This window comes from Curtobacterium sp. YC1 (assembly GCF_016267665.1).
Lineage (GTDB): Bacteria > Actinomycetota > Actinomycetes > Actinomycetales > Microbacteriaceae > Curtobacterium.
Genome location: NZ_CP066341.1, coordinates 1,485,491 through 1,543,161 on the forward strand (window position 1 = coordinate 1,485,491; position 57,671 = coordinate 1,543,161).

Genomic DNA, 57,671 nt, shown 5'->3' on the forward strand with positions numbered 1-57,671 from the left:
CAGGAGTGGCTGGACCTGGTCGCGGCTCGCCTGGACGACCGCCGGCACATGGAGGTCGTCGCCTGGCTGAAGACCGAGCACGGTCTCGGACACGGCCACGCGAACGCCCTCGTCGCGTACGTCCGGCAGGCACTCGGGTCCTGAGGGGATCCGCTGTCGGTGGTCCTGCCTAGCGTGAGGACGTGGTCGAACCCGTCGATGCGTGGTGGCGCCGCCGGCAGTGGTCGCGCGGCCAGCAGGTGCCGTACGCCGTCGGGCAGTTCCGCGCCGACTGGGCCTCCTACCCGGTGCTCATCCGCCAGTACCACCCGGACCGGAACCACGGCGTCGTCCTGACCCAGGTGCCCCCGGCGGCCGAGGTGCTCCTGACCTGGGAGTGCGACGTCGGGCACCTCTTCGTCGCGACCCCGGCCGAGCAGCGCTCCCGTCCCGGCCGCGAACGCCGGCGATCCGTCTGGTGCCCGGAGTGCGCCGTGCAGGCGAGCCCGCAGCGCTGGCCGGTGCTGCCGTCGGACTGGCCGGCCGCCGTGCCGGTGCCCCAGCGGGTGGTCCGCACCACGGGACGGCAGACGCTCCCCGCCGCCCCGGCGCGCGGTGTGCCGGCCGGAGCGGTCGCGTCGAGCCGGGCCGGCGGGCGGCGACCGGCCGCGGGTGCCCCGAGACGGACGGCTCCCGCCGCACCACGCACGATCTGCCCGAAGACCCCGCGCCTGCCGTCGGGGGAGTCCTTCACGAGCGTGTGCGCCCCCGCGCCGGCCTCGGCGGTCGAGGCCGAGCTCCGGGCCGCGCTGTCCGAACGGTTCGCCTTCACCGAGGGCCACTCGGCGATCCGGCTGGACCGCCCGTTCTTCGACCACGTCGAGGTGTGGCCGGACATCCTCCTGCCCGAGCTCCGCGTCGCCATCGAGTACGACTCGACCGGACGCCACGGCCTCGAGCACGTCGGCGCGCGTCAGGACACGGACCGCCGGAAGGACCGCGCCGTCCGGGCCGTCGGGTGGGAGGTCGTGCGCATCCGCACCGGCCGGCTGCCGGCGATCGGGCCGTACGACCTCGAGGTCTCCGGGATCTCGGGCCGCACCCTCGCGCGCCTCGCGGACACCCTGCGCGAGATCCGCGGTGCCCTGTTCGTGGACGCGTACGCGCGATGACGGGACCGATGTACCCCGGATCACCCTTCGGGGTACAGGACCGCTGTGAGGCCCCGCGCACGACCGGTAGGCATGCATGGTGATCACCGCCTTCTGCCTGCACGCGCTCGGCGCGAGTTCCGAGGAGTTCGCCCTGCTGCGCTCCGAGCTCGCCGGGGACCTCGACCTCATCGGCATCGACCTGCCCGGCTTCGGCCGCAGCCCGGCGTCGTCGGGCACCACGGTCGAGGAGATGGCCGTCCTGGTCGAGCGCGCCGTCGGGGCGAGCGGCGTGACGGAGTGGGTGCTCGTCGGCCACTCGATGGGCGGCAAGGTCGCGACCGTCGTCGCCGACCGGACGATGTCGGGCGCGAACGGGCTGTTCGGCCTCCGCGCCGTGGTGCTGCTCGCGGCGTCGCCGCTGTCCCCGGAGCCGATGGACGACGAGCGCCGCCGGACGATGCTGGCCTGGGCGGCGGACGGCCCGATCGCACCCGTGCACGCGGAGGAGTTCGTCGCCGCGAACACCGCGTCCACCCTGTCGCCGGAGCGCCACGTGACGGCGGTGCAGGACGTCGAGCGGACCGACCCGCGTGCGTGGACCGACTGGCTCACCCGCGGCAGCCGCGAGGACTGGTCGGCCGCCGCGCCGAACCCGGTGCCGGCCCTGGTGCTCGCCGGTGCCGAGGACGGCGACCTGGACGCCGACGCGCAGCGGGCCCTGACGCTCCCGCACTGGCCGGACAGCGAGCTGCACGTCGTGGACGGTGCCGCACACCTGCTGCCGTGGGAGCAGCCCGCGGCGGTCGCAGCACTCGTCCGCGACTTCGTGCACCGCCGCCTGGTCGGCAGCCCCGTCGTGCCCGTCGACCACGCCCGGGTGATCGCCTCGCCGCGCGTGAGCGCCCGCACCCGGGGGCTGCTCGCCGAGCGGGCGCTGCCGGACGACCCCGCCGCCGCACCGCGCGCGCTGACCGACGTGCAGCTGCAGACCCTCCGTGCGATCGCCCGCGTGGTCGTGCCGCAGCCCGGTGACGCGCAGGTCGACCTCGCCCTGCGCGTCGACGCCCAGCTCGCCGCGGGCCTCGGGGACGGCTGGCGACCGGACGGCATGCCCGCCGACGTCGACGCCTACCGCGCGGCCCTCGACGTCCTCGCGGCGCCGGCACGCGACGGCGCCCTCGACCGAGCGCTCGAGGCGGTGGCCGTCGGCCGCTACCGGGCCGACGGTGCGCTCGACGCCGAGCAGCTCCGTGCCTGGTTCGAGGACGCCAGCGTCGACCTCGTGAAGCAGTGGCTCGCCCACCCCGCGACCATGGCGGCCATCGACTTCGACGGCTACGCGAACGGCGGCGACGGCGTCCGCAAGCAGGGCTTCCAGCTGTTCGCCGCGGACACCCGCGAGGCCTGGGAGCCGGACGCCCCGACCACCACCCACCCCACCGCACCGACGACCGGAGCAGCACGATGAGACTCGACGGACAGCGCACCCACGGCACGGACGACGTCGTCGACGTGGTCGTGGTCGGCACGGGAGCCGGCGGAGCACCCCTGCTGGCCTCCCTGGCGCGCCGCGGCCTGACGGTCGTCGCGCTCGAGGCCGGCCGCAACACCGAGCCGGGCGACCACGTCCCCGACGAGGTCGCGGCCCCCGGCGACATCAACTGGATGGACGACCGCCTGAGCGGCGGCGGCGCCCCCACCGCCTTCGGCCCGAACAACAGCGGCACCGGCGTCGGCGGGTCGACGCTGCACTGGGGCGCGTTCACCCCGCGTCCGAGCGAGCACGACCTGCGGCTGCGGACCGAGACCGGTGCGGGGCAGGACTGGCCGATCAGCCACGCCGAGCTGACCGGCTGGATCGAGCAGGTCGAGCACGACGTCGGCGTCGCCGGCCCCGAGCACTACCCGTGGGACCCGTCCCGCCGCTACCGGATGCGCCCGCCGGCCCGGAACGCGTCGTCGGACATGATGATGCGCGGCACCGCCGCCGTGGGCATCACGGCCACCGACGCCCCCGTCGGTCTGACCACCGAGGACCGCCACCAGGAGCACCACGGCCTGCGGCAGGCGTGCGTTTCGTGCGGTTCCTGCCACCAGGGCTGCCGCAACGGCGCGAAGGTGTCGATGGACACGACGTACCTGCCCGCCGCGGTGGCGTTCGGCGCGGAGATCCGTCCGGAGTCGTTCGTGCACGGCATCGAGCTCGACGCGGCGGGTCGGGTCGAGGCGGTCGTGTACACGAGCGGCGGCCGCGAACACCGGCAGCGCTGCCGTGCCCTGGTGCTGGCCGCCGGCGGCGTCGAGACCCCCCGGCTGCTCCTGCACACCGGCGTCGCGAACGGCAGCGGGCAGGTCGGCCGGAACTTCACGGCCCACGGCGCGACCCAGGTGTGGGCGCGGTTCGACGAGTCGATGCGCTCGTACCGCGGCTACCCGTCGTCGATCATCACCGAGGACTTCGTCCGCCCGGCCGACGCCGACTTCGCGGGTGGCTACCTGATCCAGAGCCTCGGCGTGCAGCCCCTGACGTTCGCGACCACGCTGGTGCGCGGCGGCGGCCTGCGCGGGGCCGAGCTCGTCCGTGCGCTGCAGGACTACCCGTTCTCGGCGGGGGTCGGCATCAACGCCGAGTGCCTGCCGTACGAGCAGAACCGGCTGGAGCTGTCCGACGAACTCGACGAGCACGGCGTGCCCCGGGCGCGGGTCACGTTCACCCCGGGCTCCAACGAGGAGGCCATCCGTGCCCACGCCGTCCGGACCATGACGACGATCGTCGAGGCCGCCGGGGGCAGGGACGTCCGCGTGCTCGAGCGCACCGCCCACACCATCGGCACGGCACGCATGGGCACCGACCGCGAGACCTCCGTCGTCGACGCCGACGGTCGCTCGTGGGACGTCCCGAACCTGTGGATCGCCGACAACTCGGTCTTCCCGAGCGCCGTGATCGCGAACCCGGCCCTGACGATCATGGCGCTCTCGCTCCGGACCGCCGACCGCGTGCTGCAGGCCGCCTGACCGACGGGTCAGCCGCGCAGCGCGAGCGCCTCGCTCGTCCACCGGGCGTGCAGGTCCCACGGGTCCTGCACCCCGGCGGCGACCGTGTCCACGTGGGCGAGCAGTTCCGGGGTGACCCGGAACCACTCGGTGCCCGGGTACCGCGATCCGGCGAAGGTCGCGTGGCGTCGGCGTTCGAGCGTGCGGTCGCCGCGTTCGAACGCGAGCAGGTCCTGGTGGGGGATGGCCGCCAACCGCTGCCGGGGGTTCGTCGTGGTGCCGATCTTGATCCGGTCGCCGAAGTCGTCGCGCATCCGCAGGTAGTACACGACGTCCACGCGCGGGGGAGCGAGGTCGCCGTCGGGCACCTCGCCCCACCGCCACTCGCAGCGCGCGCACACCGTGCCGGACGGGTAGCGGACCCCGGTGCGTGAGCCGCAGAGCGGGCACGGGCCGGGCAGGACGTCCTCGACACCGGCGTGCTCGGCGGCGAGGTCGGCGACGAGCACGACGTGCGCGCCGCACAGCGGGACGCCCGTGAGTCCGGGCGCGGGCACGCCGGCGCAGCCCGGGACGCAGCACGACGAGGTGACCATGTCCGGAACGCTAGCCGCGGCCACCGACGTGCCGCGGGCCTCCGGGCCGACGCCGACGGCGTGCTCAGTCGGCGAAGATGACGCCGACGGGCTCGCGCTTCTCCTCCTGGAACCGGTCCTCGCCGCGACCGACCGCCCAGTACGCCGACAGCGACATCTCGGACTTCTCGAGTCCCCAGTCGTCCTGCAGCAGCCGGCGGATCCCCTTCATCGCGGTCCGCTCGCCGTGCGCGAAGACCTGCACCGGCCGGGAGGCGCGGGGCAGCGCCCGCGCCGTCTCCAGCAGGAGCGTGCCCGGCTGGGCGCCGGTGGCGTCGCGGTGCAGCCACCGCAGGTCGACCCCGGCCGGGTGCGGGACGTCCTGCTCGTCGGCCGGACCGGCGACCTCGACCAGGGCGACGCCCGTCGCGGTGGCGGGCATCGTCTCGAGCGCGGCGCCGATGGCGGGCAGGGCGCTGTCGTCGCCCAGCAGGACGTGCGTCACGGCCGGGTCGACCGACGGCGCGTAGCCGCCGCCCGGCCCGGACAGTGCGAGCCGGTCGCCGGGCTGCGCGGACGCTGCCCAGGGTCCCGCGAGCCCGTCGTCGCCGTGCACGACGAAGTCGATCGCGATGGTCCGCGTGGTGTGGTCGACGGTGCGGACCGTGTAGGTGCGGCGGGCGGGCCGGTCCTGCTTCGGCAGGGTCTCGCGCAGCGCCTCGAGGTCGTACGGCGGTTCGAGGCCCAGCGACGGCTTCGCGAGCAGGAGCTTCACGTACTTGTCGGTGGCGGCGAGCCGGTCCGGGTCGGCCTCGGCGACGAAGTCCTCGAAGGCCGGACCGCCCAGGTGGACCCGCACCATGTGGGGCGAGAGCCGCTCGGTGCGGTCGACGACGAAGACGTGCTGGGGGCGTTTCGGCTTGGCGCTCATCGCGGACTGCTTCCTCTCGGTGGTCGGCGGCTCCTGGGTGAACCCTGGTGGACGCGCCGCAACTGAGGTTAGCCTCACCTCATGGACACGACCGTCACCCCGTTCTCCGAGGTGCTGCGACGACGCACGCAGCGCTCGCACGGCGACCCGGCCGGCAGCGGCTTCCTGCGGGACCTGCTCGGTGGGCGTGACGTCGACGTCGCCGACCACGCGGACCTGCTCGGCCAGTACGCCTTCGTGTACGACGCCCTCGAGCGTGCGGCCGAGCGGATGGCGGACCACCCGGTGGCGGCCCCGTTCGTGACCTCGCAGCTCACCCGCATGCCCGCCATCCGTGCGGACCTGGAGTACCTGATCGGCCCGGACTGGTCGGAGCTCGTGTGCCCGCTGCCCGCGACGACCGCCTACGTCCGGCGGCTCAACGAGGTCGCCGCGACCTGGCCGGGCGGCTTCGTCGCGCACCACTACACGCGGTACCTCGGCGACGTGTCCGGCGGACAGCTGATCGGCCGGCTCCTGGGGGAGCGGTTCGGGTTCGAGACGAACGGCGTGCTGTTCTACATCTTCGACCAGGTCGCCGACCCGAGCGGTTTCGAGGAGACCTACCGTGCGCAGCTCGACGCGGCGCCGTGGTCGGCCGAGGAACAGGAGCGCGTGATCGCCGAGGTCGAGCTCGCCGCCGCACTCGACCGGGGGCTGCTCGCCGGTCTCGACGCCCGCCGCGGTCCGAACGCCGGGCCGACGGCCGTGCCGGTCCTGGCCTGAGCCCCGTCGCCCGACATCCGTCGGGGCCGGGTGGTCCGTCCGGACGGTCGACGTCATGCGACCCCGGGGGCCGATACGCTGCTGGGACCCGGGAGGAGCCTCCCGGACGACCACGGAAGGACTCCATGACGGCCATCGACGGAGCGACGCGCCACGAGCGCGCGCGGGACGACGTCAGCGGCGCGGTCGACAGCGACCTGCGCGCCGACGTGCGGTACCTCGGCAACCTGCTCGGCCGGGTGCTGCGCGAGAACGGCGGCGACGAGCTGCTCCACGACGTGGAGTCACTGCGCGCCGCGGTGATCGACGCCTACGAGGGCGACCACGCCGAGGGCGCCGCACGCGCCCAGGCGATCGTGTCGGCGATGTCGGCCGAGCGGGCTGAGGCCGTCGCGCAGGCGTTCACGACGTACTTCCACCTGACGAACCTGGCCGAGGAGCACCACCGCGTGCGCGTGCTGCGCCAGCGCGGCGACGACGGCGGCACGGCGGGCGACTCGTTCCCCGCCACCTACGCCGAGCTCGTGTCCGAGGTCGGCGAGGCCCGGGCTGCCGAGCGCCTCCGCAGCCTGCGCTTCCACCCCGTGCTCACGGCGCACCCGACCGAGGCCCGTCGGCGCGCGGTGACCACCGGGGTCCGGCGCATCACCGACCTCATCGACGAGCGCGACCGCACCCGCAACGCGACGGCCCGTGCCGAGAACGAGCGCCGGCTGCTCGAGGAGATCACGACCCTCCTGCGCACGTCGCCGCTCCGCACCACCCGCCCGACCCCGCTCGACGAGGTCCGCACCGCGATGAGCGTGTTCGACCAGACGCTGTTCGAGATCGTCCCGCAGGTCTACCGCCTGCTCGACGACCGGCTGCAGGGCGACGACGCCGGTCGCGCCCCCGTGGTCGCCCCCGCGTTCGTGCGGTTCGGCACCTGGATCGGCGGCGACCGCGACGGCAACCCGCACGTCACCGCCGAGGTCACCCGCCAGGCGGCCGAGATCGCCGCCGAGCACGTCCTGCTCGGGCTGGCCCGGGCGACGACCCGCATCGGCAGCGCCCTCACGCTGAGCGCGACGGACACCCCCGCCGACGCCGGGCTCACCGCGCTCGTCGCCGCACAGGAGTCGCTCGACCCCGCCATCGCGGAACGCATCGGCGTCCGTGCGCCGAACGAGACCCACCGCCGCGCGCTGCTGTTCGTCGCCGCCCGGATCGACGCCACCCGCACCGGCACCGCGCCGCTCGCGTACGACGGCCCCGAGGCGCTGCTCGTCGACCTCCGCACCGTGCAGTCGTCGCTCGTCGCCGCCGGTGCGGTCCGTCCGGCGAACGGCGAGCTGCAGAACCTCATCTGGCAGGTCGAGACCTTCGGGTTCCACCTGGCCGAACTCGAGGTCCGCCAGCACTCGCAGGTGCACCGCACGGCCCTGGCCGAGATCCGCGCCGGTGGCGACCTGAGCGAGACCACGGAAGAGGTCCTCGCCGTCTTCCGCACGATCGCCGCACTGCAGGCGCGCTACGGCGTCCGCGCCGCGCACCGCTACATCGTCTCGTTCACGCAGTCGCCCGCCGATCTGGCGAACGTGCACGAGCTCGCGGCCGCCGCGCTCGGCTCGCCTGAGGCAGCGCCCGTCCTCGACGTCATCCCGCTGTTCGAGACCTTCGCCGACCTGCACGCCAGCGTCGACATCCTCGACGAGGCCGTGCGCACCGAGGCGTTCCAGCGCCGCCTGGCCGTCACGGGTCGTCGTCTCGAGGTCATGCTCGGGTACTCGGACTCGTCGAAGGACGTCGGCCCGGTGTCCGCGAACCTCGCGCTCTACGAGGCGCAGGCCCGCATCGCCGACTGGGCGCGCGACAACGACGTCGAGCTCACGCTGTTCCACGGTCGGGGCGGATCGCTCGGACGCGGCGGGGGACCGGCGAACGAGGCCGTCCTCGCGCAGCCGCCGGGGTCGATCGACGGGCGCCTCAAGCTCACCGAGCAGGGCGAGGTCATCTTCGCCCAGTACGGCGACCAGGACATCGCGGCCCGGCACCTCGAGCAGATGGCCTCGGCGACGCTGTTCGCCTCGTCGCCGTCGAACGAGGCCCGCACGGCCGACGCCGCGAGCCGGTTCACCGACCTGGCGCAGCAGCTCGACGACGTGTCCCGGGCCGCGTTCTACGACCTCGTGAAGGCCGACGGCTTCGCACCGTGGTTCGCCCGCGTGACCCCGATGGAGGAGATCGGCCTGCTGCCGCTCGGCTCCCGTCCGGCGCGCCGCGGCCTGTCGGTGGAGTCGTTGGAGGACCTCCGCGCCATCCCGTGGGTGTTCTCGTGGACGCAGGCGCGCATCAACCTGGCCGGCTGGTACGGGCTGGGGTCCGCGCTCGAGGCCGTCGGCGACGTCGACGTGCTCCGGGCAGCCGCCGCCGAGTGGCCGCTGTTCGGCGCGATGGTGAAGAACGTCGAGATGTCGCTCGCGAAGACCGACGAGCACATCGCCCGCCGGTACCTCGAGCTCGCCGACCGCGACGACCTCGCCGCGAAGGTGCTCGACGAGATGGCGCGCACCCGTGACTGGGTGCTCCGCATCTCCGGTGGCAGCGACGTGCTCGCCGACCGCCCGGTCCTCGCCCGCGCCGTCCGTCTGCGCAGCCCGTACGTCGACGCGTTGTCGCACCTGCAGCTGCGCGCACTCCGCGCCATCCGGACGTCCGGCAGCACCGATCCGACGGACGCCGACCACCGCCTGCTGCTGCTCACCGTGAACGGGATCGCCGCCGGCCTGCAGAACACGGGCTGACGCCCGCGCGGGACGGACGGGAGGCCCGTGGCGACGCCGCCACGGGCCGCCCGTCCGTCTGCGCGCACGTCCCGGGCCGCGGTGCCGGACGGTCACGGACCGTCGGCTCCGCCGTCGCGTAGCGTGGCGGCGGTGACGACGGAGCGCATGCGGAGACCGACGACCACCGGGCTGCCACCGATCGTGCCGCTGGCGCTCGTGGTCGGGGTGTCGCCGTTCGCGACGGACATGTACATCCCCGCGCTGCCGGCCATCGCCCGCGACCTCGGCACGACGCCCGGCGCGGTGCAGCTGTCGCTCACGGCGTTCCTGGTGGCGTTCGCGGTCGGGCAGCTGCTCGTCGGGCCCGTCAGCGACGGCGTGGGACGGCGGCCGATGCTCGTCGTCGGCACGGCGCTGTTCGCCCTGGCGTCGCTGGGGTGTGCGCTCGCGCCGGACGTGGTGACCCTGATCGTCGCCCGGGTCGTCCAGGGGCTCGCCGGGGCCGCCGGTGCCGTCGCGGGCCGGGCGATGGTGTCCGACGTCACGAGCGGCACGCGGATGGCCCGGGTCTTCGGCACCCTCGCGGCGATCAACGCGATCGGGCCGGTCGTGGCGCCGCTCGCCGGTGGCGCGGTGCTCACGGTCGGCACGTGGCGGTGGATGTTCGTCGTGCTCGCCGTGCTCGGGGCGGCGTTCTTCGTGAGCGTGGTGCTGCGCTTCCGCGAGACCCTGCCCCCGGAGCGTCGGGGAGGGGTCGGGTTCGCCGCCAACGGCCGCCGCATCCGGGAGCTCCTGGCGATCCCGCGGTTCCGCGCCTACGTGCTGAGCGGGGTGCTGTCCACCGTCGGCTTCTTCGCGTACATCGCCACGAGCTCCTTCGTGTTCCAGCGCGAGTTCGGGTTCTCCGAGGAGCTGTACACCCTGGTCTTCGCCACGAACGCCTCGATGATGATCGTGACGACGCTGCTGTTCGGCCGCCTGGTCGGACGGTTCTCCGAGGACGCCCTGCTCAGCCTCGGGCTCGCGGTCGGCACCCTCGGCGCGACGGCGATCGTGGTGTCCGCGCTGCTCGGACTCGGACCGGTCCCCGTGTGGTGCGCCCTCGCCGTCGTCACGGCCGCGTGGGGCTTCGTGCTGCCGGCCGCGATGACGCGCACGCAGCACGTCGGCGCGGCGCATCCGGGCACCGCGGCGGCGCTGCAGGGCGGCCTCACCTTCGGCATCGGGGGCCTCGGCACCCCGCTGGCCGGAGCCCTCGGCGGCACCGCGCTGGCCATGGGCGGGGTGATGGCCGTGCTGATGGCGGCGGCGGTCGTCGTCCAGGTCACGGCGTCCCGTCGGCACGGCCTCGACACGTGACGGCTCGCAGCCGGTAGGTTGCTGGTTGCAAGGCGCACCGATCCGAGGGAGACCCACCGACATGGACATCGTCGTACACGAGGCGGAGACCGACACCGCCGTCCTGGAGTGCAGCGGCCGGCTGAACATGGTCTCCGCGCCCACGTTCCGCGAGACCGTCGCCCAGATCGTCGGCAACGGCCGGTCCCGCCTGGTCGTCGAGCTGTCCGGGGTCGAGTTCATGGACTCGTCCGGGCTCGGCGCGCTGGTCGGCAGCCTGAAGACCGCGCGGCAGGCCGGCGGCGACCTGCGCATCGCCGCACCATCCGAGCAGGTCCAGATGGTGCTCAAACTGTCCAACATCGACAAGATCCTGCGCACGTACCCCGACGGGGACGCCGCGGTGACCGACTGGTGATGACCGCACCCGTCGCCGAGCACATGCTCGCACTGGCGTGCCCGCCGGACGACGTGTCCGCCGTGCACGAGTTCCTCGCCGGCGTCTGGCGGGACGAGCCCACGGTCTCCGCCGAGGACCGCATGGCGCTCGAGCTCGCCATCGTCGAGCTCACCTCGAACGTGATCGAGCACGGCGCACGTCGTGACGGCGTCTCGTGCGAGCTCCGGCTCGAGATCGGGCGTGACCGGTTCCAGGCGCTGCTCTCCGACGACGGCGTCGCGGCCGCAGTCGACACGGACGCCGCGGAGCTGCCGGACGACCTCGCCGAGAGCGGGCGAGGACTCGCACTCGTGCGCATGGTGGTCGACGACCTGCGGTACGAACGCGTCGCCGACCGGAACCGGTGGACGGTGCTGCGCGACCGCCACTGAGGCTCTTCCGTCGTCCACGGAGCGCACTCGACCGGACGGAATCCGCAGGACCGCCGCGTCGGTTTCGGTCGAGCGGGTGCGCCGTGTGACGATTCGCGCGATGGATGCCGAACCCGATCCCCGGATCAGCTTCGAGGCGTCGGGCACCGAACTCGACTCGGCCGTGCAGTTGTACGAAGAGGCCTACGCGAGCGCGGGCTTCTCGGCGACCCGGACGGACCGACCGTTCGCGTACCGGTTCCGCGTCGTCGGCGACGACGCGATGACGCTGCGGTCCACCCGGTTCGACGGGCGCATGCAGGGCGAGCTCGAGGTCGACGACGAGTTCGTCGCCACGTGGACCTCGGACGGCGGCGGCCGGCTCCGGGTCGGACGGCAGGACGTCGACCTGGTCCCCGGTGCGCCGCGGCTGTTCCCGAACGATCGCCCCTTCGCCTTCGACCTGCAGGACCTCCGACAGAACCTGGTGCAGTTCGACCGGGACTACCTGGAGGGCGTCGCCGCCGAGCTGCACGGCACCCGCCGCGGATCACTCGTGTTCGACCACACCGCGATCCCGGCGCCCGCCGACCTGCGGGGCTGGAACGAACAGGTCCAGCGGGCCGCGGCAGCCGTGTTCGGGCCTGCCCCGCTCACCGAGCTGGCCCTGGCCGAGACGGTCCGCGAGACCGCGATCGCCTTCCTCCGGACCTTCCCGCACGAGCACCGCGCGCCGGAGATCCCGCTGCTCGCCGGCGCCGCCGGTCGCGTCCGCCAGGCGGTCGAGTTCATGCACGCGTTCGCGCACACCCCGATCACCACCACCGACGTCGCCGAGCACGTCGGCCTGAGCGTGCGTGGTCTGCAGCAGGCGTTCCAGCGGCAGGTGGGGGTCGCCCCGAACGCGCTGCTCCGCGGCATCCGACTCGACCGGGTGCACGAGGAGCTCGAGCGCGCGTCTGCCGCGGAGACCACGGTGGCGAGCGTCGCGGTGCGGTGGGGGTTCGCGCACCTCGGCCGGTTCTCGGCGGCCTACGCGGCGCGCTTCGGCCAGTACCCCCGCGACACGCTGCAGCAGCCCCGCCCCGTCACGCGTCGGCCCTGAACCAGGGCGGACGCTCCACGGGCGTCCCGGTCCCGCACCGATCAGCTCGGCTCGACCCGCTGGCGGTGCTCCCGTCGACCGCTGCGACACGCCGCTCACGTCCGTGACCGCGAGGGATCTCGTGCCGCGACACACCGCGGATGTGCGCGGTTCCGGGCCGTCCGATATTTATGCTTCGGGCATGGAGACCCAGTCCGGCGCACGCACCCCGCTCGTGGACCCGTTCGGCCGCGAGCTCGAGGCCTGGCTCCGCGACGCCCCCGCCACCCGCGCCCCGTACGTGCCGGACCTCGTCGTCCCGCCCGTCACCGGCCCGATCCGGCGCCCGGACACCGCGGCGCACGTCGCGACGACCGCGGACGCCGAGGCGACGGACGCCGTCGTCGCACCCGCCTTCCGCCGTGACCGCGCCCGCCATGCGGCGGCCTGCGCTCCGTCGTTCCCCGAGCCGCCGGAGCGCCTGGCCCTGCGCATCGAGGACCTCGCCGTCCAGGTCTCGTCGTCGACCGGCCGCAGCACCATCGAGCGCATCGTCCTGCTGGAGGACGAGGTCCGCCGCCGCGACGAGGACCTCGCCCGGCTCGCCGCGTGGGAGGCCTCCGTGGCCGGCTCGGACGACCCCGAGGTGACCGCCGCCCGCGCCTTCGCGCACACCGTCTTCGCCGACCTGCTCGCCGACGCCGCGCTCGAGGCCGACCGCCGCGAGCAGTCCGCCCTGCGTCGCGCCGGGACCGCGCCCGTCGCGGTCCCCGTCCGGCCCGCACCGGTCCCGACGGACGTCGTCGCGGCCTCCGCACCCGCCGTGACCCCCGTCACCCCGGTCGTCGAGCTGGTCACCCCGGAACGCGACGAGCCGGCGCGACCGGTGCTGGGCCTCCCGTCCGCCTCACCGGTGTCCGCGACCACGCGACCCACCCCGCTCGTCCTGCCGGCCACCGGCCCCACGGTCATCGACCGTGCGGCCTTCGCCGCAGCGCTCACCGCGCACCAGGGCGTCACCGCCAGCACCCCGGTCGTGCTGCCGGACGCCGTCGCAGCGCCGCTCGCCCCGACCGTGCCGGAGGCGCCCGTCGCGTCGCCCACCCCCGCCGAGCCGGCCGCTGCCGGATGGTGGTCGCGGCTCGTCGCCCGCCTGCTCGGCGTCCTCGGTCGCCGCTGACGGCCGGGAGGCCCGCACGGCTCGTGCGGGTCGGCGACCGCCGCCGGGGCGGTCGCCTCGGTAGACTGACGGGATGCCGACGCTCCGCGAACTCCAGGCCGTCATCGAGGACCTGTGGCCCGCCGCCGGTGCCGAGTCGTGGGACGCCGTCGGGCTCGTCGCGGGTGACCCGGACGCCACGGTCGACCACGTGCACCTCGCCGTCGACGCCGTGCCGGACACCGCTCGCGAGGCCGTCCAGCTCGGTGCCGGCCTGCTGCTCACGCACCACCCGCTGCTGCTGCGCGGCGTCACGACCATCGCGGAGACGACCTACAAGGGCAGCGTCCTCGCCACCCTGGTGCGCGGCGGCAGTGCCCTCGTCGCGGCCCACACCAACGCCGACGTCGTCACGACCGGCACCTCGGCCGTGCTCGCCGACCGCCTGGGCCTGACCGAGCAGCGTCCGCTCGACGCCGGTGCCGACCCCGCGACGGGCATCGGTCGGGTCGGGGTGCTCCCCGAGGGCACCACCCTGGGGCTGCTCGCCCGCCGACTCGTCGACCTGCTGCCGCCCACCGCGACCGGGGTCCGCGTCTCCGGCGCCTTCGACCAGCCCGTCCGCACCGTGGCGCTCTGCGCGGGAGCCGGGGACTCGTTGCTCGGGCACCCCGCCGTGCTCGACGCCGACGTGTACATCACGAGCGACCTCCGCCACCACCCGGCGTCCGAGTTCCGCGAGCAGGCCCTGCTCGGCGGCGGCCCGGCCCTCATCGACACCTCGCACTGGGCCACCGAGTGGCTCTGGCTCGACGTCGCCGCCGAGCAACTCCGCTCCCGCGCGGGCGTCCGCGTCACCGTGAGCGACCTCCGAACCGACCCGTGGGACTTCGCCGTCCTGCCGGCAGCCGACCCCACCACCCCCACAGAAGGAGCCTGACCATGAAGGCAGCACCCGATGACCAGGTCATCCTCCTCGACGTCCAGCGTCTCGACAACGACGTCACGCGCATCGCGCACCGCATCACCTCGTTGCAGAAGGGCGACCGCCTGACCGAACTCGGCAAGCAGGCCGCGGGGCTGCGCAGCGAGCTCGTCGCGGCAACCGGCGAGGTCGAGGACGCCGAGCGCGAGCTCGCCCGACTCGAGTCCGACACCGCGGTGGCCCAGGCCCGGGTCGAGCGCGACACCACCATGCTGCAGAACGTCGGCAACGCGAAGGACGCCGCGGGGCTGCAGAGCGAGCTGGAGTCGCTGCAGCGGCGCATCGGCGGCCTCGAGACCGCCGAGCTCGAGATCATGGAGAACCTGGACGGGCTCCGCGCCCGGGTCGGCGACGTCGAGGCGAAGCTCGCCGAGGTCGAGGCCGCCCGCGCCGGGCTGGTCGCCGAGCGCGACGCCGAGATCGCCCGGCTGACCTCGGACCGCGAGTCCGCCGAGCAGGCGCGCGCCGACGTCGCCGCCAAGGTGCCGGCCGACCTGCTCGCGCTGTACGACCGGCAGCGCGCCCGGTACGGGTTCGGTGCCTCGCTGCTGCAGGGTGGCGTGTCGACGGCCTCGGGCGTGACGCTCACCAACTCCGACCTGCAGACGATCCGTCAGGCCGCTCCCGACGACGTCGTGCTGTGCCCGGACAGCGACGCGATCCTGGTGCGGACGGCCGAGTCCGGGCTGTAGTTCCGCGCCGCGACGGACGGGAGGCGCGGTGCCGGCTGGCACCGCGCCTCCCGTCTGTCCTGGGGTGCGTGCGCGGCGGCGTCTTGTTGTCTGCTGCTGTACGACGCCGTCGTGTTGGTCTGACGCCGCGGTGTGCGCGAGACGCCGCAGCTTTGTGCGGCGTCTCGGCGGGATGCGGGCGTGCTGCGATGACGCCGGCGTGTCGTCCCTCGACGCACGACTTTCGACGCACGACGCCGTCGTGTCGGCGCGACGCCGCGTCGTGCCCGAGACGCCGCAGGATCCAGGGGCGTCTCGGCAGGATGCGGGCGCGCCGGGAAGACGCCGGCGTGTTGCAGCTGCAGGGGGGCGAATGGGCCGGCCGTACGCCGGGTTCTGTCCCGCCGCTCGCGCAGCGGTGACGGCCATCTCTCTCGGACCGACGTTGCCGTCGGCCTCCAGCGGTCTACCCGAGGACTCGGCGAGCAGCCTCAGCGTCCTCTGTCTGACCTTGCTCCGGGCGAGGTTTACCGAGCGGATCCGGTCACCCGGACCCCTGGTGGTCTCTTACACCACCGTTTCACCCTTACCGACGTCGCCGCCGGCGGTCTGTTCTCTGTGGCACTGTCTCGCGGATTGCTCCGGGTGGGTGTTACCCACCGCCCTGCTCTGTGGAGCCCGGACGTTCCTCGGCACTCCCGGGGGAGTGACGCGACCGTCTCACCGACCCATTCGCGATGCCGAGTCTACCGGCCTCATGGTGCTGTACTGCGCCGGCCCGAGCGACCTCGGCTCAGCGCGAGCGAGCCGCCAGGGTCGCGGCGCCGATGATGCCGGCGTTGTTCCGCAGGGTGGCGGGGATGATGTCGGCCTGCAGGTCGAGCAGCGGCAGGAACTCCTCGTGCTGCTTCGACACCCCGCCGCCGACGACGAACAGCTCGGGGGAGAGCAGCGCCTCGAGGGTGGAGTAGTACTTCTGCAGGCGCTTCGCCCAGTGCTTCCACGACAGGTCGTCGCGTTCCTTGGCGGCGAACGATGCCCGCGTCTCGGCGTCGTGCCCGTCGATCTCCAGGTGCCCGAGCTCGGAGTTCACGATGAGCACGCCGTCGTTGATGAGCGCCGTGCCGATGCCGGTGCCGAGCGTGGTGACGACGACCAGGCCGTCCTTGCCCTTGGCGGCGCCGAACTGCTGCTCCGCGAACCCTGCGGCGTCGGCGTCGTTCACGAAGTGGATCGCGCGGCCGAGCTCCTTCTCGAACAGTGCCTCGGCCTCGAACCCGATCCACTTCTTCGAGACGTTCGCCGCGGACATCGTCTTGCCGTCGCGCACGATCGCCGGGAAGCACACACCGACGGCCACGTCGTCGGCCGGTGCGAGCTCGCCGATGATCTCGCGGACCACCGCGGTGATGTCGTTGGGCTTGCCACCCTCGGGGGTGGCCTTCTTGATGCGGTCCGTGGTGAGGGCGCCGGTCGCGACGTCGACGATCGCGCCCTTGATGCCCGTTCCGCCGATGTCGACGCCGACTGCGAGGGAGGTCATGAGGTGTCGTGCCTTTCGGTTGCCTGCCGGCGGTGCCCGGTCAGGAAGGGGTCCCGGTCAAGGGAACGGCTCCCGGTCAGGGAACGGCTCCCGGTCAGGAGACGGTGAGGAGCTCCGCGCCGCGCTCGGTGACGACGAGGGTGTGCTCGAACTGGGCGGTCCACGACTTGTCGCGCGTCGAGACCGTCCAGTCGTCCGACCAGATGTCCGCCTCGATGCCGCCGAGCGTCAGCATGGGCTCGATGGTGAAAACCATGCCCGGCTCGATGACGGTGTCGTACTGCGGGGCGTCGTGGTGGGGGATGATCAGGCCGGAGTGGAAGGCCCTGCCGACGCCGTGCCCGGTGTAGTCGCGGACCACGCCGTAGCCGAAGCGCTTCGCGTACGCCTCGATCGCCCGGCCGATCACGTTGACCTGGCGACCCGGGGCGACGGCCTTGATGCCGCGTTCCATCGCGGTGCGCGTGCGCTCGACCAGGTCGGTGACCTCCTGCGAGGCCTGCCCGACGACGAACGTGCGGTTCGTGTCCCCGTGCATGCCGTCCTTGTAGGCGGTGATGTCGATGTTGACGAGGTCGCCCTCCTGCAGCACGGTGTCGTCGGGGATCCCGTGGCAGATGACCTCGTTCAGCGACGAGCAGAGCGACTTCGGGTACCCGCGGTAGCCGAGCGTCGAGGGGTAGGCGCCGTGGGCGACGACGAACTCGTGCCCGATGCGGTCGAGTTCGTCCGTGGTGATGCCGGGGCGGATGGCGGCCCCGACGGCGTCGATGGCCTGCGACGCGATGCGACCGGCGGCGCGGATGCGCTCGACCTCGTCGGGAGAGTACGTGTCGCCCAGCCCGTGCTCGTGCGGCTCGACCTTCCCGACGTACTCGGGGCGCTCGATGTCCTTCGGGACGGGGCGGTGCGGGGAGATCCGGCCGGCGGTCAGGTGTCCGTGTTCGTCCCGGGGCATGCCGACCACTCTAGCCGCGGCTCGACGCGCCGACCGCAACCGCCCGCGCCCGGACCGCTCGACCCCCGCGTGGGTACGGTGGCGGCATGAGCGACGAACGCATCGAGTCCCAGTGGTGGTTCAACGACAAGACCGGTCAGGTCGAGCAGGGCCCGCAGTCCCCGCAGCGCGACCGGATCGGCCCGTTCGCGACCCGCGACGAGGCGCAGCACGCCCTCGACCGCATCGCGGCCAACAACCAGAAGTGGGACGCCGAGGACCGCTGACCCCGACCACGGACGCCGCCGCGGCCCGGGCCGCGACCCCGGCGCGGACGGGAGGCACGGGGCGGCGTCGCCACGGGCCTCCCGTCCGACCCGGGGTGCGTCGCAGGCGCCCCTGGCGGGGTCCGGACCACTAGCCTGGGGAGACGGTCGCCCGGCGACCACCCGATACACGGAAAGGTCGTGCATGGACAAGCAGACGGACTTCGTGCTCCGCACCATCGAGGAGCGCGGCATCAAGTTCATCCGACTCTGGTTCACGGACGTCATCGGGACGCTGAAGTCGGTGGCGATCGCGCCGGCCGAGGTCGAGGGCGCGTTCGCCGAGGGCATCGGGTTCGACGGTTCCGCGATCGAGGGCCTCACCCGCTCCTACGAGGCCGACGTCCTGGCCCACCCCGACCCCTCGACCTTCCAGATCCTGCCGTGGCGCGGCGAGATCGACCCGACCGCGCGGATGTTCTGCGACATCACGACGCCGGACGGCCAGCCCGCCGTGGCCGATCCCCGCAACGTGCTCAAGCGCACGCTGGCCCGGGCGAGCGACCGGGGCTTCACGTTCTACACGCACCCCGAGATCGAGTTCTACCTGCTCAAGAGCCGCGACTGGAAGGACGGCGGTCCGCAGCCCGTCGACCAGGCCGGCTACTTCGACAACGTCCCCGGTGGCAGCGCCCACGACTTCCGACGCCGTTCGGTCCGGATGCTCGAGGACCTCGGCATCTCGGTGGAGTACAGCCACCACGAGGCCGGGCCGGGCCAGAACGAGATCGACCTGCGGTACGCCGACGCCCTGACGATGGCCGACAACATCATGACGTTCCGCACGGTCGTCAAGGAGGTCGCGATCGAGCAGGGCGTCTACGCGACGTTCATGCCGAAGCCGCTCTCCGGGCAGCCGGGGTCGGGCATGCACACGCACGTGTCCCTGTTCGAGGGCGACCAGAACGCCTTCTACGAGGCCGGCGGCCAGTACCAGCTCTCGCAGACCGCGAAGCACTTCATCGCCGGTGTGCTCAAGCACGCGCCGGAGATCACGGCGGTCACGAACCAGTTCGTCAACTCGTACAAGCGCCTCTGGGGTGGTGACGAGGCCCCGTCGTTCGTGACCTGGGGCCACAACAACCGCTCGGCACTGGTGCGCGTCCCGCTGTACAAGCCGAACAAGGGCCAGTCCTCGCGGATCGAGTACCGCGGCATCGACTCCGCGGCGAACCCGTACCTCGCCTACTCGCTGCTGCTCGCGGCCGGGCTCAAGGGCATCGAGGAGGAGTACGAGCTCCCCGCCGAGGCCGAGGACAACGTCTGGAGCCTGAGCGACTCGGAGCGCAAGGCCCTGGGCTACAGCCAGCTGCCGGCGAGCCTGGACCACGCCCTGAGCCTGATGGAGGACTCGGAGCTGGTGGCCGAGACGCTGGGCGAGCAGGTCTTCAACTTCGTGCTGCTCAACAAGCGGCAGGAGTGGAAGCGCTACCGCGACCAGGTCACGCCGTTCGAACTCGACACCAACCTCGGCGCGCTCTAGGTCGAGCGCCGACGACCCCTCGGGAGCACGTTCCACATGACCGGTCGGACGACGACGTCGCGTTCGGAGCTGGCCCGGCTGGGCTTCGCGGAGCTGTCGGAGAGCCTGACCCGCGCCGCCGACCTGGAGGCCCGGTTCGGCCCCGACGTGCCGCTGCCGGTCGGCGGGTCTGCCGCGCTCTGGGGCGGGGCCGCCGACCCCGACGGCGCCCTGCGGATGCTCGAGCGGCTGCTCGAACGCGCCGCCGACGAGCTCCGTCCGGTGCTGGCGGACGGCGCGGCGACCGAGCGGCTGGTCCGCCTGCTCGGGGCGTCGATCGGGCTCGGCGAGTTCCTGCACCGTCGGCCCGCCGAACTCGACCTGCTGCTCGAACCCGTCGCCGAGCCGTGGAGCCAGGAGCGGTACACGGCGTCACTGACCGCGGCGGTGGACGGTGCGACCGGGGAGGACGCCCGGGTGCGCCTGCGGGTCCGCTACCGCCGCCACCTGGCCCAGATCGCTCTGTACGACGTGCTCCACCCCGCGCCGACGGACGCGTTCCCGGCCGTGGCGGCCGGCCTGGCCGACCTCGCCGGCGCGGCGCTCGAGGCCGCGGTGGCGGTGGCCCGGCACGAGGTGAAGTTCCCGGCCGATGAGGTCGCGGCGACGCCGCTCGCGGTGATCGCGATGGGCAAGGCCGGCGCGCGCGAGCTCAACTACGTCAGCGACGTCGACGTCATCTTCGTCACCGAGCCGACCGAGACGGTGCCCACCGACCGTGCGGTGCTCGTCTCGACGCGCATCGCCATCGCCGCCATGCACGTCATCACCGACCTTGCCCCGGAACCCGGCCTGTGGGAGGTCGACGCCAACCTGCGCCCCGAGGGCAAGGACGGCGCACTCGTCCGCACGCTCGACTCGCACGTGGCGTACTACGAACGCTGGGCGAAGGCGTGGGAGTTCCAGGCGCTCCTCAAGGCCCGACCGATCGCCGGCTCAGCCGACCTCGGCGTGCGGTACGCGCAGGCGATGGCACCCTTCGTGTGGAACTCGTCGACCCGGCCGGGCTTCGTGGAGTCCGTGCAGCGGATGCGCGAGCGCGTCACCGAGCACATCCCCGACGCCGAGGTCGACCGGCAGCTCAAGCTCGGCCCCGGCGGGCTGCGCGACGTCGAGTTCACCGTGCAGCTGCTGCAGCTCGTGCACGGGCGCGACGACGAGTCGGTGCGCGTCCGGTCCACGCTCGAGGCGATGGACGCCCTGACCGACGCGGGGTACGTCGGCCGCGCCGAGGCGGCACGCTTCGGGCCGGACTACGCCCTGCTCCGCGTGCTCGAGCACCGGATCCAGCTCCGGCGGCTGCAGCGCACGCACCTCGTCCCCACCGACGAGGAAGAGCTGCGCGTGCTGGCCCGGTCGAGCGGAGTCGCGTCGTCGGCCTCCGCGGTCGAGGCCCGGTGGCGTGCCGTGAAGCTCGAGGTCCGCGGCCTGCACGAGCGGTTGTTCTACCGCCCGCTGCTGTCGGCGGTGGCCTCCACCGAGGACGAGATCGTCCTGACGAACGACCAGGTGGTCGACCGGCTCGCGGGCGTCGGGTTCGTCGACCCCGCCGGCGCGGTCGGACACATCCGGGCCCTCACGCAGGGCACGAGCCGTCGCGCGGCAATCCAGCGGAACCTGCTGCCGGTGCTGCTGCGGTGGATGGCCGAGGGCCCGGCGCCGGACCGGGCGCTCCTGGCGTTCCGTCGGCTGAGCGACGCACTGGGGGAGTCGAGCTGGTTCCTCCGGATGCTCCGGGACTCGTCCGGCGCGGCGCACTCGCTCACCACCGTGCTGTCCGAGTCGGCGTTCCTGTCCGGGCTGCTCGAGCGCTTCCCCGAGGCGGTCGCCTGGCTCGACGAACCCGAGGCGCTGCTGCGGCCCCGGCCGGTCGAGGCCCTGCTCGCCGAGATGACCGCCACCACCGCGCGGCACGGCAACGACGTCGACGGCGCGGCCGCCCTGCTGCGGTCCACCCGCCGCCGCGAGACCCTGCGGCTCGGCATGGCCGCGGTGCTCGGATCGCTGGACGTCGACGGGCTCGGACCGGCCCTGAGCGACGTCACCGAGGCCACGCTGGCCGGTGCCCTCGCGCTCGCACGCCGTGACGCACCCGAAGGCTTCGCGTTCGGGATCATCGCGATGGGCCGGTTCGGCGGCCGCGAGCTCGGCTTCGGTTCCGACGCCGACGTGCTCTACGTGTACCGCGCCCCGGACCTGCCGTCCGAGGTGGCCTCGCGCACCGCACAGAACGTCGTCCGTGAACTGAAGCGGCTGACCGAGGACACGATCCACCCGCTCGACCTCGACATCGACCTGCGACCGGAGGGCAAGAACGGCCCCGTCGCGCGGACGCTCGAGTCGTACGGTGCCTACTACGCCCGGTGGTCGCTCACGTGGGAGGCCCAGGCGCTCCTCCGTGCCCGCGGGGCCGTGGGGGACCAGCAGCTGCTGCGCGACTTCGAGCACCTGGCCGACCGCACGCGCTACCCGGAACGGATCGACGACCACGAGGTGCGCGAGGTCCGGCGGATCAAGGCGCGCGTCGAGTCGGAGCGCCTGCCGCGCGGCGCGGACCCGGCCCGGCACCTCAAGCTCGGACGGGGGTCGTTGAGCGACGTCGAGTGGTTCGTGCAGCTCCTGCAGCTGCAGCACGCACTCGAGACCCCGTCGCTCCGGACCACGTCGACCCTCGAGGCGCTCGACGCCGCGGTCGCCGCGGGCCTGGTCGACCCCGAGGACGGCGAGCGGCTCGGGGCAGCGTGGCGGTTCGCCTCGCGGACGCGCAGTGCCCTGGTGCTGTGGTCCGGCAAGACCACCGACGTGCTGCCCGTCGACCGGGTGCAGCTCGAGGGCGTGGCACGGCTGATGGAGTACCCGCCGGGGTCCGCGAGCCAGCTCGAGGACGACTACCTCGGCGTCACCCGGCGTGCTCGACAGGTGTTCGAGCGCGAGTTCTACGGCGCCTGAACCGCCGCCTCTCCGGCGCCGGGAACGGGCGCGACACGCCCGAGCGGCGTCGGAACGGCGCGGAATGGGCAGACGCCCCAGGTGAATTCTCCGTGTCGCGGGACGTCCCCCGGTGGGCGTCCGGCCGTACCCCTGTCCGCCGTGCCCTCGCCACCGTTACCGTGTCGTGATCGGTTTCCGACCGAGCCGCCGGGGCGGCGTGCGCCACGCTCGTGGCGCAACGAGGTGACCACCCGCTGACCGGGGCTTTCCGTTGGCGGCGGCCCGCGCCTCCAGGCCGCACCCGTCGTCGATCGCGCCGATCGTGCTCGGCCGGCGGGTCCGCAGGAGTGCTGTCAGCACGACGGGGGACCGTCGTGACCCGCCGCGAGGGGGACCGGTGTGTCCCCCGTAACACGCACGAAACGCCCCCGGACGGGGGCCGCGTTGCGCGGGCGTCCAGGTTTCTGCATCAATTGCCTCACCCGAACCGGCCCTGATTCCCCGATGAAGCGGAATCTCCACCTCGAACGTTGAAGCAGGGATCGATGTTCACCTTCATTCTGCAGATCAGGCAGATGGTCGAAGGGCACCCCGAGTTCTACCTGTTCGCCGTGTACTCCGCGGTGATCTGGTTGCTCTGGCTGCTCAAGGTCGTCCTGTCCGCCCGCTACCGCCCCTTCACCGGCACCTTCGTCGGCACCACCAGCGTCGTCGTCCCCGTCGTGGACGAGCCGCTCGACCTGTTCCGCGATGTCATCGGCCGCATGGTCGAGCAGCGTCCCGGCGAGATCATCGTCGTCATCAACGGCGCCCGCAACGAGGCGCTCGAAGCGGTCTGCGACGAGTTCGCCCCGCTCGTCCGCTGGACCCACACGCCCATCCCGGGCAAGCGCAACGCCGTCAAGGTCGGCACCGAGATGTCGAACGGCGACATCACGGTGCTCGTCGACTCCGACACCGTCTGGACGCCCGGCACGCTCGACGAGCTGCTCAAGCCCTTCGCCGACGAGTCCGTCGGCGGCGTCACCACGCGGCAGCGGATCCTCGAGCCGGAGCGCAGCTGGATCACCCGCTGGGCCGACTGGCTGGAGAACTCGCGCGCGCTCTACTCGATGCCGGCGCAGAGCGTCCTCGGGCAGATCGGCTGCCTGCCCGGTCGCACGATCGCGTTCCGTCGGAGCATCCTCGTGCGGGTGATGGACCGGTTCATGCACGAGAAGTTCATGGGCGTGTTCCTCGAGGTCTCCGACGACCGCACGCTCACGAACCTCACGCTCACCGAGGGGTACCGCACCGTCTACCAGTACACGTCGCTGGTCTACACGGACGCCCCGCTGCAGGTGAAGAAGCTGTTCAAGCAGCAGCTCCGCTGGGCCCGCGGCTCGCAGTACAACACGCTGCGGATGCTCCCGTGGATGCTCGGACACGCCCCGATCCTGGCGGCGTTCTTCATCACCGACATCATCCTGCCGTTCATGCTCTTCGGCGTGATCGCGGGCTGGATCTACCGGGCGCTGACCGGCCAGGGCGAGAACCTGTACCAGGGCATCCTGTCGCAGTACGGCTTCTCGACGGGCTTCGTGTACGTCGCCGCGCTGATGGTCGTGTCGAGCGTGCTGAGCATGGCGATCCGGCAGATGCGGCACCTGGCCGAGAAGCCGAGCGACTTCTTCCGCCTGCCGATGTTCATCATCGTGTCGACGTTCTTCCTCATGCCGATCCGGCTCATCGGCTTCTTCCGTCTGGCGCACGCGTCCGGCTGGGGGACCCGTGCCGGCGCCTACGCCGGTGGACCGGTGCAGGAGGACCCGGCCGACGCCGTGCAGCCCCTGTCGTCCACCGCGCAGGTGCCGGTCAGCCCGATCGACGCCGAACGTGCCCGGCTGACCGGGTCGGCCGGGTCCGGCTCGGTCGGGTCTGCTCCGGCTGCTCCGCTCGAGACCGTCGACCAGGTGGCGGTGGACCGCGCCTTCGACGAGCTCTTCGGCACCGACGCGGCCACCAACTCCACCACCACCGTGCTCGCCACCCGGCGCGAGGCAGCAGCAGCGGCCGCGCAGCAGGACGCACAGCGAGCAGCCACGCCGGCTCCCGCCCGAGCGCGCCGGTACAACCCGTACGCAGCGATCCCGTACTGCATCGGCTTCGCGATCTTCGCCCTGGAGGCGTTCCTCATTGTCTGACATCATCCGCTCCTCGAGCACCTGGTGGGCGCAGTCGAGCAAGCACGCCCGCTGGACCGCGGTCGGGACGACGGCCATCGTCCTCGCCCTCGCCCTCATCACCTGGTCCGTCTGGGTGTCACCGTCCGGCCCCGTGTCGACCGCCGTGCACCAGGCGCTCGGGGTCCAGCCCCCGAAGGCCAAGAAGGTCTCGGCGGCCGAACTGCAGACGCAGCTCGACGCCGCCCAGGAGCGCATCTGGGCGCTCGAGGGCAAGCTCGACTCCCGCACCGCCCAGGCCGGGTCGCGTGGCGACCAGATCACCGAGCTCCAGGCGCAGATCGCGTCGCTGCGGTCGCAGCTCGGTGCCGCGAAGGGCTCGGGAGGCTCGTCCCGGGTCGACGCGTCGGGTTCCCGTGACGGCGGGGCCGGTTCCTCCGACTGGGGGACCGGATCGGGGTCCGGCACGTCCGGTGGGTCCGCTTCCGCCGGGTCCGGCGGGGGCGCGAGCGGCGGCTCCGGTGCGGCCGGCGGCGCCGGGACGGGCGCGACGAAGCCCAACCCGGGCCCGTCGACCGACCCCGGGACGACGCCCGTCGACGTCCCGACGAAGGCCGAGATCCTCGGGCAGCAGTCCCGCTGGTACGGCCTGTACACGGCGCAGTCCCCGTTCAACTGGGCCGAGTACGACGAGGTCTCCCGGCAGGTCGGCACCGCGTCGAACATGACCGGGTTCTTCCAGGGCTTCGACCAGGCGTTCAACGCCTCGGCGGTGCAGCGCTCCTGGGCCAACGGCCGCGTCCCGCTCATGACGTGGGAGACGGTGCCGGCCCAGACCGGCAACGACCAGAAGTACGTGCCCGGCTACACCAACCAGGACATCGCCGGCGGGGCCTTCGACGCCTACCTGACGAAGTACGCGAAGGCGCTGGCGGCCAACGGGCAGCCGCTGGTCATCCGGCTCGACCACGAGATGAACGGCTCCTGGTACAACTGGTCCGAGGGCAGCGCCCAGCAGAACCCCGCCGGCTCGTACGTCGCGATGTGGCAGCACGTGCACGACGTCTTCCAGGCGAACGGCGCGAACCGGTACGTCATCTGGGACTGGTCACCGAGCCGCATCGACAAGCTCGGCAACCCGAAGTACCAGACCCTCGACTACATGCGTCAGTACTACCCGGGCGCCGACTACGTCGACTGGGTGGGGATGAGCGGCTACTACCGCGACGCCACCGAGCAGCCGACGTTCGCCACGACCTTCGGCGCGACGCTCGCGCAGCTCCGACAGGTCGCGCCGGGCAAGGGCATCATGCTCAACGAGATCGGGGCGACCGAGACCGGCACCAGCGTCGCGAACCCGCAGAAGACGCAGTGGATCAACTCGCTCTTCGACGCCCTGGCCGACCCCGCCAACGACGACATCATCGGCTTCGCGTACTTCAGCGAGACCGCCACCACCATCGTCGACGGCAAGCGCACCACGAACGACTGGCGCCTCAACTCCCGCGCCGATTCCCTGAAGGCCTTCGCCGAGGGCATCACGCGCAACGACATCGACTACGACCTGCAGGAGGTCACGCAATGAGCGAGTCCAAGAAGTCGACCGCATCGGCCGACACCCGCCCCGCACCCGTCATCAGCGTCATCGGCACCGGGTACCTCGGGGCCACCCACGCGGCCGCCATGGCCGAGATGGGCTTCGAGACCATCGGCGTGGACGTCGACCCGGCCAAGCTCGCCGCCCTGTCCGCCGGCGAGGTCCCGTTCTTCGAGCCCGGACTGCCCGAGCTCATCACGAAGCACGTCGCCAGTGGCACGCTCCGCTTCACCTCGGACCTCGCCGCCGCCGTCGCCGCGGCAGACGTGCACTTCGTGTGCGTCGGCACCCCGCAGAAGGCCGGGTCGCACGCCGCGAACCTCGCCTACGTCGAGAGCGCCACCCGCGGTGTCGCCGAGCACCTCACCCACCCGGGCCTCATCGTCGGCAAGTCGACGGTCCCGGTCGGCACCGCGGCACGGCTGCGGGGCATCGTCCGCGAGTTCACGCCGTCCGGCATCACGGCCGAGCTCATCTGGAACCCCGAGTTCCTGCGCGAGGGCAAGGCCGTCGAGGACACGCTGCACCCGGACCGCCTGGTGTGGGGCGGTGCCTCCGAGGCCGCCGACGCCGTGATCCGCGAGGTCTACGCCGCGCCGATCAGCGAGGGCACCCCGGTCATCACGACCGACCTGGCCACCGCCGAGCTCGTCAAGGTGAGCGCCAACGCGTTCCTCGCCACGAAGATCTCGTTCATCAACGCGATCTCCGAGATGTGCGCGATCACCGGCGCCGACGTCACGACCCTCGCCGACGCCCTCGGGCACGACGCCCGCATCGGGCGGAAGTTCCTCAACGCCGGACTCGGCTTCGGCGGCGGCTGCCTGCCGAAGGACATCCGGGCGCTCATGCACCGTGCGAACGAGATCGGCGCCGGTCAGGTCGTCGGGCTCATGCAGCAGGTCGACGAGATCAACATGGGCCAGCGCCAGCGGGTCATCGACATGGCGATCGACTCGGCCGGGGGATCGGTGCTCAACCGCCGCGTGGCCGTCATCGGCGCCGCGTTCAAGCCCCTCACCGACGACGTCCGGGACTCCCCGGCGCTCAACGTCGCCGCGGCACTGCACCTACGCGGCGCCCAGGTGACGCTCTGGGACCCCGAGGCGATGGAGCCCGCGAAGCGCTCGTTCCCGACGCTGAGCTACGCCGCGTCGATGTCCGACGCGATCGAGGGTGCCGACGTCGTGCTCGTGCTCACCGAGTGGGACGACGTCGTCACCGCCGACCCGGTCGCCCTCGGTGACCTCGTCGGACGCCGCGTCGTCATCGACGCGCGCAACTGCCTCCCGGTCGCCGACTGGGTCAGAGCGGGGTGGACCGTCCGTTCCCTGGGACGTCCCACGCCGGTCACGGGTGCACCCGTGAGCGTCGCAGCGGGGACGAACGACGCGTTGGCCACGAGTCGCTAGTCACCGTTCGCGAGACGGGGTCCGTGCCGGGCGGCGCGGGCCCCGTTCCCGTGCGTCGCGACCGCCTGGAGGCCCGGCACCCGTCCGGCGGACCGGCACCGGGCCTCCAGACGGTCGCCTCCGCACCCCGCGGCTCCCGGTGGCCGCGTCCGCTCGCGCTGGGCGACACCCCACGGGCGGCGCAGCCCGTGGGGTGTCGCCCAGCGCGAACCGTGGCCGGCACGGCGAAGGGCCCCGCACCGGACGGTGCGGGGCCCTTCGTGCTCAGCGTTTCGCAGCGGGGCTCAGACGCCGAAGTACAGCTCGTACTCGAACGGGTGCGGGCGCTGGGCCAGCGGCAGGATCTCGTTCTCGCGCTTGTAGTCGATCCAGGTCTGGATGAGGTCCTCGGTGAACACGTTGCCCTTGGTGAGGAACTCGTGGTCGGCCTCGAGTGCCTCGAGCGCCTCGTCGAGGGAGCCGGGGACCTGCGGGATGCCCTTCGCCTCCTCGGGCGGGAGCTCGTACAGGTCCTTGTCGACCGGCTCGTGCGGCTCGATGCGGTTCTGGATGCCGTCGAGGCCCGCCATGAGCTGCGCCGCGAAGGCGAGGTAGGGGTTGCCCGAGGCATCCGGCGCGCGGAACTCGATGCGCTTGGCCTTCGGGTTCGTGCCCGTGATCGGGATGCGGATCGCGGCGGAGCGGTTGCCGGCCGAGTAGACCAGGTTCACCGGGGCCTCGAAGCCCTTCACCAGGCGGTGGTACGAGTTGATCGAGGGGTTGGTGAAGGCGAGCAGCGCCGGGGCGTGCTTGAGGATGCCGCCGATGTACCAGCGCGCGACGTCGGAGAGACCGCCGTAGCCGTTCTCGTCGTAGAACAGCGGCTTACCGTCCGACCAGAGCGACTGGTGGGTGTGCATGCCCGAGCCGTTGTCACCGAAGAGCGGCTTCGGCATGAACGTGGCGACCTTGCCCCACTGGTCGGCCGTGTTCTTGACGATGTACTTGAACTTCAGGATGTCGTCCGCGGCGTGGACCATCGTGTCGAACTTGTAGTTGATCTCCTGCTGGCCGCCGGTGCCCACCTCGTGGTGCGAGCGCTCGAGTTCGAAGCCGGCGTCGATCAGCTTGAGGGTGATGTCGTCGCGCAGGTCGGCGGTCTTGTCGACCGGCGACACGGGGAAGTAGCCGCCCTTGTAGGGGGTCTTGTTGGCGAGGTTGCCGCCCTCTTCGTCGCGACCGGTGTTCCAGGCGCCCTCTTCGGAGTCGACCGCGTAGAAGGACTCGTTCTGCGTGACCGAGTAGCGGACGTCGTCGAAGATGTAGAACTCGGCCTCGGGGGCGAAGAACGCGGTGTCCGCGATGCCCGTCGACGCGAGGTACTTCTCGGCCTTCTTCGCCACCTGGCGCGGGTCACGGCCGTAGATCTCGCCGTTCCGCGGGTTGTAGATGTCGAAGATCATGATGAGCGTGCGCTCGGCGCGGAACTGGTCGACGTACGCCGTGGTGACGTCGGGGATCAGCTGCATGTCCGACTCGTGGATCGACGCGAAGCCCCGGATGGACGAGCCGTCGAACAGCTGCCCGACCGAGAAGAAGTCCTCGTCGACGGTCGATGCGGGGATGTTGAAGTGCTGCTGCACACCCGGCAGGTCCGTGAAGCGGATGTCGAGGAACTTGACGTCGGTGTCCTTGATGAAGGCCAGGACCTCGGAGGAATCGCTGAACATGGGGGCCGATCTCCAATGGGTTGGGTGATGTCGGAGGCACCGGTCAAGGCACCTCCGACGAGGCTATTGACAAGGAGTTTCCCGGACATGACTGGGTTGTTTCAGGCGTGTTACGCCCGGGTGGTCGCCTACGCTGGACTGCATGGCCCGCCCCACTCCCAGCCCGTCCGCGCCCTCCGAGCACCCGGACGGGTGGCCGGGCAAGGACCTCGGACTGCCCGAGACCGGGCCCAGGAGCGTCGGTCGGATCGGCCGTCGGATCGTCGCGCTCCTGATCGACGGCGCCCTGGCCGACCTCGTCGCCTACGTCACCGGCGTGTGGTCGCCGGTGAACGGTTCCGGTGACATCGCGCACACGTGGATCCAGCTCGCGATCTTCGCCGCGCTGCAGATCGTGTTCATCTGCCTGCTGTCCGGGTCGTTCGGCCACATCTGCGTCGGGCTCCGCGTCGTGCCGATGCGGGGCGGCTACGTCGGTGCCTGGCGGCCCGTGGTCCGGACGCTGCTCCTCTGCCTGGTCGTGCCGGCGCTCATCATCGACCGCGACAGCCGCGGCGCGCACGACCGGATCGCAGGGACGGTGCTCGTCCGCCGCTGAGCGGCTTCCGCTGGACCCGAGCGGCTCCCGCGCACCCCGGAACACACGAGGACGCCCCCGACCAGTCCAGGTCGGGGGCGTCCTCGTGTGTCCGGGTCGATCCGGATCAGCGCGGACGACCGGCGCGAGCGCGCATCGGGTCCATGCCCTTGGGGATCGCCGCGGCGGGGCTCTGCGTCAGCGAGTCGAGGCGGTTCGCGACGGCCAGCACCTCGTTGCGGTTGAGCGACTTCCCGAGCTTGTTCATGGCGCGGGGGAGCTTGTGCAGCGTCAGGCTGTCACCGGTGCCGTCGCCCACGTGCAGCACGTGCACGGCGACGTTCGGCACGATGCGCTGCACCTTGCGGCGCTCCTCGTCGACCTGACGGTTGAGGTTGCCGCGCTGGCCCTCGGTGATGAGGACGACGCCGGGACGTCCGACGGCGCGGTAGACCGCGGCCTGCGAGCGGCCGTGCACGGCGACGGGCATCTCGCTCGACCGCCACTGCCGACGGAGCGAGTTCGACAGGACGGCACCGACGGCGCCGGGCTGCCCTTCGATCTGCGAGTACGCGGCACGTTCGGCCAGCCGACCCAGCACGATCAGGAGCAGCAGCACGCCGAGCAGCACGCCGGCGACGATCCACAGGGTGATCGCGAGCCAGTTCTGCCCCGGCAGGAGCAGCGCGAGCAGGACACCGAGCACGACGGGCCCGATGAAGGCCAGTGCGAACCACCAGACCGACGACGGGTCGGCCCGACGGGTCATCTGGAAGACCTGGAACATCTGCTTGAGACGCCCGGGCTCCTTCGCCTTCTTGTCCGTTGAAGAGCTGCGTGCCATGGCAACAGGATACGGCCTCCGCGCGGCGGGGGAGACCGCACGACGTCCGACTGTGGGCGAACAGCATCCGTCCACAGGTGGGGTGCGTGGACCGGGAGGCGCGGCTCACCTCCGCCACGCTGGCGGACATGCAAGGGAGCACCGTCCACCCCACCCCCTGGGTCGCGGACCCCGACGAGTCGGCCCTGCTGGGGTGGGTCGCCGACCGCTCCGCGACCGCCGATCGGCACCTCGTTCCGGTCGTCGACGTCGGTCGCTCCCCGGACGGCCGCCTGGTCGTGGAGGTCGACCGTCCGGGCGGGATGCCGATCGATGCTGCGCTCGAACGACTCGGCACACCGACCACCGGCGTCGCCGTCACCCTCACCGTCCCGCTCCTCGAACTCGTCGTCGCCGCGCACGACGGCACGGTGATGCTCGGGGCCGCCGAGATCGACGACGTCGTGGTGGACGACGCCGGGGCGGTCGTACTGTGCGACCGTCCGCCGGGTGCGACGGCCGCGGGTGACGGGGACCCCACCCCAACCGCCGCTCTCCGAGGGGGCACCACACCGGACGCGCTCCGCACGCTCGTCCTGGCGGCACGCACCGTGTGGGACCGCGTCGACCCTGCCGACCCCGAGCTGCCGGCGGTGGCCGCGGCACTGCAGGGGGCGCTCGACGGCGACGGACGGAGCGCCAGGACGGCCCTCGAGCTGGTCCGTGACGCCGCTCCGCCCCGACCCTTCCGGTGGACGCCGGTGCCGAGCGACCTGGTGTTCACCGACCCAGACGCACCGTCTGCCGCCGGAGGACCGATTGGGTTCGTCGAGCAGCTCCGCCTCGTCGTCGAGCAGGGCCTGCCCGTCGGCGCGGGCCGTCGACTCCCGTTGCGCCACGTGCTGGTCGGTGCGATCGTCGGCACGGGCGTCGTCATCGCGGGGCTGACGGCGGTCGGGGCCGGGTGAGCGCCGCGCCGGGTGTGCTGCCGGTACCCGCCGGACCGGGTGTCACCGCGCCCGCGCTGGACGCCGCACCGGGAACGGGGACGGCCCCGGCTCCCACCAGGGGAACCGGGGCCGTCGGCCGTGCAGCGGGGATCAGTACCCGAGGTTCGGCGCGAAGTTGCCTTCCTCCAGGCGGTTCTTCACCGCGACGAGGTAGCGCGACGCGTCCGCGCCGTCGATGATCCGGTGGTCGTACGACAGCGCCAGGTAGACGAACGAGCGGATCGCGATCGCCTCCTGCCCGTCGACCTTGACGACCGCCGGGCGCTTCGTGACGATGCCGGTGCCGAGGATGGCCGACTGCGGCAGGAACACGACGGGGGTGTCGAACAGCGCGCCACGCGAACCGGTGTTGGTCAGCGTGAACGTGCCACCGGCCAGCTCGTCGGGCTTGAGCTGGTTGTTCCGGGTGCGCTCGGCCAGGTCGGCGATCGACTTCGAGAACTGTGCCAGGTCGAGCGAGGCGGCGTCCTTGATGACCGGCGTCAGCAGACCGCGCTCCGTGTCCACCGCGATGGAGACGTTCTCGGTCTCCGGGTAGACGATCTCGTCGCCGTCCACGGTCGAGTTGATCTTCGGGTGGGCCTTGAGCGCCTCGGACGCGGCGAGGGCGAAGAACGGCATGAAGGAGAGCTTCGAACCGGTCTTCTCGAGGAACTCCGCCTTGTGGGCGTCGCGGAACTGCGCCACCTTCGTGACGTCGACCTCGACGACGCTCGTCAGCTGTGCGGTCGAGGTCATCGACTGCACCGCCCGCTCGGCGACGACCTTGCGCAGGCGCGTCATCTTCTCGCGGGTGCCGCGCAGCGGCGAGACCTCGGCGACGAACGGACCGGACGCGGCGGCGGGTGCTGCTGCACCGCTGGCGGCCGGAGCCTTCGCGGCGGCGGCGAGCACGTCCTCCTTGCGGATGCGTCCACCCACACCGGACCCGGTGACGGTGGACAGGTCGACGCCCTGCTCGTTGGCGAGCTTGCGTACGAGCGGGGTGACGTAGCCGCTGGCTGCGCCGTCCTGCGTCGGGTTCGGCACCGCTGCGGCCGGGGTCGGAGCAGCGGCGGGCGCGGCCTGGGCCGGCACGGCTGCCGGGGGAGCGGCGGCGGGCGGCGGGACCGGAGCGGCGGCCGGCACGGGCGCGGCGGCGGGCGGCGCGGACGGTGCCTGCGGGGCGGCCGGCTGGGTCTGTCCGGCGGGGGCCGGCTCGGGCTCGGTGGGCTCGGGGGCCGGGGTCTCGGCCTCCTGCTCCGTGCTCGGGGCTGCCTCGGGCTCCTCGGCGTCTGCTGCGGCGGCGTTCGCGTCACCGGACTCGGACGACTCCGAGCCGGAGTCCGACGAACCGGAGTCCGACGAACCCGAGCCGTCGCCGATCTTCACGAGCGGAGTGCCGACCTCGACGGTCTCGTCCTCCGGCACGAGGATCTCCTCGACGACGCCGGAGATCGGCGACGGGATCTCGGTGTCGACCTTGTCGGTCGAGACCTCGAGCAGCGGCTCGTCGACCTCGACCCGGTCACCGACGTTCTTCAGCCATCGGGTCACCGTGCCCTCGGTGACGCTCTCGCCGAGCGCCGGGAGGTTGACGGATTCGCTCATCGGGTGGACTCCTCTTCGCGGGGGATTGCAGTGGTGGTTGGTGTCATTGTCACAGTGCGCGGACCGGTGCCGGTCACAGCGCGTGCAGCGGCTTGCCCGCGAGGTGCAGGAACGCCTCGCCGAGGGCTTCGTTCTGGGTCGGGTGGCCGTGCACCAGGGGCGCGACGTCCTCCGGGTAGGCCTCCCAGTTCACGGCGAGCTGTGCTTCGCCGATGAGCTCGCCGACGCGGGCACCGATCATGCTGACGCCGACGACGGGGCCGTCCACGACGCGCACGACCTTGACCGAACCGGAGGTCCCGATGATGTGGCTCTTGCCGTTGCCGGCCAGGTTGTACTCGTAGAAGTCGACCTTGTCGGCGCCGTACTGCTCCTCGGCCTTGGCCTGCGAGAGACCGACCGACGCGACCTCGGGGTCGGAGTAGGTGATCTTCGGGATGTTCTTGTCCTCGATGACGACCGGGTTGAGCCCGGCGATCTCCTCGGCGACGAAGATGCCCTGCTGGAAGCCGCGGTGCGCGAGCTGCAGGCCGGGGACGATGTCGCCCACGGCGTAGACGTTCGGCAGGTTGGTGGCGAGGCGCTCGTTCGTGGTGACGAACCCGCGGTCCATCGCGACGCCGACCTCGTCGTAGCCGACGTTCTGCGTCACGGGGCCACGGCCGACCGCGACGAGCAGGACGTCGCCCTCGAAGGTCTTGCCGTCCTCCAGGGTGACGACGACGCCGTTCTCGTGCTGCTCGACGCCCTGGAACCGGACCCCGAGCGAGAACTCGATGCCGCGCTTGCGGAACGCGCGCTCGAGCTGCTTCGACATGGACTCGTCCTCGGCGGGGACCAGGTGGGGCAGGCCCTCGACGATGGTGACCTCGGCGCCGAACGACTTCCAGACGCTCGCGAACTCGACGCCGATGACGCCGCCGCCGAGGATGACGACCTTGTTCGGGACGTAGTCCATGCGGAGCGCGGTCTCGGACGTGATCACGCGGCCGCCGATCTCGAGCCCGGGCAGGGACTTCGAGTACGAACCGGTGGCGAGCACGATGTTCTTGCCGGTGACGGTCTGGTCGCCGACCTGCACGGTGTTCTGCGAGGTCAGGCGGCCCCAGCCGTTCACGACGGTGATGCCGCGGGCCTTGATCAGGCCCTGCAGGCCCTTGTACTTCGAGTTGATGACGCCCTGCTGGTAGTCGATCACCTTCGGCACGTCGACGCCGGCGAACTCGGCGATGACGCCGTACTTCTCGGCGTCCCGGGTGCCGTCGGCGATCTCCGCCGCGTGCAGGAGCGCCTTCGTGGGGATGCACCCGCGGTGCAGGCACGTCCCTCCGAGCTTGTCGCCCTCGATGAGCGCGACGCTCATGCCGAGCTCGGCGGCCCGGAGCGCTGCGGCGTATCCACCGCTCCCGCCACCGAGGACCACGACGTCGTAAGTCTGTTCCGTCACCTGGTGCAACTCCCTCGTGCGTGTCGGGCCGATCGGGCCCCCTGGACACCGCGGGGAGCGGCGTCCGACGGTCGGACCGCATGGTTCCGGTCCCGTCCCGTGCAGTACCGGTGGGCGGCGCGTCGGTGCGCCGGTCCCACCGCTACCAAACCTACTACTCGGACTGGAGGTCTTCTGCGAGGGCCACGAGGGTCCGGACCATCACGCCCGTCGCGCCCTTGCCCAGCCAGCCGTAGCCGCCGCCCTTGTTCTCCGACGGGCCCGCGATGTCGAGGTGCGCCCAGGGGACACCCTCGCCCACGAAGCGCTCCAGGAACTTGCCCGCCAGGAGCATGCCGCCGGCCGGGTTGCCCACCGTGGCGTTGACGATGTCGGCGACCTCGCTGGCCAGCCGGGCGTCGAGTTCCTCGGGGAGCGGCATCGGCCAGATCGGCTCGGCCACACGCTCGGCCACCGCGCGCAGCGTGGCGACGAGGTCGTCGCTGCCCATCAGGCCCGTCGTGCGGTCACCGAGTGCGACGACCTGGGCGCCCGTGAGCGTCGCCACGTCGACCAGCGCGTCGGGCTGCTCGAGGGACGCCGCGGCCATGCCGTCACCGAGGACCAGGCGGCCCTCGGCGTCGGTGTTCGTGACCTCGACCGTGGTGCCGTTCTTCAGCGTGAGGACGTCACCCGGGCGGGTCGCGGTGCCGGACGGCATGTTCTCGGCCAGGGCGAGCCAGGCGGTGACGCGCACGTCCAGCCCCAGGCGCGCGGCGGCGACCGTCGCGGCGAGCACGGTGGCGGCGCCGGTCATGTCGGTCTTCATGCCGAGCATCGAGGCGGCGGGCTTGAGCGAGAGGCCGCCCGAGTCGAAGGTGATCCCCTTGCCGACCAGGGCGAGGTGCTTGGTGGCCGACTCCGGCGCGTACCGCACGACGACCAGGCGGGGCGGGCGGGCCGAGCCGCGACCGACGCCGAGGATGCCGCCGAAGCCCTGCTCCTCGAGTGCGTGCTCGTCGAGCACCTCGACGGTGAGCGGCAGGTCCGAGGCGAAGCCGGTCGCGACGTCGGCGACGTCCTGCGGTCCGAGGTCGCCGGCCGCGGTGTTCACCAGGTCGCGCACGAGCGACGCGGCGTCCGCCACGATCGCGGGGCGCACGGCGGCGTCGGCGGCGACGTCGGCCGGGGCGACGACCTCGATGCGCTGGTCACCGCGGGCGGGTGCCTTCGTGCCGGCGCCCTTGTGGCGGGTGAAGGCGTAGGCACCGAGTGCGGCACCCTCGAGTGCGGCGTCGACGAGCTCGGCGGAGTCCGTCGGCAGCGCGAGCGTGATCGAGTCGACCTGGGGGAGCTGGCGGACGGCGCTGCCGGCGGCGGCACGGATCGCCGCCGCACCCGTCGCGGACCCGAGGCCGATCAGCGCGACCGACCGCGCACCGACGCCGGTGGCGGGCAGGCGGACGAGCTGGTCCTTCGCCCCGGTGACGCCGATGGCGGCCAGGTCGAGGCCCGCGAGGGCGTCGACGGCTCCGAGCGCGCTCGGTGCGAGCGAGGCGCCGGAACCGGTCGCGTCGCCCGACCCGGTCGGTGCCGGACGGACCCCGACGACGAGCACGTCGGCGGTGGTGGTCTCGGGGGAGGAAGTGGTGGTGGAGAGCGTCGGTCGGACCATGCCCCAACCCTACCGACGGGCTGTTCGCTGTCGGCGTCGTCACCCCGCACCGGGGGCGTCAGGGGGCCCGCCTAGCATGGGGACGGTGAACCACCCCGAGGAGCTCTACACGTTCGACGCTGACGCCCCGACCGTGCCCGCCGGGCTGCACCTGGTCGCCGGGCTCACCGGCTTCGCCGACGCCGGATCGGCCGTCGCGCAGGTCACGACCGCGGTCCTCGAGGACCTGGAGACCGAGCTCGTGGCCGAGTTCGACCCCGACGCGCTGCTCGACTGGCGGGCCCGTCGCCCGGTGATCACCTTCGAGCACGACCACATCGCCGCCGTCGAACCGCCCCGACTGGCCCTGCACCTGGTGCGCGACGAGATCGGTCAGCCGTTCCTGTTCCTGTCGGGCTACGAGCCGGACTTCCAGTGGAACCGCTTCGTCGACGCCGTCACCGGACTCGCCGCCGAGCTGCAGGTCGCCGACACCACGTGGGTGCAGTCGATCCCGATGCCGGTCCCGCACACCCGGCCGATCAGCCTCACGGTCTCCGGCACGCGTGCCGATCTGGTCGAGCAGATGAGCGTCTGGAAGCCCGAGACCCAGGCACCGGCGAACGTCCTGCACCTGGTCGAGCACCGGCTCGCCGGCTCCGGTGCGCAGGTCACCGGGCTCGTGCTGCTCGTCCCGCACTACCTGTCCGACACCGAGTTCCCCGACGCCGCGGTCGCCGCGCTGTCGGGCATCGCCGCCGCCACCGGGCTCATCTTCCCGACGGACGCCCTGCGCGAGTCGGGCCGCGAGTTCCGCAACCGCGTGGACGAGCAGGTGCTCGGCAACGCCGAGCTGCAGCGCCTGGTCTCCGTGCTCGAGGAACGGCACGACACCTACATGGAGGGGAACCCGGTCGCGTCGCCCCTGACGGGCGTCGACGGCGAGGTCCCCACCGCCGACGCGATCGCCGCCGAGCTCGAGCGCTTCCTGGCCGACCGCCGGACCCAGGGCGACACGACCGACTGACGGTCGGGGGGTCCTGCCGTCCCCACGGGGCGGTCTGGAGGCGCGGGGCGGGCTCGCACCGCGCCTCCAGATCGCCCTGCGGTCGCCTGCACGACGCGACGCGCGTGGGCGACGGCCGTCGCGTATCGACGCCGGCGGCGTCGGTAGCCTGGTGCGGTGAACTCCCGTCGTGCCTTCCTGATCTGGGGCGTCGCGGTGCTCGCCTACGTCCTCGCCGTCGTGCAGCGGTCCTCGCTGGGGGTCTCGGGTGTCGACGCGCAGGACCGGTTCGCCGTGTCCGCCGCCGTGCTGTCCACCCTGGCCGTCGTGCAGATCGCCGTGTACGCGGGACTCCAGATCCCGGTGGGCATCGCCCTCGACCGGGTCGGCCCGCGCCGCCTGGTCCTGCTCGGCGCCGCGCTGCTCGTCGTCGGGCAGGCCGTCGTCGCGGTCTCGCCGTCGATCGCACCGGCCATCGTGGGGCGGGTGCTCGTCGGCGCCGGCGACGCGATGACCTTCATCTCCGTGATCCGCCTGGTGCCGATGTGGTTCAGCGGGCGCATCCTGCCGCAGATCTCGCAGTGGACGGGCAACCTCGGACAGATCGGGCAGGTCCTGTCGGCGTTCCCGTTCGCCGTGCTGCTCCACTCGGTCGGCTGGACGCCGGCGTTCGGCGTCGCCGCGGCAGCGAGCGCGGTCGGACTCGTGCTCGCCGCGGTGTTCGTGCGGAACGGTCCCGTGCCCGTGCGGACCGACACGATCCCGCTCCCGCACTCCTGGGGCGCGGCCTTCGGCACGTTCGGGCACGCGCTGCGCCGTCCCGGCACGCAGCTCGGGTTCTGGTCGCACTACGTGACACAGTCGTCCGGCACGGTGTTCTCGCTGCTCTGGGGCGTGCCGATGCTCCGGGGGCTCGGGTACACGCCGGGAGAGGCGGCTGGGTTCCTCACCGTCATCGTGGTCGTCGGGTTCGTCGCCGGTCCGGTGCTCGGGGTGCTGTGCGCCCGCTTCCCGATGCGCCGGTCGAACCTGGTGCTCGGCGTGGTCGTGCTGCTCGCGGTCATCTGGACGGCGATCCTGCTGTGGCCAGGGCACCCCCCGACGTGGCTGCTCGTCCTGCTCGTCGTCGCGATGGGCATCGGCGGTCCGGGTTCGCTCATCGGGTTCGACTTCGCCCGCACCTTCAACCCCGTCGGCTCGCTCGGGTCGGCGAACGGCGTCGTCAACGTCGGCGGCTTCCTGGCGGCCTTCGTGATGATGTACCTGATCGGCGTCCTGCTCGACCTGACCGCGCGCGCCACCGGCCAGACGGTGTTCGCCTGGGACAACTTCCGGATCGCCCTCACCGTGCAGTACGTCGTGGTCGGGTTCGGGGTCGGGATGCTGCTGCACGCACGGCGCCGGACCCGCCGCGTGCTGCACGCCGAGGAAGGAATACGTGTGGGCCCGCTCTGGGTTGCACTCGTTGCACGCCTGCGGAAGCGGCACGTGCAATAATGAACCCGGACCCGTTCGGGACCCCTGTCTGTCGGAGCACTTCGGTGCGCCGGTGAACTCGGGGGACTTGACATGGGTCCTCGTGCTGCCCGGAACGGTGGACTCGTACGACGCGGGGGACTGCGCCGCGGGACCTGGGCGGCGAGGGAGGCCACGACCCCACGAACGTGGCACGACGAGAGAGGTGATCGCATGGCTGCCCGGAGCACGACGATCGATCCCACGAAGGACACCGAACCCGAGGGTGCGGTGGCGCAGGACGCCGCCGACGCCGAGGGGACCGCCGCGCCGAAGAAGCGCGCCACCAAGGCCCCCGCCGCGAAGGCCCCTGCCAAGAAGGCTCCCGCCAAGAAGGCTGCCCCGAAGGCGAAGAAGACCGACGCCGTCGACGAGGCCATCGCCGCCGACGAGCCCGTCGAGGAGCCGGTCGACGAGACCGAGGAGTCCGACGACAAGACGGCGAAGCCGGACGCCGCGGCCGCGGTCGCAGCCGGCGCGCTCGTCATCTCGCAGACCGACGACGACGAGGCGCCGGTCTACTCGACCACCATCACGGGTGCGACCGCCGACCCCGTGAAGGACTACCTCAAGCAGATCGGCAAGGTCGCGCTGCTCAACGCCGAGCAGGAGGTCGAGCTCGCGATGCGCATCGAGGCCGGCCTGTTCGCGGAGGACAAGCTGCAGCACGCGACGGGGCTGTCGAAGCCCGCCGAGCGTGAACTGCGCTGGGTCGCCCGCGACGGTCAGCGTGCGAAGTCGCACCTGCTCGGCGCGAACCTCCGACTGGTCGTCTCGCTCGCGAAGCGCTACACCGGTCGCGGCATGCAGTTCCTGGACCTCATCCAGGAGGGCAACCTCGGTCTGATCCGTGCGGTCGAGAAGTTCGACTACACCAAGGGCTTCAAGTTCTCGACCTACGCGACGTGGTGGATCCGCCAGGCGATCACCCGCGCCATGGCCGACCAGGCCCGCACGATCCGCATCCCCGTGCACATGGTCGAGGTCATCAACAAGCTCGCCCGCGTGCAGCGGCAGATGCTGCAGGACCTCGGCCGCGAGCCCACTCCGGAAGAGCTCGCCCGCGAGCTCGACATGACCCCGGAGAAGGTCGTCGAGGTGCAGAAGTACGGCCGCGAGCCGATCTCGCTGCACACGCCCCTGGGCGAGGACGGCGACTCGGAGTTCGGTGACCTCATCGAGGACACCGAGGCGGTCGTGCCGGCCGACGCGGTGGGCTTCACGATGCTGCAGAAGCAGCTCGAGAGCCTGCTCGACTCCCTGTCCGAGCGCGAGGCGGGTGTCATCCGCATGCGCTTCGGCCTGGGCGACGGCCAGCCGAAGACCCTCGACCAGATCGGTGACACGTTCGGCGTGACGCGTGAGCGCATCCGCCAGATCGAGTCGAAGACGATGGCGAAGCTCCGCCACCCGTCGCGGTCGCAGTCGCTGCGCGACTACCTCGAGTAAGCCGGCATGCGCTTCTTCATCCCGATCCTGATCGGGCGGATCCTCCGTGCCCTCGCCCGTGCGCGGGGCGGCGGGTCCGCCTACCCGGGCTTCATCGTCCTCAAGCTCGTGCCGGACTTCCTGCAGCACGTGACGAAGCAGTTCCCGAACGGCGTCGTCTTCGTGCTCGGTTCGAACGGCAAGTCGACGACGACGCACATGATCTCGGACATCGTCCGGGCGCACGGGCTCCGCGTCTTCACGAACCCGTCCGGGGCGAACCTGCCGCAGGGCATCGCTTCGGCGCTGCTCTCCGAGGTCTCGCTGACCGGCAAGCTCAAGGCGGACATCGGCATCCTCGAGGTCGACGAGGCCTTCGCGGTCGAGCTCGCCGGCATCCTGTCGCCGTCCACGGTGACCATGCTCAACGTGCAGGTCGACCAGCTCTACCGGTTCTTCGAGACCGAGCGCGTCGCGACGATGATGCTCGACACCGCCGCACTGTCGACGGCGAACGTCATCACGAACCGCGACGACCAGTTCCTCGACGCCTACGCGGGTGTCGCCGGTCAGCGGGTGCTGCGCTTCGGTGCGAGCGCCGAGGTCGTGGCCGCGGCCCCCAACGGGCTGCAGAACGCCGACGACTTCGACCGACGCGACGCCGTGCCGAACACGGCCGACGCCGAGGTCGTCGTCAACACCGGTGACGGTGCGACCCTGCGCTTCGCGGGCACCGACATCCCCGTGCGCCTGCCGGCCCGTGGTCTGCACTACGCGGTCGACGCGGCAGCAGCCACGGCGACGGCGAGTGCCGCGCTGGGCGAGCAGTTCCGCGCCGACGCCGTGACGAAGGCCTTCGGCACCATGAAGCCGGCCTACGGGCGCGGCGAGCGGCTGCCGATCGCCGGCGAGTCCGCCGAGTTCACGATGTTCAAGAACGCCGCGAGCCTGCAGCTCAACCTCGACGCCCTGCCCGACCAGCCCGAGCAGGTCCTCATGGCGATCGACGAGGGCACGCCGGACATCTCGTGGATCTACGACATCGACTTCTCGAAGCTCGACCACGTCGACGTCGTCTCAGGCGACAAGGCCTGGCAGATCGCGATCGCGCTGGAGCACGCCGGCGTCCGCATCGGCCGTGTGGAGCCCGACGTCGAGGCGGCGATCCGCCACATGGAGCAGCTGGGTTCGACGACCCGTGGGACGAAGAACTTCATCGTCAACTACGAGATCATGATGATCGCCCGGAAGGCCCTCGGCCACCCGGACATGGAGAAGACCGCATGACGGCCGACCGGCTGACCATCCTGCACGTCTACCCGCGCCAGATGGGTGTGTCGGGCGACCGGGGCAACGTCGCGGCGCTCGTGCGTCGTGCCGAGGCCGCCGACATCGCGACCGAGGTCGTCGAGTACGCCCCCGGTGACGTGCTGCCCACCGAGGCCGACGTCGTCGTGATCGGCAACGGTCCGCTCAGCGCCATGCGCTCGCTCGGCGCCGACGTCACGCGCGTCGGTGCGGCGATCCGCGAGTTCGCCACCGCCGGGGTGCCGGTCGTCGCCGTCGGGGGCGGGTTCGACCTGGCCACCAACGCGGTCGTCCCGACCGAGGGCACGCCGATCGACGGGTTCGGCGTGTTCGACGCCCGGGCCGTCCGCGGCGCGGAGCGCCGGGTGAACTACTTCGTGCTCGAGACCCGGTACCCGCTGCTCCCCGGAGCGCCGAAGCGCCTCGCGGGCTTCGAGGACCACGCCACCCGCATCGAACTGGCGCCGGGCCTCAGCCCCTTCGCCGACGTCGTGTCCGGTGGTGGCAACCAGGCCGGGACACCGGTCGAGGGTGCGATCGTCGGGAGCGCCTTCGGCACGCACACGCAGGGCCCGATCCTGCCGCTCAACCCGCAGTTGACCGACGCCGTGCTCGCCGCGGCGACCGCGCGGCTCGGGCGCTCGTACGAGCCCGACCCGGAGCGGACCGCGACGATCGACCGGTACGCGCGCGAGGCGCGGGCGACGGTCGACCGCTACGTCGACAAGGCGTTCAAGCGCATCGCCTGACGGTGGTCGGTCCCGACCACACGACAGACGGGAGGCCCGGTGCCAGCTGGCACCGGGCCTCCCGTCTGTCTGCGGTCGCGTCGGCGAACGCTACTTCGACTCGTAGAGTCGGCTGCTCTCGTCGTGCCACTCGATGGCGGTCGCCGCGAGCTTGTCCTTGAACTCGGCGCCGTGGTGGGCGCAGAAGTACAGTTCGCCGCTGGCCATGGTGGCGCGGATGTAAGCCTGTGCCCCGCAGCTGTCGCAGCGGTCGGCAGCCGTGAGCTGGTGGCTGCTGACTTCGTCGATGGAGAGGTCCTGCACGGTCTGGGTCATTGCTGTGCTCCTCACGGATTGCAGGTGGTGCGGGTTGGTTGGACCATTTCAACACGTGATGCCTGGGAGTGGCGCATTGTGGTGCCCCGTTTCGCTCAGCGCGGATCGGCTGTCCCCAGTGCGAGTGTCCCCGCGCTGGGTGTCGGTGCTGCTCGGTAAACTCGCCCGGTGAGCTCCGACTACTCCGCACGCCATCTCTCCGTCCTCGAGGGGCTCGAGGCGGTCCGGAAGCGTCCCGGCATGTACATCGGGTCGACCGACTCCCGCGGGCTCATGCACTGCCTGTGGGAGATCATCGACAACTCGGTCGACGAAGCCCTCGCCGGACACGGTGACGAGATCGGTGTCGTGCTGCACCCGGACGGCTCGGTCGAGGTCCGCGACACCGCGCGCGGCATCCCGGTGGACGTCGAGCCGAAGACCGGTCTGACCGGGGTCGAGGTCGTGTTCACGAAGCTGCACGCCGGGGGCAAGTTCGGGTCCGGTTCGTACGCGGCGTCGGGTGGTCTGCACGGCGTCGGCGCCTCGGTGGTGAACGCGCTGTCCGAGCGCCTCGACGTCGAGGTCGACCGCGGCGGCAAGACCTACGCCATGTCGTTCCACCGCGGCGAGCCCGGCACGTTCGACGACTCGGCGGGTGTCGGGCCGGACGCGCCCTTCTCGCCCTTCACCTCGGGCAGCGAGCTGCGCGTGGTCGGCAAGGTCAAGAAGGGCATCACGGGCTCACGGATCCGGTACTGGGCCGACCGGCAGATCTTCACGTCTGACGCGCGGTTCAGCACCGACGACCTGGTGACGCGCGCCCGGCAGACGGCGTTCCTCGTGCCGGGGCTCGGCATCACCATCACGGATGCGCGCCCGGCGTCGATCGAGGCAGCGGCCACCCGCGCCGAGGCGACCGGCACACAGGTCGCGGCGGGTCCGGTGGTCGAGCGCTTCCGGTACGAGGGCGGCATCGGCGAGTTCGTCGAGCACCTCGCCGTGGACGGCCCGCTCACCGACGTCTGGCGCATCCAGGGCACCGGGACCTTCACCGAGACCGTGCCGATGCTCGACGACAAGGGCCACATGGTCTCCACGTCGGTCGAGCGCTCCTGCGAGGTCGACCTCGCCCTGCGGTGGGGCAGCGGGTACGAGACCGTGTTCCGCAGCTTCGTCAACATTATCGCGACGCCGAAGGGCGGCACGCACCAGGCCGGCTTCGAGTCTGGTGTGGTGAAGGCCGTCCGCGCCCAGGTCGAGGCGAACGCCCGCAAGCTCAAGGTCGGCCAGGACAAGCTCGACAAGGACGACGTGCTGGCCGGGATGACCGCCGTGCTGACCGTCCGGCTGCCCGAACCGCAGTTCGAGGGGCAGACGAAGGAGATCCTCGGCACCCCGGCAGTCCGCAAGATCGTCGACCAGGTCGTGTCGAAGCGCATGACCGAGATCCTCACCTCGACGCAGCGGACCGAGAAGGCGCAGTCGGCCGCCCTGCTCGAGAAGGTCGTGTCCGAGATGAAGACCCGCATCTCGGCTCGGGCGCACAAGGAGACGCAGCGCCGGAAGAACGCGCTCGAGAACTCCTCGCTGCCGACGAAGCTCGCGGACTGCCGCTCGCAGGAGACCGAGGGCACCGAGCTGTTCATCGTGGAGGGCGACTCGGCCCTGGGCACGGCGAAGCTCGCCCGCAACAGCGAGTACCAGGCGCTGCTGCCGATCCGCGGCAAGATCCTCAACGTGCAGAAGGCGTCCGTGTCGGACATGCTCTCGAACGTCGAGTGCGCGTCGATCATCCAGGTCATCGGCGCCGGCTCCGGCCGCACGTTCGACATCGACCAGGCCCGCTACGGCAAGATCATCATCATGTCCGACGCCGACGTGGACGGCGCCCACATCCGCACGCTGCTGCTCACGTTGTTCTTCCGGTACATGCGTCCGATGATCGAGCAGGGCCGGGTCTTCGCCGCCGTGCCGCCGTTGCACCGGGTGGTCGTCGTGAACCGTGGCAAGCCGAACGACACGCTGTACACGTACTCCGAGCAGGAGCTGCAGACCGTGCTGAAGAAGCTCGAGCGGACGGGCAAGAAGTACCAGGAGCCGATCCAGCGCTACAAGGGCCTGGGCGAGATGGACGCCGACCAGCTGGCGGAGACCACGATGGACCGCGCGCACCGCACCCTGCGCCGGGTGAACGTGACCGATGCCGAGAGTGCCGCGAAGGTGTTCGAGCTGCTCATGGGCAACGACGTCGCGCCGCGCAAGGAGTTCATCCTGGCCGGCGAGGGTCTGGACCGCGACCGCATCGACGCCTAGCCCGCGCGAACTTTCGCGCTGAGCGACAGCCCACGCGGCCGCGAGCCCGTGAGGTGTCGCTCAGCGCGAAACGGCGCCGCGACCGCCGCGACGCCGCAGCCGCGACCGACGCCGCAGCCGCCGACACCGCGCCCGCCGCCGCCTACGCCTCGGCGGCGGTGCCGTCGAGTGTCGCGGCGCTGCCGCCGATCGAACCGATGACGGCCTCGAGCGGCGCTCCCGACCCGTCGCGCTTCGACAACCAGTCGGGCAGGGTCCGTGCGGCCCCGTCGGTGCCGACGGCGTGCGGCGGCGCGATGCCGGCCCACGCCACGGTCAGACCGTCCTCGCCCTTCAGGAAGGCGTGGGCCCGGACACCCTGGGTGGCACGGCCCTTCGCGGGGAACTCCGACAGTGCAGAGACCTTCGCCCGGCCGGCGTCGGTGCCCGGCAGCGCGGTCGAGGTGGTGGACACCGTGGCGACCACGGCGTCGTCGGAGCGGGCGACGGAGCCGAACCAGATGACCGACGCGCCGGACGCCACGGCGACCCCGGCGACGCCACCGGCGGGGAGCCCCTGCGCGCGGACGGCGGACGCGGGGAACCGCAGCAGCTGCGCGTTCGAGGTGATGAACACCAGGTCGTCGGACTCCGGCGCCTGGGCAGCGCCGACGACGTGGTCGCCGGGCTTCAGCCCGATGGCCACGAACTCCGGCTTGTCGGGCCACGCGCCCGGCACGACGCGCTTCACGACACCCTGCGCGGTGCCGATCGCCAGCGAGTCGTCGGACGCGCCGGACAGGTCGACGAGGGCCACGACCGTCTCGCCCTTGGTGAGCGCGAGGAAGTCGGTGACCCGGACGCCGGCGTCGAGTCGGACCGCTGCGGGCGGCACGGCGGGCACGTCGACGGGGGAGAGCCGCAGCACCCGGCCGGTCGACGTCAGCGCGCCGATCTGCCCGCGCACGGTGCTCACCACGGCGGAGCGGACGGCATCGTGCTTCGAGCGCTTCGGCACCCGCACGATGCCGAGCTCCGAGGTCGGGATGTCGACGCGGATGAGCCGCCCGGTGGTCGAGAGCAGCACGCGGCAGGGGGAGTCGGCGATCTGCAGGGACTCCGGGTCGACGGCGGCCTTGCGACCGCCCTTCACCGGGGCGTCGGCCTCGGTGAGCAGCGTGCGGCGCGGGGTCGCGAACCGGTCCGACACCTCGGTGAGCTCGAGCGCGACCTGCGCGCGGAGCCGCTCGTCGGACGCCAGCAGCTCTTCGAGAGCGGCGATGTCGGCGAGCAGCTGGTCACGCTCGGCCTCGAGCTCCATGCGCGAGAACTTCGTGAGGCGGCGCAGGCGCAGCTCGAGGATGTACTCGGCCTGCACCTCGGACAGGTCGAAGACGTCGCGCAGGCGGTTGCGGGCCGCCTCGGAGTCGTCCGAGGTGCGGATGACCTGGATGACCTCGTCGATGTCGAGGATCGCGATGAGCAGCCCCTCGACCAGGTGCAGCCGCTCCTTGCGGCGTGCCAGCCGGTACTGCGACCGGCGGGTGACCACGTCGAGCCGGTGCTGCACGTAGACGTCGAGCAGTTCGCGCAGCCCGAGCGTGCGCGGCGACCCGCCCACGAGCGCGACGTTGTTGATGCCGAAGCCATCCTCGAGCGGGGTGTGCTTGTAGAGCTGCTCGAGCACGGCCGTGGGGTTGAAGCCGCTCTTGATGCCGATGACGAGCCGCAGCCCGTGGTTGCGGTCGGTCAGGTCGTTGACGTCGGAGATGCCGACGAGCTTCTTGCTCTGGACACCGTCCTTGATCTTCTCGATCACGCGCTCGGGACCGACCAGGTAGGGCAGCTCGGTGACGACGAGGCCGACCTTGCGCGGCGTGAGGTTCTCGACGCTGACCTTCGCGCGGGTGCGGAACGAGCCGCGGCCGGTGGCGTAGGCGTCGCGGACGCCCGAGAGCCCGACGATGGTGCCGCCGGACGGCAGGTCCGGACCCGGCACGAACTCCATGAGCTCTTCGAGGCTGGCCTGCGGGTGCAGGAGCAGGTGCTTCGCCGCCTCGACGACCTCGCCCAGGTTGTGCGGCGCCATGTTCGTCGCCATGCCGACCGCGATGCCCGAGGCGCCGTTGACGAGCAGGTTCGGGAACGCCGCCGGCAGCACGCCGGGCTGCATGATCTGGTTGTCGTAGTTCGGGACGAAGTCGACGACGTCCTCGTTCAGGCCCTCGGTCATCGCCATCGACGGTTCGGCGAGCCGGGCCTCGGTGTACCGGGCGGCCGCGGGGCCGTCGTCGAGCGACCCGAAGTTGCCGTGGCCGTCGACGAGCGGCACACGCATCGTGAACGGCTGGGCCATGCGCACCAGGGCGTCGTAGATCGCGCCGTCGCCGTGCGGGTGCAGCTTGCCCATCACCTCGCCGGTGACGCGGGCGCTCTTCACGTGCCCGCGATCCGGCCGGAGCCCCATCTCCGCCATCTGGTACAGGATGCGACGCTGGACCGGCTTCAGGCCGTCGCGGGCGTCGGGCAGCGCCCGCGAGTAGATGACGGAGTACGCGTACTCGAGGAAGGAGCCCTGCATCTCCTCGGAGACGTCGACGTCCTCGATGCGCTCACCGTCGGGCAGGCCGACTGCGTCCGTGCGTGCCATGGCACCTTTCTGGGAGAATCGGTGGAATGGGAACCAGCGTACCGACGGCCCCCGACGCCGCCGCGAACCTCGCCGACGTCTTCCCGAGTTGCCTCGTGGCACTCGGCGCCGCGGACGGCGCGTGGGTCCGGGACAACGGCCTGGAGGCCCGGATCGCCCTCCGGCCCGCCCGTTCCGCGATCGTCGTGCTGGTCGACGGCCTCGGCTCGGTCGCGCTGTCGGCGCGCGCGGGGCACGCCCGCTGGCTCGTCGCCGCGAAGGGCACCGGCACCGCCAAGAAGCTCCGGAGCGGGTTCCCGACGACGACCGCGGCCGCGCTGAGCACCCTGACGACCGGACGTCCGCCCGGCACGCACGGTGTCGTCGGCTACAGCGGCTGGAACCCGGACACCGGGGCCGTCATGAACCTGCTCGGCGGCTGGGACACCGAGGTCCCGTCGGACTGGTTCCTGGCCGAGACGCTGTTCACCCGCGCGGCGGAGCTCGGTCTCGACCCCGTCGTCGTGGGGCCCGACCGCTACCGCACGTCCGGCATGACCGCGAACGTGCTCGGGGGCGCACGGTACGTGTCGGCCGACTCGATCCCCGACCGCATCGACGCCGCGCTGACCGCGACGGCCACCGGTCGCGCCCTCGTGTACCTGTACGTCCCGGAGCTCGACTCCATCGGGCACAAGCACGGCTGGCAGTCCGACCGGTGGACGGCGGCGCTCGAGCTGCTCGACGGCGAGCTCGCACGGCTCGACGCCCGATCGGCTTCGGACGTCGGGCTGCTCGTGACGGCGGACCACGGCGTGCTCGACGTGCCCGAGCACGCGAACATCGCCATCGACCCGATCCTGCTGACCGACGTCGTCGGCGTCGCGGGCGATCCACGGTGCCGGCAGCTGACCGTCGCGCCCGGCACCGACGTGCGCGGCCTCGTCGGTGCCTTCCGTGCCCGCTACGGCAAGAAGGCGTACGTCGCGAGCCGCGACGAGGCGATCGAGGCCGGCTGGTTCGGGCACGTCGACCCCGCGGTGGTCCCGCGCATCGGCGACGTCGTCGTGGTGGCGCGGGGTTCGTGGGCGTTCAACGACGACCGCGACGTGCGCGAGGGTGACGTGCCGCGGCGCATGGTCGGCCAGCACGGAGCCCTGTCGGACGAGGAGACCATGGTGCCGCTCCGACTCGCGGGCGCGTTCGCACAGTAGGTCCGACGCCGGACCTCCGTGCGGCCGTGGAGTGCTGCCGGCTCAGGCGGGGTCGTCGTCCGGGCGGGTGCCGAAGACGATCTCGTCCCAGCTCGGCATCGACCGGCGGCTGCGCTTCTTGCGCTCCGACCGGCTCTCCGGCTCCGGCGCGGACGCCGGGCGGGTGTCGGCCGACTGCGGCGCGGTGTCGCCGTCGGTCTCGTGCTCGAAGCCCTGCAGCGGCACGTCGACGACGCTGATCGAGGTCCCGCGGGCGGGTTCGTCGCGCTGTTCGCCGAAGGACGCGGCCTCGCGCTCCCCGCGGCGACGACGGAGCGCCTCGAGCAGGTCGGCGGTCTCGTTGCCCGGCGCACGCTCCTCGACCGCGGCCTGGCCGATGCGGGGCAGCGGGGCACGGAGGGGTGCACGGTCGGCGGGCTCGGCCTCGGCGGCCGGCTGTTCCGGCTCGTCGACGCGGAAGGCGCCGGAGTCGAAGCGCGTGCCGTCGTCGTCCTGCTGCTCGTACTCGACCGCACGCAGGCGCGGCGCGATGCCCTCGTCGTCGGTGTGCGACAGCCGGTGGGCGTCCCCGTTGTCCGGGACGAGCGTCGACGTCTTCGGGTCGAAGCGCCACTGGGCGTCGTGCTCGACCTCGGCGGCGGTGTAGCGGACGCGCACCTGCCAGCCGCTCTCCGGGTGCTTCCAGGAGCCCCAGGTGATCGCGGTGGCCTCGCCGGCCTCGAGCTTCGCGGTGATCGCGGGGCCGAAGGTGTCGGGCGACTCCTCGTCGACCGGCGTGACCGGGACGCGGTGCGAGGCGTCGAGGATGAACGCGCGCTCCGCCAGGACCGGGCCCTCGAAGCGGCGGACGTACTCGACGTCGACGTCCAGGGCGGACGCGACGTCCGCGGCGTCGGCTCCGCCGCGGATGCGCGCCTGCACGTCCTTGGGGGAGACACGCTTCTGCGGTCCGGCGTCCGGGTTCGCCTGGCGCACCTGTCCGGCCAGCGACGACGTGACGGGCAACCGGAACTCGGTGCCGCCGTCGGTCGCCAGGAGGAGTGCGCCGGCCTCGACTCCGATGACTCTCACGTCTTGCATGGTTCCGCCTTCCCAGCGACGCGTGCGGTCGTGCGTCGTACCCCGGAAGTATGCAGCGGTCGTGCACGGAACCCGGGGAGGCGCACGGCGTGCCGCGGACTCGTCACGGGCCGGTCCGGCACCGGCGTCGACTCCGCCGGTGACGGGCAACGGGTGTCGGGAATGTCCGGACGCTCCGCCGGGTTGCAGCGCCATGACGACCCGCCGCAGCGCTCGGTTTGCACTCCGGCGGGACGTGGTGCAAACTGTCGCCGCCGATCACCCGGCGACGACCTCTCGATACGAGAAATGGATGGGCATGGCCACCGATTACGACGCCCCCCGGAAGACCGACGACAACTCCGACTCGGAGTCGATCGAGGCCCTCAAGGAGCGCGTTCCCGACAAGATGTCGGGGGTCGTCGACGATGATTCCGACAACCCCGGCAGCTTCGAACTCGCCGGGCAGGACCTCAGCGACGTCGACCTCGACGTCGTCGTGCTGCCCCCGCAGGTCGACGAGTTCACCTGCGTCGAGTGCTTCCTGGTGAAGCACCGCTCCCAGCTCGACCACGAGTCGAAGCTCGGCCCCGTCTGCATGGAGTGCGCGGCACTCTGACCCACTGACCACGAACGGCCCGTCACCCCTCGCGGGTGGCGGGCCGTTCGCCGTGGCACGCGACGTGCGCACGTGTCGGACGGGAGGCCCGTGGCGGCGCCGCCCCGGGCCTCCCGTCCGGTGGTTCCCGCGTCAGGAACGCAACGCCGCGACGACCGCTTCCGGGTGCCGCGTGCTGACCAGCCAGTAGGGGGTCGGGTCGGCCTCGTCGCGGACCTCGACCTTCACGACCCCGCGCACGTACCCGCGGAACAGGGTCCACGCCCGCGCGTCGAGCGCCGGGCCGCGCTGCTCGGTGGCAGCGGCGCCGTCGAACGCCTCGGCCGTGCCGACCAGTGCGCGGGGGAGCCGTGCCCGGCCCGCGCGGAACTCGGAGTCGGTGACCTCGATCGTCGGGGCGAGCACCCAGAGCAGCACGAGCACGCCGATCTCCATGCCGGCGGCCACGAGGACGCCGGCCAGGACGCTGATCGGCAGGAAGACGAGCAGGGAGGCGGGGATCACGAGGGCCGTCGCCAGGTACAGGGCCGGCGGCGCCCAGAGTCGTTCGCGGTACGGGGTCACGGGGTCCATTCGATCACGGACGAACGAGGTCACGGAACGGTCACGGTCTGCACTACCCTCGACACGTGACCGAACCAGTCGACGTCCTCTGGACCGGGGAGCACGCTCCCGGCCACGCCCACCCCGGCGACGCCGGAGCCGACCTCGTCTCCACCGAGGCCTTCGTGCTGCAGCCGGGCGAGCGACGCCTGGCGGGCACCGGACTGCGGATCGCGCTGCCCGAGGGGTACGCAGCGTTCGTGGTCCCCCGCAGCGGTCTGGCGGCGAAGCACGGCATCACCATCGTGAACGCGCCGGGGACGATCGACGCCGGGTACCGCGGCGAGGTCAAGGTCGCACTGCTCAACACCGACCGGACCGAGCCCTACGAGGTGCACGTCGGCGACCGCATCGCCCAGATGATCGTGATGCCGGTGCCGCGCGTGACGTACACCCGTGTCGAGGACCTGCCCGAGAGCGTCCGCGGACAGGGTGGATTCGGTTCGTCGGGCTACGGTGACCGGAGCGGCGCCGTGACCGGCGCCGCCGACGACGTTCAGGAAGGAACGCGCGCATGAAGTTCGGCCGACGCAAGCGTGACGAGGTCGAGGTGGCGGACGCCGTCGCCGACGAGGTCGAGGTGGCGGAGACGTCGCCCGAGGTCGACATCGCGACGGACGCCGACGCCGACCTCGACGAGGTGGACGCGGTCGCCCCGACGGGCAAGTCCGCCCCCGAGGACCGCGCCGAGAACGGCCCGCACGACGAGACCGAGGCGAACCTGGTGCGCCCCTACGTCGACCTGGGGGGCGTGAAGGTGCTCCCGCGCGAGGGGCTGCACCTGCGGCTCGAGGTCGAGGAGGGCTCGCAGCGCGTCGTCGCGGTCGGGCTCGACTACGACGACTCCACCCTGCAGGTCCAGCCCTTCGCCGCACCGCGGTCGACGGGACTGTGGCACGAGATCCGCGCGCAGATCGCCGAGCAGATCGAGCGCCAGGGCGGCGTCGTGACCGAGGTCGACGGCCCGTTCGGCCCCGAGCTGCGGGCCTCGGTGCCCGTCGCCGTCGACGGTGACGGGGGAGCGGCCGGCTCGCGCCCCGCTCGGTTCGTGGGTGTCGACGGTCCGCGCTGGTTCCTGCGCGGCGTGATCGCCGGCAAGGCCGCCGAGCAGCCCGACGACGCGGCCGACATCGAGGAGCTCTTCCGCAGCGTGGTCGTCGTGCGCGGCACGACGCCGATGCCGCCGCGCGACCTCATCCCGCTGCACATGCCGAAGTCGACGCAGTCGGCCGTCTGACGACCACCCCACGCCCGACCTGACCCCGCCTGGAGGCACGGTGCCGGACCACGACGACACCACACGACCCGCAGACGGGCCGGCCCCGACGTTCAGCGCGCAGTTCCGTGACGCGGTCCGCAACGCGGGCATCGCCCGGGTCGCCCCCGGCGAGGCGCCGTCCGGCCGGGCGCTGCTCGGCGCCGTCGGTGGCGTGCGCGGGCTCGCCGAGTCGGTGCTGCCCGGCTTCGCGTTCCTGATCGTCTACGCGATCACCAAGGAGCTCGTGCCGAGCGTCGTCATCCCGGTGGCCGTCGGCCTGGTGTTCGTGGTGCTGCGGCTGCTGCAGCGGCAGTCGATCACGATGTCGTTCGCCGGCATCCTCGGCGTGGCCGTCTCGGCGGGACTCGCGCTCATCACGGGCCGGGCGGAGAGCAACTTCATCCCCGGGATCGTGATCAACTCGGTGTGGCTCGTCGGGCTGCTCGTCACGCTGGCGATCCGGTGGCCGCTCATCGGACTCGTCGTCGGGTTCCTGCTGCCGGCCGACGAGGACGGCTCCCACGTGCACTGGCGTGCCGACCCGGTGCAGCGCCGCGTGCTCACCGTCGCGACCTGGATCTGGGTCGGGCTGTTCGCCCTGCGGCTCGCGGTCGAGGTGCCGCTGTACCTGACGGCGCAGGTCGAACTGCTCGCCGCGGTCAAGCTCGTGCTCGGGGTCCCGCTGTACGCCGCCGTGCTCTGGGTCACCTGGCTGCTGGTCCGCTCCGTGTTCGTGCGACGGGACGACGCCCCCGCGGTGTAGCGTTGTCTCGACATCGAGACAGTTTTCCCGAGGGCGCGCTCGCGCTCCCGGGATTAGGTTTGCCTTGCTGGTGGGACGGTCCACGGCCCGCGAGGATGAGGGCAAACCGATCAGTAGGGAGGCGGCACGGTGGCTGCAGTCAATAGCTTCGGCTCGAAGGACACACTGTCGGTTGGGGGTGTCGACTACGCGATCCACCGGATCGACACGGTTCCCGGTCACGAGAAGTTGCCGTACAGCCTGAAGGTGCTGCTCGAGAACCTCCTCCGCACCGAGGACGGCAAGAACGTGACCGAGGCGCAGATCCGCGCCCTCGGCTCCTGGCAGCCCCAGGCCGACCCGGACACCGAGATCCAGTTCTCGCCGGCCCGCGTGGTCATGCAGGACTTCACCGGTGTGCCGTGCATCGTCGACCTCGCCACCATGCGCGAGGCGATGGCCGAGATCGGTGGCGACCCGAACAAGATCAACCCGCTGTCGCCGGCCGAGATGGTCATCGACCACTCCGTCATCGCCGACCTGTTCGGCAGCACCGACGCCCTGCAGCGCAACACCGACCTGGAGTACGAGCGGAACGGGGAGCGCTACCAGTTCCTGCGCTGGGGCCAGACCGCGTTCGAGGACTTCAAGGTCGTCCCGCCGGGCACCGGCATCGTGCACCAGGTGAACATCGAGTACCTGGCGAAGGTCACCTACACGCGCGACTCCGACGGCGAGACCTACGCGTACCCGGACACCCTGGTCGGCACCGACTCGCACACCACCATGGTGAACGGCCTCGGCGTGCTCGGCTGGGGCGTCGGCGGCATCGAGGCCGAGGCCGCGATGCTCGGCCAGCCCGTCTCGATGCTCATCCCCAAGGTCGTCGGCTTCAAGCTCTCGGGCGAGATCCCCGCGGGCGTCACGGCGACCGACGTGGTGCTCACCATCACGCAGGAGCTCCGCAAGCACGGCGTCGTCGGCAAGTTCGTCGAGTTCTACGGCGAGGGCGTCAGCGCCGTCCCGCTCGCGAACCGCGCGACCATCGGCAACATGTCGCCGGAGTTCGGCTCCACCGCCGCGATCTTCCCGGTGGACGACGTCACGCTCGACTACCTGCGGCTGACCGGTCGCGACGAGGCACAGATCGCCCTGGTCGAGGCCTACTCGAAGGCCCAGGGCCTGTGGCACGACGCCTCCGTCGAGCCGAACTACTCCGAGTACATGGAGCTCGACCTGTCGACGGTCGTGCCGTCGATCTCCGGCCCGAAGCGGCCGCAGGACCGCATCGAGCTGTCGAAGGCCAAGGACCAGTTCGAGGTCGACCTCGCCAACTACGCGAGCATCGACCACAGCGAGGCGGACAAGGCCGTCGCCGACACGTTCCCGGCGTCGGACCCGGTGGCCGCTGCCCCCGGTGACGAGCACGCGGTCGACGACCAGCAGGACGCCCCCGCCTCCGAGGTCCCCGTGCACGCGTCCAGCGCGCCCGGCACGGTCTCGAAGCCGACCTCGGTCGCCGTGGCGGACGGTGCCCCGTTCACCATCGACCACGGTGCCGTCGCGATCGCCGCGATCACGTCCTGCACGAACACGTCGAACCCCTCGGTGATGATGGCCGCCGGCATCCTCGCGCGGAACGCCGCCGAGAAGGGCCTCACCGCGAAGCCCTGGGTCAAGACCACCCTGGCCCCCGGGTCGAAGGTCGTCACCGACTACTACGAGAAGGCCGGTCTCACCACCTACCTCGAGCAGCTCGGCTTCTACACGGTCGGCTACGGCTGCACCACCTGCATCGGCAACTCGGGCCCGCTGCCCGAGGAGATCTCGCAGGCCGTGCAGGACAACGACCTCGCCGTCACCGCGGTGCTCTCCGGCAACCGCAACTTCGAGGGGCGCATCAACCCCGACGTCAAGATGAACTACCTGGCGTCGCCGCCGCTGGTCATCGCGTACGCCCTGGCCGGGTCGATGCACTTCGACTTCGACAAGGACGCCCTCGGTCAGGACCAGGACGGCAACGACGTCTACCTGACCGACATCTGGCCCGACGCGGCCGAGGTGCAGCAGGTCATCGACGAGTCGATCGACACCGAGATGTTCACCCACGAGTACGGTTCCGTGTTCGAGGGCGACGACCGCTGGAAGAACCTGCCGACCCCGACGGGCGACACGTTCGAGTGGGACCAGGAGTCGACCTACGTGCGGAAGCCCCCGTACTTCGAGGGCATGACGATGCAGCCCGACGCGGTGTCGGACATCTCCGGCGCCCGGGTGCTCGCGAAGCTCGGCGACTCGGTCACGACCGACCACATCTCGCCGGCCGGCTCGATCAAGGCCGACAGCCCGGCGGGCAAGTACCTCGCCGAGCACGGCGTCGACCGCAAGGACTTCAACTCCTACGGCTCGCGTCGCGGCAACCACGAGGTCATGATCCGCGGCACGTTCGCGAACATCCGCCTGCGCAACCAGCTGCTGGACGGCGTGGAGGGCGGCTACACCCGCGACTTCACGACGCCCGACGGTGCGCAGTCGTTCATCTACGACGCCTCCCAGCACTACCAGGAGCAGGGCATCCCGCTCGTCATCTTCGGTGGCAAGGAGTACGGCTCCGGATCGTCCCGTGACTGGGCGGCCAAGGGCACGAACCTGCTCGGCGTCCGCGCCGTCATCACCGAGAGCTTCGAGCGGATCCACCGCTCGAACCTCATCGGCATGGGCGTCGTCCCGCTGCAGTTCCCGGCGGGCGAGACCGTCGAGTCCCTCGGGCTCGACGGCACCGAGGTCGTCTCGATCTCCGGCCTGACCGAGCTGAACGAGGGTCGCACCCCGAAGACCGTGCACGTCACCGCGACGCCGAGCGAGCACTCGCCCGCCGGCAAGCAGACGGTCGAGTTCGACGCGGTCGTCCGCATCGACACCCCCGGTGAGGCCGACTACTACCGCAACGGCGGCATCCTGCAGTACGTGCTCCGTTCGCTCGTCTGAACGACGTGAGCACGGTTCGCTGACGCGACCGCACGACGGACTGGAGGCCCGTGGCGAACCCGCCACGGGCCTCCAGTCCGTCTGCCGCTCGCGCGCATAGAGTGGGCCGACAGCCCCACGAAAGGAGCGCCCGTGAGCCTGCTCGCCAGCATCACGTCGCCGCGCGACCTGAAGCGTCTCTCCGATGCGCAGATGACCGACCTCGCCGCCGAGATCCGCCGGTTCCTGGTGGCCGAGGTGGCGAAGACCGGTGGGCACCTCGGGCCGAACCTGGGCGTCGTCGAGCTGACGCTCGCGATGCACCGCGTGTTCGACTCGCCGAACGACCCCTTCGTGTTCGACACGGGGCACCAGTCGTACGTGCACAAGCTCGTGACCGGGCGCCAGGACTTCTCGAAGCTGCGCGAGCGGGGCGGCATCGCCGGCTACCCGCAGCGCGGGGAGTCCGAGCACGACATCGTCGAGTCCTCGCACGCGTCGTCGTCGCTGTCGTGGGCGGACGGCATCTCCCGCGCGTTCGGGCAGACCGGGCAGACCGACCGGACCGTCGTCGCGGTCGTCGGGGACGGCGCGCTCACCGGCGGGATGACGTGGGAGGCGCTCAACAACATCTCCGACGACAACGACCGGCGGCTCGTCATCGTCGTCAACGACAACGGCCGCTCCTACGCGCCGACCATCGGGGGCATGGCCCGGTTCCTCAGCTCCGTCCGCACGCGTCGCGAGTACCGGGCGCTGTACGAGGGGACGCAGGCCATGGCCGCCCGCTTCGGCGGACCCGGGCGAGCGGTCTACCGGGGGCTGCGCGGTGGTCTGCACGGCTTCCTGTCGCGCGTGACGAACAACGAGGCGCTGTACTCGAACCTCGACATCAAGTACATCGGCCCGGTGAACGGGCACGACCAGCGGGCGATGGAGGCGGCGCTGCGGCAGGCGAAGGCCTACGGCGCACCGACCATCGTGCACGCGATCACCGAGAAGGGCCACGGGTTCGAGCCGGCGCTGCGCGACCAGGCCGACCAGTTCCACGCCGTCGGGCACATCGACCCGGAGACGGGGGAGTCGCTCGACACCGCCTCCGGGCCGTCCTGGACCTCGGTGTTCGCGACCGAGCTCGCCGCCGTCGGTGACGAGGACGAGCGCATCGTCGCCATCACCGCCGCCATGCTCCGCCCGACCGGGCTGCACCTGTTCCAGCAGCAGCACCCCGACCGCGTCTACGACGTCGGGATCGCGGAACAGCACGCCGTCACCACAGCGGCCGGGCTGGCGTACGGGGGACTGCACCCGGTCGTGGCGCTGTACGCGACGTTCCTGAACCGGGCGTTCGACCAGGTGCTCATGGACGTTGCGCTGCACCGGGCCGGGGTGACGTTCGTGCTCGACCGTGCCGGCATCACCGGTCCGGACGGCCCCTCGCACCACGGCATGTGGGACCTGGCGTTGCTGCAGGTCGTGCCGGGCATCCGGATCGCGGCGCCGCGTGACGCCACGACCCTGCGCGAGGAGTTCCGCGAGGCGGTCGCCGTCGACGA

General features: G+C 71.9%; 47 protein-coding genes and 1 other RNA gene (2 of these 48 running past the window's edge). 34 read left to right on the top strand and 14 right to left on the bottom strand.

The annotated features are described in order from the left end of the window. The 4 genes from I8920_RS07055 to I8920_RS07070 form a co-directional block, all read left to right on the top strand. Window positions 1-144, top strand: partial view of a DUF4287 domain-containing protein gene (locus I8920_RS07055; protein WP_198658415.1) — the 3' portion only. Its footprint begins 108 nt before the window's first position; only the last 144 of its 252 coding nucleotides appear in the window; its start codon lies off the left edge, out of view; it ends in the stop codon at window positions 142-144. 38 nt (window positions 145-182) lie between these two features. Then, on the top strand, window positions 183-1,151 hold the full coding sequence (locus I8920_RS07060) for a zinc-ribbon domain-containing protein (RefSeq protein ID WP_198658416.1): 969 nt from the start codon (window positions 183-185) through the stop codon (window positions 1,149-1,151). A 79-nt stretch (window positions 1,152-1,230) separates the two neighbouring features. Beyond that, entirely contained in the window at window positions 1,231-2,601 is a 1,371-nt protein-coding gene (locus I8920_RS07065) for an alpha/beta fold hydrolase (protein ID WP_198658417.1), read from the top strand. Further along, entirely contained in the window at window positions 2,598-4,148 is a 1,551-nt protein-coding gene (locus tag I8920_RS07070) for a GMC family oxidoreductase (protein ID WP_198658418.1), read from the top strand. Before I8920_RS07065 ends, I8920_RS07070 begins: the two co-directional genes overlap by 4 nt. 8 nt (window positions 4,149-4,156) lie before the next feature. Here the strand turns inward: I8920_RS07070 and I8920_RS07075 are convergent, their stop codons facing one another. Both I8920_RS07075 and I8920_RS07080 read right to left on the bottom strand, forming a co-directional pair. Then, window positions 4,157-4,723, bottom strand: a complete 567-nt coding sequence (locus tag I8920_RS07075) for a GIY-YIG nuclease family protein (protein ID WP_198658419.1) — start codon at window positions 4,721-4,723, stop codon at window positions 4,157-4,159. Window positions 4,724-4,787: 64 nt separating this feature from the next. Beyond that, on the bottom strand, window positions 4,788-5,633 hold the full coding sequence (locus I8920_RS07080) for a siderophore-interacting protein (protein ID WP_198658420.1): 846 nt from the start codon (window positions 5,631-5,633) through the stop codon (window positions 4,788-4,790). An 81-nt stretch (window positions 5,634-5,714) separates the two neighbouring features. Here I8920_RS07080 and I8920_RS07085 point away from each other — a divergent pair, with 81 nt between their 5' ends. From I8920_RS07085 to I8920_RS07125, 9 genes are all read left to right on the top strand, one after another. Then, window positions 5,715-6,398 (top strand): biliverdin-producing heme oxygenase, encoded by a 684-nt coding sequence (locus I8920_RS07085; protein ID WP_198658421.1) that lies wholly within the window; start codon window positions 5,715-5,717, stop codon window positions 6,396-6,398. Between the two features lie 125 nt (window positions 6,399-6,523). Then, on the top strand, window positions 6,524-9,181 hold the full coding sequence (locus I8920_RS07090; RefSeq protein ID WP_198658422.1) for a phosphoenolpyruvate carboxylase: 2,658 nt from the start codon (window positions 6,524-6,526) through the stop codon (window positions 9,179-9,181). A gap of 132 nt (window positions 9,182-9,313) precedes the next feature. Beyond that, the gene (locus I8920_RS07095) at window positions 9,314-10,522 is read left to right on the top strand and encodes a multidrug effflux MFS transporter (RefSeq protein WP_232832851.1); all 1,209 of its coding nucleotides are present in this window, start codon (window positions 9,314-9,316) and stop codon (window positions 10,520-10,522) included. Between the two features lie 61 nt (window positions 10,523-10,583). Continuing rightward, a complete protein-coding gene (locus I8920_RS07100) occupies window positions 10,584-10,919 on the top strand; it encodes an STAS domain-containing protein (RefSeq protein ID WP_017886068.1) in 336 nt (111 codons plus the stop codon). Continuing rightward, window positions 10,919-11,332, top strand: a complete 414-nt coding sequence (locus I8920_RS07105) for an ATP-binding protein (protein WP_225558925.1) — start codon at window positions 10,919-10,921, stop codon at window positions 11,330-11,332. The genes I8920_RS07100 and I8920_RS07105 overlap by 1 nt, the downstream gene beginning before the upstream one ends. A gap of 100 nt (window positions 11,333-11,432) precedes the next feature. After that, window positions 11,433-12,416: a helix-turn-helix transcriptional regulator gene (locus I8920_RS07110; protein WP_198658424.1), complete on the top strand. Its 984-nt coding sequence runs from the start codon at window positions 11,433-11,435 to the stop codon at window positions 12,414-12,416. Window positions 12,417-12,597: 181 nt separating this feature from the next. Beyond that, window positions 12,598-13,575 (top strand): hypothetical protein, encoded by a 978-nt coding sequence (locus tag I8920_RS07115; protein ID WP_198658425.1) that lies wholly within the window; start codon window positions 12,598-12,600, stop codon window positions 13,573-13,575. A 73-nt stretch (window positions 13,576-13,648) separates the two neighbouring features. Next, window positions 13,649-14,494, top strand: coding sequence for a Nif3-like dinuclear metal center hexameric protein (locus I8920_RS07120; protein WP_198658426.1), 846 nt, complete (start codon window positions 13,649-13,651; stop codon window positions 14,492-14,494). A gap of 2 nt (window positions 14,495-14,496) precedes the next feature. Continuing rightward, window positions 14,497-15,231: a zinc ribbon domain-containing protein gene (locus tag I8920_RS07125; RefSeq protein WP_198658427.1), complete on the top strand. Its 735-nt coding sequence runs from the start codon at window positions 14,497-14,499 to the stop codon at window positions 15,229-15,231. Window positions 15,232-15,580: 349 nt separating this feature from the next. On the opposite strand, the gene rnpB is transcribed toward I8920_RS07125, so the two are convergent. The 3 genes from rnpB to map all read right to left on the bottom strand — a co-directional run bounded on the left by rnpB (window position 15,581) and on the right by map (window position 17,711). Then, window positions 15,581-15,941, bottom strand: an RNA gene (gene rnpB / locus I8920_RS07130) — RNase P RNA component class A. Between the two features lie 62 nt (window positions 15,942-16,003). Further along, window positions 16,004-16,753 (bottom strand): polyphosphate--glucose phosphotransferase, encoded by a 750-nt coding sequence (gene ppgK, locus I8920_RS07135; RefSeq protein WP_198658428.1) that lies wholly within the window; start codon window positions 16,751-16,753, stop codon window positions 16,004-16,006. 94 nt (window positions 16,754-16,847) lie between these two features. Next, entirely contained in the window at window positions 16,848-17,711 is an 864-nt protein-coding gene (gene map / locus I8920_RS07140; protein ID WP_198658429.1) for a type I methionyl aminopeptidase, read from the bottom strand. Between the two features lie 86 nt (window positions 17,712-17,797). Between map and I8920_RS07145 the strand changes: the two genes are divergently transcribed. The 6 genes from I8920_RS07145 to I8920_RS07170 all read left to right on the top strand — a co-directional run bounded on the left by I8920_RS07145 (window position 17,798) and on the right by I8920_RS07170 (window position 27,640). Beyond that, complete coding sequence (locus I8920_RS07145) at window positions 17,798-17,977, top strand: SPOR domain-containing protein (RefSeq protein WP_198658430.1); 180 nt, start codon at window positions 17,798-17,800, stop codon at window positions 17,975-17,977. 184 nt (window positions 17,978-18,161) lie between these two features. Further along, window positions 18,162-19,499 carry a type I glutamate--ammonia ligase gene (gene glnA, locus I8920_RS07150; RefSeq protein WP_198658431.1) on the top strand — a complete coding sequence of 446 codons (1,338 nt, stop codon included), beginning with the start codon at window positions 18,162-18,164 and terminating at the stop codon, window positions 19,497-19,499. 36 nt (window positions 19,500-19,535) lie between these two features. Beyond that, entirely contained in the window at window positions 19,536-22,487 is a 2,952-nt protein-coding gene (locus I8920_RS07155; RefSeq protein WP_198658432.1) for a bifunctional [glutamine synthetase] adenylyltransferase/[glutamine synthetase]-adenylyl-L-tyrosine phosphorylase, read from the top strand. Window positions 22,488-23,014: 527 nt separating this feature from the next. Continuing rightward, a complete protein-coding gene (locus I8920_RS07160; RefSeq protein WP_198658433.1) occupies window positions 23,015-24,652 on the top strand; it encodes a glycosyltransferase family 2 protein in 1,638 nt (545 codons plus the stop codon). Next, complete coding sequence (locus I8920_RS07165; RefSeq protein ID WP_198658434.1) at window positions 24,645-26,216, top strand: glycoside hydrolase family 26 protein; 1,572 nt, start codon at window positions 24,645-24,647, stop codon at window positions 26,214-26,216. Before I8920_RS07160 ends, I8920_RS07165 begins: the two co-directional genes overlap by 8 nt. Further along, window positions 26,213-27,640, top strand: coding sequence for a UDP-glucose dehydrogenase family protein (locus I8920_RS07170; protein ID WP_198658435.1), 1,428 nt, complete (start codon window positions 26,213-26,215; stop codon window positions 27,638-27,640). The genes I8920_RS07165 and I8920_RS07170 overlap by 4 nt, the downstream gene beginning before the upstream one ends. A gap of 284 nt (window positions 27,641-27,924) precedes the next feature. Here the strand turns inward: I8920_RS07170 and glnA (I8920_RS07175) are convergent, their stop codons facing one another. Then, on the bottom strand, window positions 27,925-29,349 hold the full coding sequence (gene glnA / locus I8920_RS07175) for a type I glutamate--ammonia ligase (RefSeq protein ID WP_198658436.1): 1,425 nt from the start codon (window positions 29,347-29,349) through the stop codon (window positions 27,925-27,927). 142 nt (window positions 29,350-29,491) lie between these two features. Here glnA (I8920_RS07175) and I8920_RS07180 point away from each other — a divergent pair, with 142 nt between their 5' ends. After that, window positions 29,492-29,947 (top strand): RDD family protein, encoded by a 456-nt coding sequence (locus I8920_RS07180; RefSeq protein ID WP_198658437.1) that lies wholly within the window; start codon window positions 29,492-29,494, stop codon window positions 29,945-29,947. Between the two features lie 106 nt (window positions 29,948-30,053). Here the strand turns inward: I8920_RS07180 and I8920_RS07185 are convergent, their stop codons facing one another. Further along, on the bottom strand, window positions 30,054-30,770 hold the full coding sequence (locus I8920_RS07185) for a DUF4191 domain-containing protein (RefSeq protein WP_198658438.1): 717 nt from the start codon (window positions 30,768-30,770) through the stop codon (window positions 30,054-30,056). 128 nt (window positions 30,771-30,898) lie between these two features. Here I8920_RS07185 and I8920_RS07190 point away from each other — a divergent pair, with 128 nt between their 5' ends. Next, window positions 30,899-31,717: a hypothetical protein gene (locus tag I8920_RS07190; RefSeq protein WP_198658439.1), complete on the top strand. Its 819-nt coding sequence runs from the start codon at window positions 30,899-30,901 to the stop codon at window positions 31,715-31,717. A 132-nt stretch (window positions 31,718-31,849) separates the two neighbouring features. Here the strand turns inward: I8920_RS07190 and sucB are convergent, their stop codons facing one another. The 3 genes from sucB to I8920_RS07205 form a co-directional block, all read right to left on the bottom strand. Beyond that, window positions 31,850-33,349 carry a 2-oxoglutarate dehydrogenase, E2 component, dihydrolipoamide succinyltransferase gene (sucB, locus tag I8920_RS07195; protein ID WP_198658440.1) on the bottom strand — a complete coding sequence of 500 codons (1,500 nt, stop codon included), beginning with the start codon at window positions 33,347-33,349 and terminating at the stop codon, window positions 31,850-31,852. A gap of 73 nt (window positions 33,350-33,422) precedes the next feature. Further along, entirely contained in the window at window positions 33,423-34,796 is a 1,374-nt protein-coding gene (gene lpdA / locus I8920_RS07200) for a dihydrolipoyl dehydrogenase (RefSeq protein ID WP_198658441.1), read from the bottom strand. Window positions 34,797-34,950: 154 nt separating this feature from the next. Further along, window positions 34,951-36,450, bottom strand: coding sequence for a leucyl aminopeptidase (locus I8920_RS07205; RefSeq protein ID WP_198658442.1), 1,500 nt, complete (start codon window positions 36,448-36,450; stop codon window positions 34,951-34,953). 76 nt (window positions 36,451-36,526) lie between these two features. Between I8920_RS07205 and I8920_RS07210 the strand changes: the two genes are divergently transcribed. The 5 genes from I8920_RS07210 (at window position 36,527) to I8920_RS07230 (ending at window position 42,435) form a co-directional block, all read left to right on the top strand. Further along, window positions 36,527-37,456: a proteasome assembly chaperone family protein gene (locus tag I8920_RS07210; protein ID WP_198658443.1), complete on the top strand. Its 930-nt coding sequence runs from the start codon at window positions 36,527-36,529 to the stop codon at window positions 37,454-37,456. A 156-nt stretch (window positions 37,457-37,612) separates the two neighbouring features. After that, the gene (locus I8920_RS07215) at window positions 37,613-38,932 is read left to right on the top strand and encodes an MFS transporter (RefSeq protein ID WP_198658444.1); all 1,320 of its coding nucleotides are present in this window, start codon (window positions 37,613-37,615) and stop codon (window positions 38,930-38,932) included. A gap of 192 nt (window positions 38,933-39,124) precedes the next feature. Then, on the top strand, window positions 39,125-40,399 hold the full coding sequence (locus tag I8920_RS07220) for an RNA polymerase sigma factor (protein ID WP_198658445.1): 1,275 nt from the start codon (window positions 39,125-39,127) through the stop codon (window positions 40,397-40,399). A gap of 6 nt (window positions 40,400-40,405) precedes the next feature. Then, window positions 40,406-41,665, top strand: a complete 1,260-nt coding sequence (locus I8920_RS07225) for a MurT ligase domain-containing protein (RefSeq protein WP_198658446.1) — start codon at window positions 40,406-40,408, stop codon at window positions 41,663-41,665. After that, window positions 41,662-42,435, top strand: coding sequence for a type 1 glutamine amidotransferase (locus I8920_RS07230; RefSeq protein WP_198658447.1), 774 nt, complete (start codon window positions 41,662-41,664; stop codon window positions 42,433-42,435). Before I8920_RS07225 ends, I8920_RS07230 begins: the two co-directional genes overlap by 4 nt. Window positions 42,436-42,525: 90 nt before the next feature. Here I8920_RS07230 and I8920_RS07235 read toward each other — a convergent pair whose 3' ends face one another. Then, a complete protein-coding gene (locus I8920_RS07235; RefSeq protein ID WP_070418799.1) occupies window positions 42,526-42,750 on the bottom strand; it encodes a DUF7455 domain-containing protein in 225 nt (74 codons plus the stop codon). 168 nt (window positions 42,751-42,918) lie between these two features. On the opposite strand from I8920_RS07235, the gene I8920_RS07240 reads away from it, so the two are divergent. Further along, a complete protein-coding gene (locus I8920_RS07240) occupies window positions 42,919-45,045 on the top strand; it encodes a DNA gyrase/topoisomerase IV subunit B (RefSeq protein WP_198658448.1) in 2,127 nt (708 codons plus the stop codon). Between the two features lie 142 nt (window positions 45,046-45,187). Here I8920_RS07240 and I8920_RS07245 read toward each other — a convergent pair whose 3' ends face one another. Next, window positions 45,188-47,674: a DNA gyrase/topoisomerase IV subunit A gene (locus I8920_RS07245; RefSeq protein WP_198658449.1), complete on the bottom strand. Its 2,487-nt coding sequence runs from the start codon at window positions 47,672-47,674 to the stop codon at window positions 45,188-45,190. A gap of 26 nt (window positions 47,675-47,700) precedes the next feature. Here I8920_RS07245 and I8920_RS07250 point away from each other — a divergent pair, with 26 nt between their 5' ends. Continuing rightward, on the top strand, window positions 47,701-48,867 hold the full coding sequence (locus I8920_RS07250) for an alkaline phosphatase family protein (protein ID WP_198658450.1): 1,167 nt from the start codon (window positions 47,701-47,703) through the stop codon (window positions 48,865-48,867). A 42-nt stretch (window positions 48,868-48,909) separates the two neighbouring features. Here the strand turns inward: I8920_RS07250 and sepH are convergent, their stop codons facing one another. After that, complete coding sequence (gene sepH, locus I8920_RS07255; protein WP_198658451.1) at window positions 48,910-49,938, bottom strand: septation protein SepH; 1,029 nt, start codon at window positions 49,936-49,938, stop codon at window positions 48,910-48,912. A 307-nt stretch (window positions 49,939-50,245) separates the two neighbouring features. On the opposite strand from sepH, the gene I8920_RS07260 reads away from it, so the two are divergent. Further along, window positions 50,246-50,545: a DUF4193 domain-containing protein gene (locus I8920_RS07260; protein WP_198658452.1), complete on the top strand. Its 300-nt coding sequence runs from the start codon at window positions 50,246-50,248 to the stop codon at window positions 50,543-50,545. Window positions 50,546-50,677: 132 nt separating this feature from the next. On the opposite strand, the gene I8920_RS07265 is transcribed toward I8920_RS07260, so the two are convergent. After that, on the bottom strand, window positions 50,678-51,118 hold the full coding sequence (locus I8920_RS07265) for a DUF3093 domain-containing protein (RefSeq protein ID WP_225558357.1): 441 nt from the start codon (window positions 51,116-51,118) through the stop codon (window positions 50,678-50,680). A gap of 56 nt (window positions 51,119-51,174) precedes the next feature. Here I8920_RS07265 and dut point away from each other — a divergent pair, with 56 nt between their 5' ends. The 5 genes from dut to dxs all read left to right on the top strand — a co-directional run. After that, the gene (gene dut / locus I8920_RS07270) at window positions 51,175-51,666 is read left to right on the top strand and encodes a dUTP diphosphatase (RefSeq protein WP_198658454.1); all 492 of its coding nucleotides are present in this window, start codon (window positions 51,175-51,177) and stop codon (window positions 51,664-51,666) included. Further along, a complete protein-coding gene (locus tag I8920_RS07275) occupies window positions 51,663-52,385 on the top strand; it encodes a DUF3710 domain-containing protein (RefSeq protein WP_225558358.1) in 723 nt (240 codons plus the stop codon). The genes dut and I8920_RS07275 overlap by 4 nt, the downstream gene beginning before the upstream one ends. A gap of 40 nt (window positions 52,386-52,425) precedes the next feature. After that, complete coding sequence (locus tag I8920_RS07280) at window positions 52,426-53,169, top strand: DUF3159 domain-containing protein (protein ID WP_225558359.1); 744 nt, start codon at window positions 52,426-52,428, stop codon at window positions 53,167-53,169. 129 nt (window positions 53,170-53,298) lie between these two features. Then, a complete protein-coding gene (locus tag I8920_RS07285) occupies window positions 53,299-56,136 on the top strand; it encodes an aconitate hydratase (RefSeq protein ID WP_198658455.1) in 2,838 nt (945 codons plus the stop codon). Window positions 56,137-56,268: 132 nt separating this feature from the next. After that, window positions 56,269-57,671, top strand: the 5' portion of a protein-coding gene (dxs, locus tag I8920_RS07290) for a 1-deoxy-D-xylulose-5-phosphate synthase (RefSeq protein WP_198658456.1). The gene runs 535 nt beyond the window's last position; the window shows 1,403 of its 1,938 coding nt (coding positions 1-1,403); the start codon lies at window positions 56,269-56,271; the stop codon falls past the right edge of the window.

Coding starts and splice junctions, on each gene's coding strand:
- I8920_RS07070 (WP_198658418.1), top strand. CDS start 2,598: ATGAGACTCGACGGACAGCGCACCCACGGCACGGACGACGTCGTCGAC.
- I8920_RS07075 (WP_198658419.1), bottom strand. CDS start 4,723: ATGGTCACCTCGTCGTGCTGCGTCCCGGGCTGCGCCGGCGTGCCCGCG.
- I8920_RS07080 (WP_198658420.1), bottom strand. CDS start 5,633: ATGAGCGCCAAGCCGAAACGCCCCCAGCACGTCTTCGTCGTCGACCGC.
- I8920_RS07085 (WP_198658421.1), top strand. CDS start 5,715: ATGGACACGACCGTCACCCCGTTCTCCGAGGTGCTGCGACGACGCACG.
- I8920_RS07090 (WP_198658422.1), top strand. CDS start 6,524: ATGACGGCCATCGACGGAGCGACGCGCCACGAGCGCGCGCGGGACGAC.
- I8920_RS07100 (WP_017886068.1), top strand. CDS start 10,584: ATGGACATCGTCGTACACGAGGCGGAGACCGACACCGCCGTCCTGGAG.
- I8920_RS07105 (WP_225558925.1), top strand. CDS start 10,919: ATGACCGCACCCGTCGCCGAGCACATGCTCGCACTGGCGTGCCCGCCG.
- I8920_RS07110 (WP_198658424.1), top strand. CDS start 11,433: ATGGATGCCGAACCCGATCCCCGGATCAGCTTCGAGGCGTCGGGCACC.
- I8920_RS07115 (WP_198658425.1), top strand. CDS start 12,598: ATGGAGACCCAGTCCGGCGCACGCACCCCGCTCGTGGACCCGTTCGGC.
- I8920_RS07120 (WP_198658426.1), top strand. CDS start 13,649: ATGCCGACGCTCCGCGAACTCCAGGCCGTCATCGAGGACCTGTGGCCC.
- I8920_RS07125 (WP_198658427.1), top strand. CDS start 14,497: ATGAAGGCAGCACCCGATGACCAGGTCATCCTCCTCGACGTCCAGCGT.
- ppgK (WP_198658428.1), bottom strand. CDS start 16,753: ATGACCTCCCTCGCAGTCGGCGTCGACATCGGCGGAACGGGCATCAAG.
- map (WP_198658429.1), bottom strand. CDS start 17,711: ATGCCCCGGGACGAACACGGACACCTGACCGCCGGCCGGATCTCCCCG.
- I8920_RS07145 (WP_198658430.1), top strand. CDS start 17,798: ATGAGCGACGAACGCATCGAGTCCCAGTGGTGGTTCAACGACAAGACC.
- glnA (WP_198658431.1), top strand. CDS start 18,162: ATGGACAAGCAGACGGACTTCGTGCTCCGCACCATCGAGGAGCGCGGC.
- I8920_RS07155 (WP_198658432.1), top strand. CDS start 19,536: ATGACCGGTCGGACGACGACGTCGCGTTCGGAGCTGGCCCGGCTGGGC.
- I8920_RS07160 (WP_198658433.1), top strand. CDS start 23,015: ATGTTCACCTTCATTCTGCAGATCAGGCAGATGGTCGAAGGGCACCCC.
- I8920_RS07170 (WP_198658435.1), top strand. CDS start 26,213: ATGAGCGAGTCCAAGAAGTCGACCGCATCGGCCGACACCCGCCCCGCA.
- glnA (WP_198658436.1), bottom strand. CDS start 29,349: ATGTTCAGCGATTCCTCCGAGGTCCTGGCCTTCATCAAGGACACCGAC.
- I8920_RS07180 (WP_198658437.1), top strand. CDS start 29,492: ATGGCCCGCCCCACTCCCAGCCCGTCCGCGCCCTCCGAGCACCCGGAC.
- I8920_RS07185 (WP_198658438.1), bottom strand. CDS start 30,770: ATGGCACGCAGCTCTTCAACGGACAAGAAGGCGAAGGAGCCCGGGCGT.
- I8920_RS07190 (WP_198658439.1), top strand. CDS start 30,899: ATGCAAGGGAGCACCGTCCACCCCACCCCCTGGGTCGCGGACCCCGAC.
- sucB (WP_198658440.1), bottom strand. CDS start 33,349: ATGAGCGAATCCGTCAACCTCCCGGCGCTCGGCGAGAGCGTCACCGAG.
- I8920_RS07205 (WP_198658442.1), bottom strand. CDS start 36,450: ATGGTCCGACCGACGCTCTCCACCACCACTTCCTCCCCCGAGACCACC.
- I8920_RS07210 (WP_198658443.1), top strand. CDS start 36,527: ATGGGGACGGTGAACCACCCCGAGGAGCTCTACACGTTCGACGCTGAC.
- I8920_RS07220 (WP_198658445.1), top strand. CDS start 39,125: ATGGCTGCCCGGAGCACGACGATCGATCCCACGAAGGACACCGAACCC.
- I8920_RS07225 (WP_198658446.1), top strand. CDS start 40,406: ATGCGCTTCTTCATCCCGATCCTGATCGGGCGGATCCTCCGTGCCCTC.
- I8920_RS07230 (WP_198658447.1), top strand. CDS start 41,662: ATGACGGCCGACCGGCTGACCATCCTGCACGTCTACCCGCGCCAGATG.
- I8920_RS07235 (WP_070418799.1), bottom strand. CDS start 42,750: ATGACCCAGACCGTGCAGGACCTCTCCATCGACGAAGTCAGCAGCCAC.
- I8920_RS07245 (WP_198658449.1), bottom strand. CDS start 47,674: ATGGCACGCACGGACGCAGTCGGCCTGCCCGACGGTGAGCGCATCGAG.
- I8920_RS07250 (WP_198658450.1), top strand. CDS start 47,701: ATGGGAACCAGCGTACCGACGGCCCCCGACGCCGCCGCGAACCTCGCC.
- I8920_RS07260 (WP_198658452.1), top strand. CDS start 50,246: ATGGCCACCGATTACGACGCCCCCCGGAAGACCGACGACAACTCCGAC.
- I8920_RS07265 (WP_225558357.1), bottom strand. CDS start 51,118: ATGGACCCCGTGACCCCGTACCGCGAACGACTCTGGGCGCCGCCGGCC.
- I8920_RS07275 (WP_225558358.1), top strand. CDS start 51,663: ATGAAGTTCGGCCGACGCAAGCGTGACGAGGTCGAGGTGGCGGACGCC.